The following is a 50,025-nucleotide window of genomic DNA, read 5'->3' as shown; positions in this document are numbered from 1 at the left end:
CTCCTCCTCCCCCGCCACCGCCCTTCGCGCGCGCGATGCCACCAAAGGCGGCGTATGCGATGCTTGCACCCAAGGCCGAAAGCAATACACGACGAGACGTAAACACTGTTCGATCCTCCTACAATTTCTGTGAAACTTCGGAATTTGATAATCGAAATGCGACACGCACGCGACTTCCACCCGCAAGACGAGAGGGGTCCTTAAGCGATGCTACCGTAGTGTTTAATTGATTTGCGAGTTCCGCTTTAGCTTAACTTCGTCGACAGAAAAATATCAGATTTTACAATTTTGGCTAAGAGGAATTTCAGTGCCCAAATCGAAATCTCAACCTATCCTGCCTTGAGCGATTTGCTGATATAGAGTGTAGTGCCTCCGCTCCCGACCACAGTTCCTTTGGCGGGCTTGGAAATTGCGGGGCCCCCATCTCACCGATACATTCAGTCTTCAACTTGAGCTTGGGGTTTGCAAGGAAATCAGCAACTACTTTCGACCCGCACGGATCGGAATCTATGACATCGTGTCCGATCCCCCGAAAGACCACCACCTGGCCGAAAGGAAGGGTCTTCGCCGCGTGGTCCGCCCATGCTGTCGGCGTTGCTGGATCATATTCTCCCGACAACAGAAGAGTGGGTATGTCAGTGCGGCGCGGCTGCACCTGCGATGCTGGCCCGTTCTCAAGCATCCAAAGAGGGCATGCCCAGGAGTAGTCGTTCAGCTCAACCCATTTCGACCAGTATTTGTCCTGCTTGCCATTCAGATCGGGGAGATCGCTGTCGGAACAACTTACAGAGAAGTCCATACCTTGGGAGATCTCCAGGTCGTCAGCATCGAAAAGTATCTCCGCCAGGGGTCTGAAATCCTGTTTGTATGTCCTCTCGATCAGCTCCGGCAGGGTCAGGAGCGCATCGCGATCGTATAAAATGCCGAATATAAGCTCGAGGAAATCTGCCCCGGAGACATATGTGTAGCGCGCCTCTTTATCTGTGCTGCGCAAGAGCAACGGCTGTCGATCCAGCTGTCTTGCAATAAGCTGAACAGCATTGGATATCCCATTCATGCATCTGTTCGCCGCCTCACAGTCTCGCTCTAGCAATTTTAACGATCGGTCGAGATTCGGCCCATCTTCGTTCAGGTAATTGATGTCCAGAGGAACAACTGAATCCAGTATACTAGCCGAGACCCCTTCGGGGTGCTGGTTCATCACTTCGAGTGCAAGCCTGGTGCCATACGAGACGCCATAGAGAACCCACTTTTCTATCCCGAGAGCCTTCCGAAGGTCATCAATATCCTCCGCATTCTCCTCAGTGTTGTAGGCATCAAGATCAATGCCCTTTGCGATCAACGCCGTCCTGCATGCAAGAACTTCATCTTTTTTGAGCTTGCTAAAGGTGGCTTCGACCTCAACGCTCGAGAGAATGGCGTTCCAATGATCGGGCTTGAAATATTGAGAACAGTCCAAGGCGGGAGCGGACTTTCCGATACCCCGCTGATCAGCGACGATTACTCGGCGTCCGATCATCCAACTCTGGGCGCCGATGAATTCCCACCATCCATCGATGTCGTCGCTATTGGCAATGTCGGTAGGCTGCCCCGGTCCTCCTGTGAGAAACACCACCGGTTCGTGCCGTTCGCGGTCCGGTTCGAATACGACCACGGACAGGACGACCTCGGTACCGCCCGTCTTCTTTCGATTTTCTGGAACATTCACGGTCCCACACGTCATTGCCCGATCCCGGGGAATTTCGAACCAACAGCTGGTTTTCTTGAACTCACCCGCAGTGAGTTCCCCACCCCCCAGGCAAATGAGGAACGCAACCGACGTGACCACGAGAAGAAAACACCAACCTGGTTTGATGTACGCGCGTCTAAACACGGTAGACATCTCGCCCCTCATTTATAAGTATACGAAAACTGCTCGATTACGGATCGAATATTCTTCGGGTCATCGACAATCAGGAATAAAACGCCCGCAATCACGGATTCGTTATTTATTCAAGACGGAGAGTATTTCCCTCCGATGCCAAGGAACAATTCCGTGTTTCAGAAAAATGGCAGGAAAAAACCTACCCCGCACGCAGCCTAACGACTCTCTCCATTTCGTGTTCCCAAGCGATATTGGGTTACTCCAACACAAAATTGGAAACAAGCTCGACAAACCGGAGATTATATTAGCGCTTTTGATTGAGCCGTGCGCGAGACAGTTGGTCAGCACTGCGCTTATGTAAGCCGTGTTTTGCGCTACATTGCTCATCCGATTTTGCGCGGGTGCTCGCACCCTCCTCCTTATGGTGGATTCCCATTCTTTAGCATTAACGCATATAAAGACCGCGCTTCTGCACTCACGATGGGAACACAACCATGCGGAATCGAAAGTCACTCCAACTGGCGCTTTTGGCTTGTATATCGCTTTTTCTCACCGACGCCGCTTTAGCGAAAGATGCCTACAAGACACCCTGTAGAGCGGACGCCAAGCGGGTGTGCCACATGGACAACGAAGTTAAGGCGCAAGGCTGCCTTAAACAGCACCTCAGCGAAGTCACGCCGGCTTGCAAGGCCTTCCTCACTAAACAATGAAATGACCACGGATCCTGTTGTTCCGCGTGCTCCAACAGCGGGGTTGCTCGCCGTGGGGTCTCACGCGATGGCACGATGAGCAAGGCGGACACCGTTCGCCCTGCCGGCATTCTGGTCCCGTTCGCTCCAACCGGGCGCCAGTCACGGCCCCGCCAGTTGCGTGGACATGCGAGGATGGCCGGGATTGACGAAAGGTATCAAAGGCCAGCGAGCGGCTGGCTTGTCTGTCTGACAGCCTGCCTCAGCCCACCCTGACCACGAAATGCTTCGTCACCGGCTCGATGATCTTCCAGGTTCCCTTGAAATCGGCTTCCACCACGAAGGCGTCGCCGGGGCCGACTTCGACCGGCGTGCCGCCGTCGGGCGTGATGATGATGCGGCCCGCGATCATGTGCACGAACTCATAGTCGGTGTAGGTGGCGTGATACGTACCGGGCGACGCCCGCCAGGTTCCTGAGATCACCTTGCCGTCCGCGGTCGTGTGCTGGACGGCGGTTTGCATCGTCGGCCGGCCCTCGACCGCGATCCAGCCAGGCAGGTCGCCGGCTTCCGCGTGTTCGACGGTGCCGAATTTCAGGATCGTCTTGTTCGTCATGCCGGGGCTCCGTTTTGCTTCGCTGTCGCACCGTCGGATAGCCGTTACGCGTGGCGTGGGCAATGCCGCCAGGGGGACCAGGGCAACCAATCCGGGTTCACCGGCGCCTTCGCACTGTTTGACGGAGCTCTGAACGAAAAAACCCGCCTGCTCGGCGGGTCCCTGGCGCGACTCAGCACCATAGGCAATTTGTAGCATTAACTGCCTTCACAGTCAATGAAGCTGAGTTCGCGGCCTTGCACCAGGAACCAGGCGCGTCCGCGCCTGGGGTGGGCGATTTGGCAATTCCTGCTGCTCCTCAGTCTGAAATCCTCAGGGCTTGTGGCGCGCCGCGACGAGTTCCGCCTTGCGCCTTGCCGTTTCCATTCCCAGCCCGATGAAGGCGCGCGCGTGCTTGGCCAGCGCCATGTTGTCCGTCCACAGATTACGCCAGATGGCGGTCTTCTTCGACAGGTTCTCGTCGACGATCTCCGAGGAGAAGGATTCGAAGCTGAGATCGTCGGCATAGCCGATCGCCGTCAGCGCATCGAATATCGCGGCGAAGTCGATATTGCCGGTGCCGAGGAAGCCGCGATGGCTCTCGCCGATATGGACATAGCCGATCTTGCCGGCGGCATGGCGGATGGCCAGCCCGACATCGGCCTCCTCGATGTTCATGTGGAAGGTGTCGAGGTGGAGAAAGATGTTGTCGGAGCCGGTGTCCTCGATGAAGGCCAGCCCTTGCGCGGCGGTGTTGAGCAGATTGCTCTCAAAGCGGTTGACGATCTCGAGGTTGAGCGTGACGCCTGCCGCCTTCGCGGTTTCGGCGACCTTGGCCAGCGTCCCGGCGCTGCGGTTCCACTGGTCTCGCGTCGGCGCCTCGGTCTGCAATCCGTGGCTGGTCGAGAGGATACCGGCTACCTTCTGGCCGCCGAGGTCGCGCGTCAGGGCGATGGTGTCGTTGAGGATCCCGACGCCGCGCGCGGCGACCGCCTTGTCGGCGCTCGAAATGTCGCCGTCGACCGGCAGGCCGATGCTGATCGCCACGCCGAGGTCGAGATCGGCGATGCGCTTGGCGAGCCCGCCAATATCGACATTGGCGGGGTCGAGATAGGAGAATTCGATCAGGTCGAAGCCGGCCTCCTTGGTGTTGGCCAGCGTGCGTTCGAGCTCGGCCTGCGTCGAGCTCGCCGACCAGACGAAAGAGTGGATTCCGATGCGCGACATGATCGTCTCCGGTTTTGCGACGAAATGAGGAGGACGCGGCAGGTCAGCCCGGCCGCGTCCGCCTTGGACTGATCAGCGGGCCGCGGTCCAGCCCTTGTAGTCCTTCAGATTCTCGGCGGTGATCAGCTTCGGATCGAGCAGCACCACCGGCTCCGCCGGCTTCTTGCCGGCAAGCACGTCGGCGGCCATCGTCAGCGACTGGCCGGCCATCACGTAGGGATCCTGCGAGGCAGAAGCCTTGATCATGGACTTGCCGGATGCCAGTTCCTTCTCGATGTCCGGCGCGCCGTCGACGGCGGTGAAGATGAACTCCGAGCGGTTGAGCTGCTTGGCGGCGAGCTCGGCGCCGATCGCCGTCGGATCGTTGATGGCGAACACCGCGTCGATCTTGTCGAAACGGGTCAGCAGCGACTGGAACACCTTCAGGCCGCCGTCGCGCGAGCCTTCGGCGTTCTGGTCGTCGGACAGGATCTTGATGTCAGGATGCTGGGCAAGCACGTTCTTGCAGCCCTTCACGCGCTCCAGGATCGACGAGGACGCCGGACCGTTGAGGATGACGTAGTTGCCCTTGCCGCCAGTTTGGTCGACCAGATATTGGCAGGCCTCCTCGCCGGCCTTGACATTGTTGGTCATCACGGTGACGTCGGCGCCTGGCGCGGAGACGTCGAAGGCCGCGACCACGATGCCCGCCGCCTGCGCCTTCTTCACCGCGGGCGCGATCGCCTTGGCATCGACGGCGTTGAGCATGATGACGTCGACGCCGGCGGCGATGAAGGAATCGACCTGCGAGACCTGCTTGTTCAAGTCATAGTCGGCCGACACCGACGTCACCTCGACGTTCGGATTGATCTTCTTGGCCGCGTCCTCGATGCCCTTGATGGTGGCGACGAAGAAGGGGTTGCCGAGCAGGCCGACCGAGATGCCGACCTTGTTCAGGTCCTTGGCCGATGCCGGCGCAATGGCGACGGCCGCGAACGCGGCGCCGCAGAGCAGTTTGGCGATGGTCTTCATTACGCTTACTTCCTCCTGATGCCCCGCGCCTCTCACGGTGCGTTACACAAGCCGGTCTTTGATGCCGGCGACAAGGTCACTCACGTTCTTGCCCCTGCCTGGAGCCTGTAGCGGTCGAGGGCGACCGCCACGATGATGACCAATCCCTTGATGATGTACTGCCAGATGTCCGAGACGCCGGCCAGGATGAGCCCGTTGGACAGCACGGCGATGATCAGCCCGCCGATCAGCGTGCCCCAGATCGAGCCGACGCCGCCGACGAAGCTTGTGCCGCCCAGGATGACCGCGGCGATGGCGTCGAGTTCGTAGGACTGGCCGAGCTGCAGGCCGTTGGCGGCATAGAGCCTGGCCGCCGACATGGCGCCGCCGAGACCTGCCAGCAGGCCGGACACGCCATAGACGAAGAGCAGCACCAGCGGCACCTTGATGCCGGTCAGCCGCGCCGCCTCGGCATTGCCGCCCACGGCATAGATCCAGGTGCCGAGCACGGTGCGTTTCAGCACCAGCCACGACACCACCACCACCGTCAGCGCGATGATGACCAGCCAGGGAACGCCGAACAGCGAGCCGTTGCCGATGAAGTCGAACGGCAGGTCGGAGTTGAACACGGTCGTGTCTTCGCCGAGCAGGCGGGCGACGCCGCGCACGGCGGTCAGCGATCCCAGCGTGACGATGAAGGGCGGCAGCCTGATATAGGCGATGAGCAGCCCGTTGATGACCCCGAAGCCGAGACCGACCAGAATGGCCGCCGGTACGCCGAGCAGGCCCCAGTCCGGCACCAGCGACACCAGCACCGCCACCATTGCGGAAGCGGCAAGGATCGAGCCGACCGACAGGTCGATGCCGCCGGTGAGGATGACAAAGGTCATGCCGGCGGCGAGCACGATGTTGATCGACGATTGCTGCGTGACGATCAACAGGTTGGTGCCGGTGAGAAAACGCGGATTGATGAACTGGAAGCCGGCCGCCAGCAACACCAGCACCGGCAGCATGCCGAGCGCGGCGAGAGCCGTGCGCAGCCGCCGGCTCCTGACCGCCGCCTGATCCACACTTGTCGTCGCGGTCGTTCTGTCGGTCATCCCTTCGGTCCTTCCTGGGCCGCTCCCGTCGCAAGTTCCATGATCGCTTCCTGGCGAAGCGCCTCGCCCCGGGACGCCGTCACCTCGCCCGCTATGGCGCCGTCGCGCATCACCAACACCCGATCGGCGACGCCGATCACCTCTGGCAATTCGCTGGAGATCATCAGTATGGCGATGCCCCGGTTGGCGAGATCGTCGATCAGCCGGTAGATTTCCGATTTGGCGCCGACATCGACGCCGCGCGTCGGCTCGTCGAGGATGACGACCTTCGGCTCGGTCTCCAGCAGGCGAGCCAGCAGCACCTTCTGCTGGTTGCCGCCCGACAGCGAACCGGCATTGGCCTGCGCCGAGCGGGTGCGGATCGAGAGATCGGCGACGGCTTTCGCAGCGCGCCTGTCGGCGGCGGCGAAGTCCCGCAAGCCGCCGGCGCGCGCATCCCTGGCCAGCACGCCCATGTTGATGTTGTCGGAAATAGACATGTCGAGGAACAGGCCGAGTTCCTTGCGGTCCTCGGTGAGATAGGCGATGCCGGCATCGAGCGCCTCGCGCGGCGAGCCGATGGCGATCGGCTTGCCGTCGAGCTCCAGCGTGCCGGCGCTGCGCCGGTCGGCGCCGAAGATGAGCCTGGCAAGTTCGGTGCGGCCCGAGCCGACGAGGCCCGCCAGCGCCAGCACCTCGCCGTGATAGAGGTCGAAGGAGCAGTCCTTCAGCAGCCTGCTGTCGGACATGCCGCGCACCGACAGCGCCACGGCACGCTTTTCGCCCGGCGCGCGGTGATCCTTCTTGTAGAACGCCGAGAGATCGCGGCCGACCATCATCGAAACGAGGCGCGAGGCGCTGAGGTCGGCGCGCTCCAGCGTGCCGACATAGCCGCTGTCGCGCAGCACGCTGACGCGGTCGGCGAGCTGGTAGACCTCTTCCATGCGATGGCTGATGTAGATGATGGCGATGCCTTGCGCCTTCAGCGTCGCGATCACCTCGAACAGCCGCTCGGTCTCGCGCGAGGTCAGCGACGTCGTCGGCTCGTCCATGACGATGATGCGCGCATTGGTCGACAGCGCACGCGCGATCTCGACCAGCTGGCGCTCGCCCAGTGACAGGCCGGAAACCAGGGCACGCGCCGAAAAGGAAACGCCGAGCCGGCCAATGATCTCGGTCGCGCGCCGGTTGCACTGGTCGCGGTCGACGATGCCGAAACGGCGCGGTTCGTTGCCGAGGAAAATGTTCTGCGCCACGGTCAGATTGGGCGCCAGCGACAGTTCCTGGTAGATCACCGCGACGCCGCTGGCGCGCGCCTTGATCGGATCGCCGGTTGCCGCCGGCATGCCATCGATCAGGATCTCGCCGCCGGGATCGGGACGATAGGCGCCCGACAGCACCTTCATCAGCGTCGACTTGCCGGCGCCGTTCTCGCCCATCAGCGCGTGCAGCTCGCCGGCCTGGACGGTAAGCGAAACATCCTGCAGGGCGCGGATCGCGCCGAACGTCTTCGAAATATGGCGCATTTCCAGCACCGGGTGGCGTTCCGCCCCCATGCCGGCTGTCTCCGTTTTGGCCTGCGCGCTCATCGGGCTGCGACCTTGCCGGCGGTCCCGGCGACCAGATCGCGCCAGCCGTCGCGGTAGCCGGCGAGGCTGGTGAAGCGCACTGCTTTCACCGGCTCCGGCGGCTCGGCGGCGAATTCACGCCCGACGCTCTCGAAAGCCAGGGCCGCAGCGCCCGTGGCGCTGCCTTGCAGCGAAGCGCCCTGCATGAAGGCCTGCTCCGGCCGCAGCTGCGCCAGCAGGCTGGCGAGCAGGCCGCCAGTGTTGAGACCGCCGTCGACGATCACGGTGTTGCTGGAATGGATGAGGTCGAGGCAGAGGTCGAGCATCAGCGCGACATAGAGCAGTGCCACGGCCGCACGCTCGCCGGCATCAGGCGTGCGTCCGACCAGCCGGCCCGAACGGCCTGGCATCGGCCCGCCCGGCGCGAAGCTCGGCAATGCCATCATGCCGGCATCGATCGCCCGCTGCACCGCCGCGCCTTCGACCGGGCCTTGCCAGCCGTCGCTGATGGCGGCGAATTCGCGCCCGCCCATGAAGCGGATGGTCGGCACCGGGCCGCCGTCCACATCGACATTGACCAGCATGTCGCGATCGCGGTCGAGCGCCTCGAGCGGACAGTCGGGATTGAGCACGATGACCCAGGTGCCGGTCGAAACCACTGTCACCGAGCCCAGCCCCTGCCGCCGATAGGCATGGAGCGCGGCATTCGAGTCGTGGACGCCGTTGTGGATGGCGAGCGGCCGCGACGCGCTGCCGAAGTCCTGTTCGCCGATGACAGTACCGGCACGCGCGAAGGCCGGCATCTGGTGGCGCCACCCCTCGGCGCCGACCAGTGAGGAAAAATCGTGACGACGCGGCGCCCACAGATGCGAATGGCAGCCGAGATAGGACACTTCGCAAACCGGCCTGCCGCCAAGGCGCCAGCTCCAATATTGCGGATAGCCGAGAATCCATTTCGCCGTCGCGAAAGCGTCGGATGCGGCCTCCTGCAGCCACAGCATGTGGCGGCCGTAGTTGAAACCGAGCGGCAGCCGCGGCGAGAACGTCTCGGCGTAGTCCGGAATGCGGCGATCGATCCGCGCGGCGATTTCGGCCGGCGGCTCCTGCTCATAGTCGAGGATCGGATGCGTCAGCGCCGCGTCGTCCACGAGGGCGAAGGTGCAGCCATGGCCCGACACCATCACCCCTTCCACGCCATGGTTTTCGATCACAGCGGTGACGGCGCCGAGCGCCCAATCGTGGAGGTCGGCCTCATCGAGCACGCTGAAGCCGCCTTGGCGCGTCCATTTCGGCTGGGTCCGGCGCTCGTCGAGAATGCGTCCGTCCTGGCCGAAGACGAACAGCTTCGAATTGGTCTTGCCGAAGTCGAGCACCGCGACCTTCATGCGATGGCTCCCGTGGTCGAAGCAATCCGCACCATGACGCCGGCATCCTCCAGCATGCGCGCGTCGGCATCGGAAAGACCGTCGTCGGTGACCAGCGTGCCGATGCGCGACAGGGGCAGCGCAACGTTACGGGCCTGGATCGAAAGCTTGCGGCTGTCGGCCAGCACGACGATCTGGTCGGCGCACTGGCTAAGCTCGACGATCGAGCGCACCAGCAGCGGGTGCGATTCCAGCAAGCCTTCCTGGCCGATGCCTTGCGCGCCGAGAAAGAACTTCGAAGCGTAGAAAGGTGCCGGATGGGTGAGCGAGTGAATGATGCCCGGCTCGCGATGCAGGTCGCCGCCGGCAACGGTCAGGCTGCAATGGCCATGATCGCTCAGATACGCCGCCAGCGGCATCGAGTTGGTGTAGAGCCGGATGCTGCGCTCGGCGAGCTTGACCCCGAGATGGAAACAGGTCGAGCCGCCATGCACGATAACCGCGTCGCCGTCGCGCACCATGGTCGCGGCTAGGTTGGCGATCTGCCGCTTGGCCTCGACCGCGAGGTCGCGATTCTCGTCATAGGGCCGGGCATAGGCGACGCCGGCCTGCGACGTGCCGTCGAGCGCCGAAACACCGCCATAGACCTTGCGCGCCTCGCCCGCCTCGTCGATCCGGTCGATGTCGCGCCGCACCGTCGCGGCCGAAACGCCGAGCCGCTCCTGCAGCTCCCGCACCGAGGCGAAGGGGCGATCACGCAAGAGTTCGACGATCTGACGCTGGCGGCCGGAGTCGCTCAACTGTTTCCTCCAAAACGCCGTTCTGCGACGGCAGTTGGTGTAACTTACTCAACATTAGCTCGATTGCAAGCCGCAACTGACGGTATTCGATCACGGTTGACGGAACTCACTCTTATCTGCGATATCAACCCGTCGAATGCCCGACCACCGCATTCGACGGTTGGCGGATTGTTGGAGGAGATGCGTGATGGCGACCCAGGCGGATGCGCAGGAATTGGCGGCGCTGCGGGCGCTTTCGGCCGCCATCGGACAGGATCCGCATCTGACCCAGGCCGCCGGCGGCAACACCTCGCTGAAAGCCGGAGACACGCTGTGGATCAAGGCTTCCGGGACCTGGCTGAAAGACGCGCTCGCCGATGACATCATGGTGCCGGTGGCGATGGCGCCATTGCTCGAGGCGGTTGAACGACGCGATCCCGCCGCCGACCAGCCTCAGGCCTTCGCCATCGGCGCGCTCAACCCGCGCGGGCTGCGTCCCTCGATCGAGACCACGGTGCATGCCTTGATGCCGCAGCGCGTGGTCCTGCATGTCCACTGCGTCGACACCATTTCGCTTGCGGTGCAGGCCGATTGCGAGGTCCTGGCCGCGCGCCGGCTCGCAGGCATCCAATGGGCCTATGTTCCCTACCGCCGGCCGGGCCTGCCGCTGGCCCAGGGCATCTCCGAAAGGCTGCGGCCGGGCATCGATGTCCTGATCCTGGGCAATCACGGCCTCGTCGTCGCGGCCGAGACCGTCACCGGGGCCGAGGCGCTGTTGCGCCGCGTCACCGGGCTTCTGGCAAGGGCGCCGCGCGACGCGGCCGCGCCCGACATCGCGGCACTGACCGCGCTTGCCGCAAATTCCGGCTACCGCTTGCCCGTCGACACCGAGGCGCACGCGGTCGCCATCGATCCCGACAGCCGCCGCATGGCATCGGGCGGCAGCCTCTATCCCGACCATGTCATCTTCCTCGGCAAGGGTTCGGTGGTGGCTGCGCCCGGCGAGGACGTCGCCGCTGTCGTCAGGCGTCGCGGCGCCCAGCCCCTGTCGATCCTGTTTCCGGGGCTCGGCGTCCTGATGCGCGCCAATGCCAGCGCCGGCGCCGACGCCATGCAGCGTTGCCTTGCCGACGTGACGGCGCGGGTCGATGTCACGGCGACGTTGAATTACCTTACCGAGGCGGAGAACGACGAACTCGTCAACTGGGACGCCGAGCAGTACCGCCAGAAACTGAACGCCTCCGGTGGCTGACATGTCGCCCGTCGCCGGCTCGCCTCTCTCGGATCGTCTAGTCATCGGCGTCGATATCGGCACCTCGGGCGCCCGCGCCGTAGCCATGCGTCCAGACTTTTCAATTGCCGGCCAAGCCGCCGTCCGCCTCGACGCATTTGGCCAGGATCCACGCAGTCCGGCGGCCTGGTGGCAAGCGGTCCGGGCAGCGCTGGCGGAGTTGATTGCGGGCATCGACCGGACCACAGTCCGCGCCATCGCCGTGGATGGCACCTCGGGCACGTTGCTGCCGGTCGACGGTGCCGGACGGCCGCTCGCCGAACCGCTGATGTACAACGACAAGGTCGCCGGCGACGATATACTGGCCGCGATCGCGCGCGAGGCGCCGGCGGGCAGCGCCGCGCACGGCGCGACCTCAGGCCTCGCCAAGGCGCTTCACTTCCAGCATCTGCCGGGCGTGGCGGCGGTGCTGCATCAGGCGGACTGGATCGCCGGACAGTTGTCGGGCCGCTTCGACGTCAGCGACGAGAACAACGCCTTGAAAACCGGCTACGATGTCGAGGCCCGCCGCTGGCCGGACTGGATCGCGGCGACCGGAATGCGCATGGATTTGCTGCCTGACGTCGTCGAGCCGGGCGACGTCACCGGCACGCTCACCGCGGCCATGGCGGATCTGTTCGGTTTGGCCCGCGACGTGATCGTCGTTGCCGGCACGACCGATGGCTGCGCCTCTTTCCTGGCGACGGGTGCGGCGGGGGTCGGCGACGGAGTCACGGCGCTTGGCTCCTCGCTTACCATCAAGATCCTGTCCGACCGGCCGATCTCGGCGCCGCGATACGGCATTTACAGCCATCGGCTGGGCAATGCCTGGCTGGCCGGCGGGGCCTCGAATTCCGGCGGCAAGGTGCTGGCGCAGCATTTTCCCCTCGCGCGCATCATCGAGCTCAGTGCCATGATCGACCCGGCGACCGAGACCGGCCTCGACTATTATCCGCTCGCCACATCGGGCGAACGCTTCCCGATCGCCGATCCGGCGCTCCCCCCGCGCCTCGTCCCGCGCCCGGTGGATGATGCCGACTATCTCAAGGCGATGTTCGAAGGCATGGCCGCGATCGAAGCGCTCGGCTATCGCCGGCTTGGCGAGCTCGGCGCGCCGGCGCTGACTTCGGTGCGCAGCGTCGGCGGCGGCGCGGCAAATCCGGCGTGGAGCGCGATCCGGCAGCGTAAGCTCGGCGTTGCGTTCTTGCCGGCTTTGTCGGACGAGGCCGCTGCCGGAACGGCGCGGCTGGCGTTGAAGGGTGCGAACAAGGCGGGGCTGCTATGAACCGGAAACTGGCTGAACGCCTCGACGGCATCGGACCGCTGGCGGAGCGCTACCAGGTCTTCCTGGTCGACCAGTTCGGCGTGCTGCATGACGGCTCGGCCCCCTATCCCGGCGCGGTGGCGGCCTTGGCGGCACTGAAGCGCGCCGGAAAGACCGTGGTGCTGGTCTCCAACTCCGGCAGGCGCGCCAAGCCCAACGAGGACCGTTTGCTGAGGCTCGGCTTCGAGGCCGGAAGTTGGGATCATTTCGTTTCCTCCGGCGAGGTGGCGTGGCGATCCTTCCACGAAATGGCGGGGACCGGAGCGTTGCGGCCCGGCACGAACTGCCTGTTGATCAGCCGCGATAATGACCGCACAGCGATCGAGGGCCTGCCTTTTGTGTTGACCGGAGCCGGCGATACCGCCAACCTGGTACTGATCGCGGCCAGCGAGGGCGACCGCTACGACCTGGACCATTATCGCCGCCTGCTGGCGCCGGCGGCGGCGCGAAAGGTGCCATGCTTCTGCACCAATCCCGACAAGATCATGCTGACGGCGGTCGGGCCTCGCTTCGGCGCCGGCGAGATCGCCGATCTCTACGAGAGCCTGGGCGGCAGCGTCACCCGCATCGGCAAGCCCGGCCCGGCGATCTTCGATGCCGCACTGGCGCTGGCCGGCGAGCCCGACCGCGCCAGCGTGGTCTGCGTCGGCGACAGTGTCGAGCATGACATAGCGGGCGGAAACGGCTCCGGCATCGCCACGGCGCTGGTCCTGAGCGGGATATTGGCGGACACTTCGGATCTTGTCGCTGTTTTCGACGAGGAGCAGGCCTGGCCGGACTACGTCACGGGGTCCTTCAGCTTCCGTTGACCGCCTCGAGCATGCGCCTTGCGCTCTCTTCGTCGGTGATCAGGATGGTCGGCGCGATCAGGTTCATGGCGCCGAGCAGCGCCGCTGTCTTCTCTTCGCCGCCGGACGTGAGAATGCGGATCGGCGCCTTGCGCAGCCGATCGACCTCCACCGACATCACATGGCTGTTGACGGGGTGGTCGACGAGATCGCCATTGCGGTCGAAGAAATGGAACAGAAGGTCGCCAACGGCGCCACGCGCAACCAGGGCCTCGCGGTCCGCCTCCTTAAGAAAGCCGCCGCGAGAGAAGGTGGTGGCCGAAGCGATACCGCCGACGCTCAGCAGAACGGCATCGAGCACGTTGGCCATCTCAAAAACTTCCTGCAGGCCGCAACGCTCGACCAGCGCGATCTTGGTCTCGACGCTGTCGACGACGGCCGGCGTCGGGATCAGGTAGCCGTCGCCCTGGAAGATTTGGGCGAAGCGCCAGGCGAACTCGGCCGGGTTGTAGCGGCGCACGACGCCCACACCGCCCAGCAGCGAAATCACCTTGAAGTCGGTGAGCGATTTGGCGCTGATGAAGGGCAGGCTCGAGAACAGCGTCTGACCCCAGCCGACGCCGACGCGCATGCCGGATTTCATCGTATCGGACAGGAAAATCCCGGTCTTGGCGCTGATCGCCGGGATCGGATCGGCATTGGGCGCGGTCAGCGGCGCCACCAGCGCCTGCTTCAGGCCGAACGTGCGCTCCAGCGCGCGCTCCAGCCGCACGATCTCTGACAGCTCGCTTTCGATGGTGATTTTCACCTCGTTGCGGGACCTCGCCTCCGCCAGCATGCGCACGATGGTGACGCGGCCGACGCCGAGCACGTCGGCGATCTCGTTCTGCGTCATCTGCTCGACGAAATACATCCAAGCGGCGCGGATCCTGAGGCGGTCCGTACGGCTCTCGTTGACGACCTGTTCGGGCGCCTCGGCCCCGCCGTTTTCGCTATCGCCCTGCCGTCGCCTGCCCAACTGTCTGTCTCCCCGCTCGGCGATGTAGGAGTCACTCGCCGATTCTCCACGCTGGTTTAATATCGCCTATTGATCTACCAATCGATAGGAACAATGTAGGGTCAGCGGCCGGCTCTCGGCGGCCGAGGCCGGTAGACGTTTTCGAGGCGATTCGCGATGCTCCGACAAATCTCCAGGGATGTCCGCGTCAATTTGAAGGACCGGCTGCGCGACGTCCGCGACATCATTCGCCAGAGCCGCCACGACAGCGACAGCGAGGCCAATCTCGTGCGGGAAGCAACCAGCCATTTGCCGCCGTTCCCGGGCAAAGGCATCGAAGGCCTGCTCGGCCATGCCGCCAGTGCCGTCGACGAAGCCTTGTCGATCGCCGAATCCTTTGTCCCGCATGACCGCCCGACGAAGATCGACGGAACGACTGTGAAAGGCCTTGGCATCTATTTCCCGGCCGGCAACGAGGAACGCCGGTCCAGCGCCGAGCGCGTCTTCCGGCGCGACATGTACTATCTGACCAGGACCGTGCTCGCCGCCCTGAAGATCGACAATGCCCGGATCCACGAGGCGGATTTCGCCGCCGTCCACGCCGCCATGCAAAAACGCCACGCCGGTCTGCTGGCCGCGATACCCGCCAGACCCGGCCCCGCCGCGCTGCCGGCCGTCGCCGCTGCCTGTGCGGCGCTGCTGGTCGAGTGCCTCAACCACCGTCCTGTCCGCTTTGTCGAAGCCGAACCGGATGCAATCGGCGACCGGGCGCTCGACATAGCTTGCTTGGCCCCCGTCGTCCTGGCCTGCGGCCTGGCCACCACGGCCAGCGACGGTGCGCCTGAGCCCGACATGCTGGAGACCGCTGTTCTGGCGGCCGGCATCCGTCACGACCGCATCGTCAAGGCCTGTGCCAAGGCGAGCCCGGTCGATGAATTGACACCTGTCTTCGCCACCTTGCTTGCCCATTTGCCGTAGCTGCCGGTTCTGGCCGAGACTATCGCCCGAGCGCCATGTCCGCGATGGTCTTCTTGGCGCGCTGGATCGAGGCCGGGCTCATCGACAGCTCGGTCAGCCCCATCTTGAGAAAGGCCGGGATGAGGTCGGGGCGTCCGGCCGCCTCGCCGCACATGCCCACCATGATGCCGGCGGCCACGCCGGCTCTTGCCGTCAACTCGATCGCCGACATGACGGCCGGGTTGGCGACATCATTGAGCTTGGCCACGGTCGGGTTGAGCCGGTCGGCGGCCATGATGTACTGGGTCAGGTCGTTGGTGCCGATCGAGAAGAACGACACCTCTTTCGCCAGCGCCGGCGCGATCAGAACGGCGGCCGGCGTTTCGATCATCACACCAAGATCGAACGCCGCATGCGGCACGCCTTGCGCCTTCAGTTCCGCCGCGCACTCGGCAACCAGGACCCGCGTCTGCCGTACCTCCGATATGTCGGAGACCATCGGGAGCATCACCTTGATGTTGCCGTGCACGGCTGCCCTGAGCAGCGCCCTGAGTTGGCGCTTGAAGATATCCGGCCGGTCGAGGCACATGCGAATGCCGCGCCAGCCGAGGAAGGGATTTTCCTCGTCGGGAAATTCGATGCCGGCGATCGGCTTGTCGCCGCCTATGTCGAGCGTGCGCACGATGACCGGATAGGGCGCGAATGCCTTGGCCAGCGCCGCATAGGTCTCCGCCTGCATGTCCTCGGAGGGCAGATGCATATGACGCATGAACAGAAGCTCGGTGCGGAACAGGCCAACGCCCATGGCGCCGGCTTCCTGCGCTGCCTCGATTTCCTCCAGCGAGCCGATATTGGCGGCGACCTCGATGATCCTGCCGTCCGCGAGTTTTGGCGTCACGGTCTTGAAGACGGCCAGTCCGGCGCGCTCCTTGACCGCCGCCTCGACGCGGGCGGCGAAGTCCGCGCGGGTCGCCGCATCGGGGTCGACGATTACCTGCCCGCCATTGCCGTCCACGGCCACCTCGCGCGCGCTGCGCAGGGCATTGATCTGGTCGCCAAGGCCCAGCACTGCCGGAATGCCGTGCGAACGGGCGATGATGGCAATATGCGAGGTGGCCCCGCCATGGCCGCATACCACCCCGCCGATGCGCTTCAGCGGCGCCCGCGCCAGGTCCCAGGCGCCGATGTCGTCGGCGATCAGGATGGCGCCTTCGGGGATATTTTCGAGGCTGGCGTCATCCTGGCCGAGCAGCGCCAGACAGATCTGTCGTCCGACCGCATGGCAGTCGTCGGCGCGCGCGTTGAGATAGTGATCATCGACCGCGCTGAAATCGGCGGCTATGGTGGAGGCGGCGGTGATGACGGCTGAGACAGCGTCATTGCCGCTTTTGATCGCCTTCTCGGCCTCGCCGGTCAGGCTGTCGTCGGCGGCGATGTCCCGCAGCGCCGCGATGATGCCGCGATCTCCGGCGGACAGGGTGTCCTGCGCCAGCGCCTTGTCCATGCGCGCCTGAACGGCGGCGACGGCGGCGCGGAACCTGTCGATCTCGCCGGCGATCTCCTCCGCCTGCAGCATGCGGCCCTGTCCAGCGATGTCAGGCGGAAAATGCGCGAAGGCAGGCCCGATGGCGACGCCCTCGCTCGCCGCGACGCCGCGCAAACCGGCCACGCCTGAAGCAGCCGGTACGGGTTCGGACGCCGGCACAATGTCCTCGCCCGTATTGGCGGCCGGTTGCGGATCGTCATCGTCGAGACCTGCCTTCGGATTCTCGAGATAGCCGATCAGCGCCTCGATCGCCTCGATGGCGTCCGCGCCATTCGCCCGCACGGTGACTTCCTGGTTTTCCTTCACCGCCAGCAGCATCAGCTTGACCGAGCTCTTGGCGCTGACCGCCTTGCCGTCCTTGACCAGCTCGACATCGGATTCGAAACCCTTGGCAAGCTTGACGAAGCGCGTGGCGGGACGGGCGTGCAAACCTTCATGCACTCTGACGATGGTCGAGCGTTCCATGGCAAATACTCTGTTGTGGCGCCGCGCCGACATGGGTCGCGGCGCGAATGCTTCAGGCGGCGATGGTGATGATCGCGTCTGTCTTCAGGGCGGCCACGAGCGCTTGGGTGTCGACCTGCGAAGCGCAGATCTCGCCCGGCCGCTCGGCCTCGGTGGCGCCATTGAACGAGATGACGACATGCCCCATCTCGAGCACCTTGCTCCAGGCGCTGGAGCCGACCGCCGTGATTGTCGCGGAAACAGGTCCAAGGGTGATCGACGCGCCCTTCTGCGGCGCGCCTTCGCTGGGCCCGAGTTCCGTCTTGTGGAGCACGGAAACCTCGGCAAGCTCCGGCGGCGAGCCATCCGCGAACAGGATGAGCACGCCCCCTTCGGCAAGGTCCGCTACTTCAGGCCCGATGGAAGTGACCCGTGTTCTCAGCAGAACCGTCATATGGCGAACCTCATTTCCTTACTTTCCTCGAGGGGGTCACGGACGCCCGTGAACCCCTCTATCTCCGTGCTTTGGCGCAATTCCCCATGGGAAAGCGCTACGCGCCTTTTTCCGGGAAAGCCGTTTCAGGCTTTCCCGGAATTTGCTTAGAACACGATCAGGCTGACGACCCAGGCGATCAGCACCGAGACCGGGCCCATGATCTGGCGGCTGATGAGAACCGCCGGGACGCCGATTTCGATCGTCTTGGGCTTGGCTTCACCGAGCGCCAGGCCGACCGGGACAAAGTCGCAGCCCACCTGGGTGTTGTAGGCAAACAGCGCCGGCAGCGCCATCGCCGGCGAAATCGTGCCGTTGGCGATCTGCGGACCGATGATGGCGACGCCGATGACCTGCGCGATGACCGCGCCCGGTCCCAGAATGGGGGACAGGAACGGCAGGCCGCAGATGGCCGAGATGATCAGCAGGCCGACGATGTTGTTGGCGAGCGGTCCCATCGGCTGGGCAAGCACGTCGCCGATGCCGGTGTACAGGATCAGGCCGATGAGCATGGTCACGAAGGCCATGAACGGCAGCACGTTGCGCACCACCTGGTCGATCGTACGGCGGCCGGCATTGAAGAAGATGCCGACCACGCGGCCCATGACGCGGCCGATCGAGCTGATCAGGCCGATCAGCCCGCCTTCGCTCGGCAGCGGCTGTGGTGCCGCGGCCGCGGTGTTGTTGCCTGGACTCATCGATGCTGCTCCCCCCGCAGTGGTGACCGCCTCGGATCCGTCCGCCATTGTGACATTGGCCGGCTTCACGCCCGAAACGTAGATGTCCTCGGTGATGAACTGGGCGAGCGGCCCAGCCTGGCCGACCGGCGTCAGGTTGACGGTCGGGATGCGCTTGCGCGGATAGACGCCGCAGCGTGCGGTGCCGCCGCAGTCGACGACGACGACCGCCATCTCGCTTTCGATCGGCGGCGCCTTGAAGCCGTCGACGGCCGTAGCGCCGGTCATGTCGGCGATGAGCTGTGCCACGGGATGGATGCCGCCTCCGGTGACGGAGACGATCTTGTCGCGCTGTGCGGTCGGCTCGATGACGAGCGGGCCGCCCCAGCCCGTGGAGCCCCGGGAGATCCTTACGGCTTTGTATGTCTTGGCCATGATGTCCTCCCCGCCCTTACAGCTCGACGCCCTGGCGGCGTGCCATGATGGCGGTGATGCGCTCGGTCAGCATGCCCTTGAGCAGGATGACGACGAGGCCGACGATGGCGTACCAGATCGCCACCTTGACGTGATAGCCTCCGGCGACGACACCCCGCTTCTCGAGGTCGAGCAAGGCGACCAGCATGCCGCCCCAGACGAAGTATTCGCCGGGGTTGATATGCGGGAACAGGCCGAGCGGCGGATGCACGTAGGAGACAGCCGCGTCATAGAAGGCGGGCTTGTGCTTTTCTTCCAGGAACGATCCGAAGGTGTAAGCCATCGGGTTGGTGAGGAAGAACACCGCCAGCAGAGGCAGCAGCGTATAGCGGGTCAGCGCGATCCTGCCGGCGCCGCGTGCCAGGCCGTGGACGCGCTCCTCGCCGACCAGTTCGGTGACGGCGTAGAAGGCGGTCATCAGCACCACCAGTGTCGGGATGATGCCGGTAACGAAGCCGGCGAACACTTCGCCGCCTTTCTGGAAGATGCCGATGAAGTATTTGCCGATTGCGGTCAGCCAGCCGAGTTGCTCTTCCTGCTGCACGTTTTTCAGCTGTTCCTTCAGCTGATCGGCGGTGACAGGCGCGCTGTCGGTCTGCGCCTGCGCCAACACCACGAGATGATCGGTGGCATGCTCGACGCCGAGCCTGCCGTGCCAGGCAGCATCCGAGACCATGGTGCCTGCAACATGCAGGTTATGCACGGCCATGTCGGCATGCTGCGCCAATAACGAAAATACAGACATTTCTCCTCCTTATGCCGCCCGCCGGTTGATTCCGGCCGGTGCGCGGCGTCCTCTAGGCCCTTGCTACGTTCAAGCCGGACAAGCCCGGCTTCTTCCCCGGCTCCGACCGTGCTTTGTCGATCTGTTCAATCGCCCGTTTCACGGCCTCGGCCACACCGGGTTCCCCCTCCCCCAAGATCGCAGGGTTGGACCGGAGTTGATCGAGGGGAACACCCTCGAATTGTTGATGTCGTTTGAATTTGGTGAATACCGAGCGCCCGCTCATGACCATCATGCGGCGCACGATCAGGTCCGGCGTCACCACGACGAGCGCGATGGTGCCCTTGGCCAGCCGGCCGCGAAAATTGCCGGCCCCGACGAAGCCATCCTTGTACTGGTCGGTGACGCCCCGGAAGACGTCCGAATAGTGCCGCATCTGCAGCCAGACGCCGAGCGACTGCAGCGCCCACACAATAACCAGCAGAAGCAGTCCCCACTGCCAAATCGCCATTCGGTTCTCCTCCCGAAGCCTTCATTGAACCGCATCTTGGACGGATGCGCGACAACAGCAAAGTGAGAACATTTGTTTCCGAGAATGTCAATATGTATGATATTGACCTCGGTCATGGTCATCCACAGGCCGTCGGCCGATTTCGGCGACGGCACGGTTGTGCTAGCCTGTCGTCAAACGGGATATGTGAAATGGAACTGCCCTTCAGGGATGAACTGGCCCTTATGCCCGACCTTCGCCATCGGTTGCGGCAATTGCGCTGGTTCCGCGCCACGTTTCGCGGCAGCGCCAAGGTGGTGTCCGACACATTCGGCGTGCGTTTTGAAATCGACGAAGCCAGGCTCACAAGGGCTTTTCTCGACTGGGTCGAGATCATGGAGGCGCAGAAGCGTTTCGCCGCGATCGACCGCGCCGACTTCATCGTCTTTGCCGCCGGCCTCGTGCTGCGCGAACTGATACGGCAGGCGCCGGCCAGGGAAGTCTCCGGCCTCAGCCATCTCGTCGGGACCGAGCAGAATGCCGGCACGCTGGAAATCGTCCGCTTCTGGCCTGAGGGGTTCCTCTACACCAATTATTGCGTTTCGGTGATTTCGGCGATCTACGAGCAGGAATTCGGCTCAGCGCCCAGCATCGACAAATGCGCCGACGACCTGCGCACATGGTGGTCCTATCGCGAGAACGTGACCGAGATGCCGGCCTATGCCGTGGCTTTCCTCGACCGCTTCCTTGGCGCCGAACCGAACTGGATCACGCCGGATCGCGCGCAATCGCGGCAGGCCATGCAAAGGGCGCTTGGGTCGGCCCGGGCCAGCGATGCGCTACGCCAGCTTTGACAGATTTTGGCGCCCGACCACCACGCTATTGAACATTTGACTTTTTGCCGGTAGCAAAGTGCAAAACTCCGGGGAGAAGCGTGGCGCGATCAAGGCCTATCATTTTCGATTGCGACGGCGTTCTCGTCGACAGCGAACCGCTGGCCGCCAAGGCCTATGAGCGCGTCTATGAAAAGCACGGCATGCCGGGCGTGCACGGCGGCATCATCGCCCAGTGCATCGGCATGAAACAGTCCGACATCATCATCAAAATCAGGGAATTGACAGGCCATCAGTTTCCGGCGGCGGCGGACGGCGACATCTGGACCGAGACCAGGATCCTGTTTTCGCAGGAACTGAAGCCGACACCAGGAATCGCCGCGTTTCTGGAGGCGTTTGAGGGCGACCGCTGCGTTGCCTCCTCGTCCTCCGTCGAGCGCATAAACCACAGCCTGGCAGTGACGGCGCTGGCGCGGTTCTTCGGCGACGCAATTTACAGCTCCTCGATGGTTAAGAACGGCAAGCCCGCGCCGGACATTTTCCTGTTCGCCGCGGCAAAGATGGGCGCCAATCCGGCGGACTGCATCGTCATCGAGGATTCGCCCTTCGGTATCCAGGGCGCGGTTGCCGCCGGCATGACGGCGATCGGCTACACCGGCGGCGGCCACACCTATCCCGAGCATGGCGCGCGACTGAAGGCGGCCGGCGCCGATTTCGTCTGCACCGACTGGCAAGAGATCAGCCGGCAATTGTCCGGGCTCGGTGTCCCCGCCTAAGAGCTTGTTCTAGCGAGTGGGTAGTCCAAGCCGAACCCATTCGTCTGGCGGGATTACAGATCCGACACGTAGGCCGAACGACAAAACCCTGGTCACATCGCTGTCGACCTCGCAGCGGAAGCCCAGATGGTACCACGTGCCCGTCGCGCGAAAAGCGACATCCGGGGCGTTGAGAATATTGCCGGCCTTCAGCGGCACGCTTGGGATCAAGTCGGGGAAATAAGAGGCGTCCAGCAATTGCTGCTGCAATGCGCTGGCGCAAAGTTTGGCACCACGCTGGGCGCGCGGCACGCCGCCCATCGAGGTCGTGGCCAGCGCATCGCCGGTAGCGTCTTGCGAATAGAGCTTGCGAACGCCCGGAAGCCCGGAATAGCGACGCGACGCGGCACTGGCGACATCAGGGGAAGTTGGGCTTCCCGCGCTCCCGTTGGAGGACTTCGAAACTTTTGAAGAGCCGGGCTTCGGCGCATTTGCGGGTTTTGGCGTCGGCTTTTCAGCCGATATCGGAAGCTCGACCTCAGTATCGCCATCATCGGCGGCCAACGGCGCTGCCGCAGCCGTTTGGTTGTCAGCGTCGGGGGTTTCCGCCTCCTCAGCATCCTTCAGGGACTCGGCATCCTTCGCGGCGGTTGCCGGCTTCTCGCCGGCCTCGGGCAACTCTGCCGGCTTTTCGGTGGCCGCCGGCGCGCCAGACTTGGTCTCCGCAGGCTCAGGCGTCACGGGCGGCTTGGACGTCTCCTCCTTGGCAGGCGCTGGCGAACTGTCTTGAGCGCTGGCTCCGTCCAGGGATTTCCTGGGGCCGGCGTCCTTGTCGCCGAACTGAAAGACAGGTCTCAAGGTCTCGATCGGCGGCGTCTTGCGCGACTGCTTTTCGGGCGGTTCTTCAGGCTTCGTTTCCGGCGGCTTCTCGGCTTTGGGCTCCTTTGGCGATGCGGGAGCAGGTTTCGGTTTTGGCTGATCGGGCGGAGGCACGAGCGCGACATTTACCGGCTGGTCCTGCTGCGGCTCCTGGGCTGGCCTCGGCAGGTTGTAGAACACCAGCGCTGCGAGGAGCGCATGCAGGATCAGCGATGCGGGCAGCGCCCACAACAGATCCCGACGCCGCTCTCGTGCCTCGTCCTTCATGCTGACCGATGTGGAATGAAATAGCGGCGGCTTCAAGCATAGGCTTTGGATTGATGCAATTTAACCGCTGCACAGCTCGGTGATCTGGATGATCCGCGCCGCCGCGCCGCCCGTCGAGGCGTTGGCACGGCTGGTCGAGCGACCGTGCCGTCCTGAATATTCGCAACGACCCTGTTCTGTGACGAGTGACTAGCCTTGCCGCTGGTGCTGGATCTCGTCCAGAAACTGTCCGTCCAGCGGCGTTTCGCCAAACCAGTTCAGCCGGTTGATGCTGACGAAGCCGGCATCGATCGCCTCGTTCTCGTCGCCCGGCTCACTTGCGTGAGCGCGCCCGCGCGGGACTGTGATGACGGTGCGATCGCCGTCGCTCTCCAGGATTTCAGCCTTGCGGCCGATCTTGTCGCGGCCGATGCGCGGCTGCCGGATCCCGGCCGGCAGCGAAGCCGGCAGGTTGATGCTGAGCCAATGGCCATATGCCGCCCACTCTTCACGCGACCGCCAGAGCGAGGAGATCAACGCGCCGAGCCACTCGTCGTCGACACCGCTGAAGTCCGGATTCTTCACCCGGGAAAAGCCGATCGCCGGAATACCCCAGAATGTCGCCTCGCGCGCAATGCCCAGCGTCCCGGAATAGGCAAGGTCCTCGGCGACGTTGCGCCCGTCATTGACGCCCGCCAGAACCAGGTCGGGCTTTTGGCCATCCGCGAACAGCCAGGCCATCGCACTCACCACGCAGTCGGCCGGAGTGCCGGAACACGAATACCAGCCGGGCTTGACGCGCCGCATGATCAACGGCCGCGCGATCGTCAGCGATGCGCCCGCGGCGGTGCGCTTGCCGTCGGGTGCCACCACCCACAAATCGTCGCTCAGGCTGCCGGCCGCCTTGACCAGCCGGGCAAGGCCCGCCGCCTCGATGCCATCATCGTTGCAGATCAGGAGTCTCATGTCTCTTTTCCTCGGCGCACCGTGATGCTCTGGCCGGTGCGGCATTGCGGGCGCAGCGACGGAATATGGGCTTTCAGGTCGTCAAGGAGTTCGCTCGCGCAGGAATGACCGAGCGCCTCCGGGCGCCCTGCCTTCTCCCAGATATCGACATTGCCCGACAGCGTTGGGTGGGTGGGCATGCGCACCCAGTCCGCCCGGCCGGCCTTGTGCAGCAGATCGCCGGGGGAGCCGGAGGGCAGATGCCCGGTCAGCAACACCGGAAAGCCGGCCCGGTCGGCGCGCGGCAGCAGGCGGGACGAAGGCCCGGCCTCGCCCATGCCGTCATCGGCCAGCAAGGGCAGCGAGGGCAGCGGGTCGGCGTCGGTCCAGTCTGCGGCACTACCCAGCCGCAAGCGCAGGGTCTCGGATACGCCAGGCAGCAGCGCTGAAGTGGCGGCGATCTGCGCTTCGAGCGAAGCACGCATGCCGGCGTGGATGGCGAAGGGTCCCGGCAAGGCCGCGATCAATTCCAGCGACCGCCCCGACAGCGGCGTCGGCAGAAGGCATCCGTTCGAATGGCGCGCCACCCAGCCCGAAATGGCCTCGGCGCGCGCCGCACCCGGCACGGGATCGGCGCCATAGGACGCGTCGAGAACGAGAAGATCGCATTCGGGGATCGCGTCCATCACGAAGACATTGCTGTCCGGCACCACGTCGGCCGAATAGACGACGCGGCTCTTGCCATCGTCGACGGCAAACCAGACGCCGCCGACGACATGTCCCGACCTCCCCGTCCTGACCCTGAGATTGCCGCTCTTCAGCAAATCGCCGGGTTCGAAAATCTCGATGCGATCTTCCGGAAAGGGAAATCGCTTGAGATCCCCGGGATCGGCATAGCCGGCGAGCGTGGCCGGAGCCTCGGCGCGGGTTTCGGCCGTCATGAAAATCGGACCGGCATAGCCGCGCGACAAAAGCCAGCTCAGAGCACCGACGTGATCCTCGTGCGCATGCGAGACAAACAACGCGTCGATGTCGGCGATCGACCCGTCAAGTGCCGGATAGTACTCCGCCCCTGTGGCCCCGACCTTGATGCCGATATCGAGCAGGATGCGATCGTTTCCGCTGCGGACGGCAACGCTGGTGCGGCCCTTTTCGCCGAAGCCGCCGGCCAGGTCCAGCTTCATCACGACGCCGCCTCCGCCGGGATCAGCCAGCCAGACTTGATGCGCAGGCGCGCCTGGGCTCCGCTCTCCAGCACGACCGGGTCGGGCTGCTCGAAATGCAAGGTAAGATCAGGTCCTGCGGAAGGCGTAAATTCGATGCGCGCCGAGCCACCCTGGTAGATCACCCGCTTGACGAGGCCATCGAAGCCGGGGCCGTCCGACGAGACGTCGAGATCGGCCGACCGGCAGCAGATCCTTGCGCCAGCGCGCGGCCGCTCGCCTGCCCGGCAGCGGACGACCAGCTCGGTTCCGAGAACCCGGACCTTGCAATGACCCGCCTCCTCGGAGCTCAGCACGTCGGCCGGAAGCAGAATGCCCTGTGAAATGAAGGAGGCCACCATTTCATTCGCCGGCTCATGATAGAGCTCGCGCGGGGTCGCGAGCTGGACCAGGCGACCGTGATCCATCACCGCGATGCGATCGGCCAGCGCCATGGCCTCGGCCTGATCGTGGGTGATGTAGACGATGGTCGTGCCGGTGCGCTTGTGAAAGGCGGCGAACTCGTCCTCCATCGAGGCCCTGAGATGCACGTCGAGATTGGCGAGTGGCTCGTCGAACAATACCAGCGAGGGCGCGGCGACCAGGCAGCGCGCCAGGGCCACGCGCTGGCGCTGGCCGCCGGAGAGGTTGGCCGGCCTACGGTCTCCTAACCCCTGTAGATTGACCAGGGCCAGCGTGTCGGCAACCTTCTGGCGGGCGACCGCCTTGTCCAGCTTTGCAACCTTGAGCGAATAGCCGATGTTCTCGGCGACCGTCATGTGCGGCCACAATGCGTAGTTCTGGAAGACGATGCCGACCCGCCGCTTCTCTGGTGGAACGCTGCCGCCTGCACCCGACACGACCTCGCTGCCGACGCGGATTTCGCCCGACGTCACCTTCTCGAAGCCGGCGACAAGCCGCAGCAACGTCGTCTTGCCGCAGCCGGAAGGCCCGAGCACGGCAAGGAATTCGCCGTCGCCGACATCGATCGAAACGTCCTTGACCGCATCGAACTCGGCGAAGCTCTTGGTCACATGGTCCAGGGTCAATCGCGCCATGGCAGAACTCCACTCGGAAGATGAGGGGCAAGCAGGTTGGTCACCAGCATCAGCACGAAGGTGACCGCGACCGTGATGACGGACATCGCCGCCGCGTAGTTGGAATCGCCGCCCTGTTCGAACGAGAACATCACCACGCCGATTGTCTCGGAACCCGACGACCACAGCAGCGCCGAGACCGTGAGCTCGCTGAGCGCCGTCATGAAGATCAGCAGGCCGCCGGCGATCGCCGCCGGCGCCACCAAAGGAAAGACGATGGTGCGCATGCGCGTGAACAGGCCGGCGCCCGCCACTTGTGCAGCCTCCTCCAGCGTCCGGTCGATCTGGTGATAGCCGCTGATGGTCGGCCGCAAGGCCAGCACCAGGAAGCGGGCGAGATAGGCGTAGAGGATGATCCAGACCGTGTTGTAGAGCTGTATGCCGGTCAGCGGGATCGGCCGCAGGAACAGCAGCAGCGATGCGATCGCCAGCACCACGCCGGGCAAGGCATAGGGCAGTTCGACCGAAAGATTGAGCAGCCGCACCCAGCGCTGTTTGCCCCAGGCAATGAGATAGCCGATCGGCACGGCGACGAGGACCGCGAAGAAGGCGGCGGCGATAGACAGCCAGAAGCTGTTGAAGAAGGCGCGGCTGGCGGCAGCGTGCTCGAACAGCACGAAACGGTAATTGTCGAGCGTCGCCGTCTTGGCGCTGAGCGCGATGCCGTAGCCGGGAACCAGCGACGTCAGCACCAGCCCGAACAGCGGCAGGAACAACACCAGTACGACTAGCAGCCACATGCCGGCCTGGACGACCGGACGCCAGCGGCCAAGCTCGTAGGGCTCGGCGGGCAGCGAGGTGGAGCTGATGCGGTAGTCGCGGCGCCGGCTCATGACCTCCTGGGCGATAATGCCGGCCATGGCGATGATGCCGATCAGCACCGACAGGAACGCCGTCTCGCCGAGCACGGCCGGCCCGCCGCCGGCCAGTTTTTGATAGATCAAGGTCGGCAGCACGAGATAATTGGCGGGAATGCCGAGAAAGGCGGGAATGCCGAAATTGCCGACGCAGGACACGAAGGCCAGTGCCGCTGCCGCCATGATCGACGGTGTCATCAGGGGTAGCACGATGGTGACGAGCACGGTGAACCAGCTCGCGCCGCCGGCTCGCGCCGCCTCGACCAGTTCGCGCGGCAGCTTGCGCAGGCCGGCGCGCACCAGCAGGAACACCAGCGGGCCATACTGCACGCCGAGCAGCAGGATGATGCCCGACGTGGAATAGAGCGGGTTTTTGGTGCCCAGCGGCGGTGCGGCGCCGAACAGCTTGAGGAACGGGCTGGCCGGTCCGAACAGTTGCAGCCAGGCAAGCGCCGTGACCTGCGGCGCGATCATCAGCGGCATGACGTAGCAGAGCACCAGCGCGCTTCGGCCACGTATGTCGGTCAGCGTGATGAGCACCGCCACCAGCGTTCCCGACAGCACGGCAAGCACCGTGCCGCCTATGCCGACGACAAGCGTATGCCAGGTGGCGATCCAGGTCGCCGGACTTCTCAGTCCGGCCTCCAGGGCCATCGTTGACACCATGCCGCCGGGTGCCACGATTTCCTTGATCAGGCGCAGCATCGGCAGCAGGGACAGCAGCACGATGACGACGGCTACCGCCGCCGTCAGGACCATTTCCTGGCCCCGGCTTTCCCTGATCGTTGATGGCATCGTTGCTTTCCTGAAATTCGACCAGCGCGCAGTGGGGATGCCGCCGAAGCGGCATCCCGGCCGGATCGCCGAGCCTTGTCAGCCGCCGAACAGTTCCGAGAACTTCGCCTTGTCGGCGTCGGTCTTGGCGACGATTGCCTTGGTGTCGAACGACATTACCTTGACCTTGACGCCTTCCGGCAGCCATTCGGGCCGGCCGACCGAGGCCCGTGCCGGCAGGTAGCCCATCGAAAGCGCCAGCTTCTGGCCTTCGTCCGAAAGAATGAAGTCGACGAACTTCTTGGCGCCGTCGACATTCTTGGCCGTCTTCATGATCGCGACCGGTTCGGTCACGGCCGGAACGCCTTCCGAGGGGAACACGAATTCCACCGGCGAGCCCTTCTTCTTGGCGTTCATCGCCATGAAGTCGACGAGGATGCCATAGGGCTTCTCGCCTGATGCCACGGACTTCAGCACCGCGCCATTGCCGCGCACGCTGACGGTGTTGTTGGCCTTCAGCTTCTGGAAGAAATCCCAGCCGTAATCGGCATCGCTGGCGAAACCCGAAAGCAGGTAGGCGGCGGCACCTGAATAGAGCGGGCTCGGCATGACGAGACCATCGGCATAGGCCGGCTTGGCGAGATCGGCCCAATGCTCGGGTTTTTGCGCAGCCGCGGTGTTGTAGACGATGCCGGTGGTGATCAGCTTGCTGCCGAAATAGGTCTTGTCGGCGTCGTAAGCATCCGGCTCGATGCCGTCGAGCTTTGCCTCGGGATAAGGCAGCAGCCGGCCATCCTTCTTCAGCAACTCCATCGAGACCGCATCGGCGATCAACAGCACGTCGGCCTGCGGGCTGCCGGCGGCGAATTCGGCCGCCATCTTTGTGAGGATGTCGCTGGTACCGGAACGATAGATTGCCACGTCGATGCCGGGCTGCGCCTTCTTGAAGGCCTCCACGGTCTTGGCCGCATCGGCTTCCGGCTGGGATGTGTAGAGCGTCAACGTTTCGGCACTTGCCATGCCGGCAAACAAAGTTGCCGCGAGCGCCAGCTGGCTGCCCAGCAGCTTGATGAATAGCGTCTTCATAAGACCTCCTGTCCTGTCTGTGCACGACTGGTCCGGCCCCGGCCGGTTCCCTGTCTCTTCCTCCCTGCACGGCGCATATGACTGGTGGATGACACAGCGCGTGAGATATACAGAATATGTTCATATGTTCGATGTCAATTACAAATGAACAAAACTGTGCAACAATCGACACGCCGGACATCCGGTGCCAGTTGACACGCGGCCGGCCTTTCTCCGAAGAGGCGATGCGGGGCCCAGGCCAAGGCTCATGAGGACGAAAAGCGATGCCCGTGGAAAAACCGAGACCGGCCCGCTCCGGATTGCCGATGGTGTCGTCGGATCTCAACGTCAAGACGGCGTGGCTCTATTATGTGGAGGGCTTCACGCAGGAGCAGATCGCCGAGAAGCTCGATGTCTCCAGGGTTAAGGTCATGCGCACGCTGGCCGCGTGCACGGCCGAGGGCATCGTCGTCACCATGATCAACGCGCCGACCGCCGAACAGGTGGCGCTCGAACGTGCACTCGAGAAGCGCTGGGGCCTCGATGCCGCCGTCGTCATCCCGACGCCTTCGGCGCAAGACCACCTGGAGAAGGCGATCGGCCACGCCGTGGCGGCCTATCTCGGCGAGCAGATGCAGGACGGCATGACGCTGGCAATCGGCGGCGGCGCGACCCTGCATGCAAGTTTGGGCTTTCTCGCCCGCCGGCAGCTGAAGCACGCCTCGGTCGTGGCGCTCGTCGGCAGCCTGCCGCATTCGCAATGGATCAATCCGTCGATCGTCGCCGCCAAGGTCGCCGATGTCTTCGAGGTCGACAGCTACCAGATCACTGCGCCGGTGACGGTCGACAACCCCTCGCTGCGTGACCTGCTCTGGGCGCAGCCGGCGCTGCAGGACGTGCGGCAGCGCGCTGCCGCCGCCGATATCGCGCTGCTTACCGTCGGCGACATGTCGCCGGACGCGACCATCTTCCGCCACGGCATCGTGCCGTCGTCGCTCATCGCGTCGCTGAAAGCGAAGGGCGCGGTCGCCAACATGCTGTGCTATTTCGTCGATGCCTCAGGCAGGCTGGTCGACCACGAAGTCAACGGCCGCGTCATGGCCATCGACCTCGATGTCGTCGGCCAGGTGCCGAATGTCGTGCTGGCCGCCGGCGGAAAACGCAAGGTGGCCGCGATCCTCGCCGCGCTGAAGGCCGTCAGCACCAATGTGCTGATCACCGACAGCGATACGGCGACGGCGCTGCTGGCAAAGGCTGGCTGACGCTGCTTCCAGTGCCGCTTAGATCAGGCCGCGTTCGCGCAAGAAATCCTCGACGCCGACATGGGTCATGGATTCGAATTCGGCGATCGCCTCGGCCACCCGCCTGCGCTGGGCCGCCAGCAGCGTGAACACCTGCTTCATCTCGCCGGAAACGCCGAAGCGGCCCCAGCGCTCCGCGATATGCGCAGGCAAGCCGATATCGGCGCAGAACGCATCCAGGCTCTCATAGCCGAGACTGGCGACGAGTTGCTTGGTTTCGTCCCCCGACATACGCGGCTCGAAAGCGTGATCGTGCAGGCGCTGCGCCACCAGCTTGATGTCGGACGGAGACGCGCCCATCACCTTGCCGAACAGGGTCTTGACGTCGGATGGATCGAATGCGGGCATGCGGACCTCCCTTGATCACAGTCCACCTGAAACATGGGCGAAGGGTTCGCGCCTGACAAGTCGATTCTGTGGTGAGCCGGCGCATCATTCGACGCCGGCTCACGTCAACGTGACCTACACCAGCATGCCCATCGGGTTCTCGATCAGCTTCTTGAAGGCGACCAGCAGTTCGGCACCGAGCGCTCCGTCCACGGCGCGATGGTCGGTCGACAGCGTTACCGACATCACCGTGGCGATTCTGATCTCGCCGTTCTTGACCACCGCCCGCTCCTCGCCGGCGCCCACCGCCAGGATCGTCGCATGCGGCGGGTTGATGACGGCGGCGAAATCCTTGATGCCGAACATGCCAAGGTTCGACACCGCCGTGGTGCCGCCTTGATACTCTTCCGGCTTCAGCTTGCGACTGCGCGCGCGGCTGGCCAGGTCCTTCATCTCGTTGGAGATCACCGACAGCGTCTTTTCATCCGCCTTGCGAATGATCGGCGTGATCAGGCCGCCGGGGATCGAGACGGCAACGCCGACATCGGCATGCCTGTGCTTGACCATGGCGCTTTCGGTCCACGAGGCATTGGCATCCGGCACCGCCTTCAAGGCCATGGCCATCGCCTTGATCACCATGTCGTTGACCGAGAGCTTGTAGGCGGGCGCCTCGCCCTTGTCGGTCTTCTTGACCGGTGCGGCCGCATTGAGCTGCGTGCGCAGCGAAAGCAGCGCATCGAGCTCGCAGTCGAGCGTCAGGTAGAAATGCGGGATGGTGGTCTTGGCCTCGACCAGCCGCCGCGCGATGGTTTTGCGCATATTGTCGTGCGGCACCAGCTCGTAGGAGCCTTCCTCGAACAGGCGCAGCACGTCCCCCTCCCCCTTGAGGGGAGAGTGGCCGGCCAAAGGCCGGTCGGCTGGGGTCGCTTCGACGGGGCTCGGCGCAAAAGCGGTGCCTTCTGAGGCGACCCCCTCCGTCCGCTTCGCGGACACCTCCCCCTCGAGGGGGGAGGAGAGTACCGCATCGATATCCGCCTTCACGACGCGGCCATGTGGGCCTGTGCCTGATATGCCGGAGAGATTCAGTCCTCCTTCACGAGCCAATCGACGCGCCAAGGGTGTAGCGCGGGGTTTCCCCTCCCCCTCGAGGGGAGGGTGGCCGGCCGAAGGCCGGTCGGGTGGGGTCGGTTCGACCGGGCTCAGCGCGAGGGCGGTGCCTTCTGAGGCAACCCCCTCTGTCGACTTCGTCGACATCTCCCCCTCAAGGGGGGAGATTGGCGCCTTGTCCTGCTTGGCCCCGTAGCTTTCATCATCGGCATAGATCCACGCAACCGGCGCTCCGACTGGAATATCGACGCCTTCCTTGCCGGAGACATCGCGCAGGATGCCGCTGGCCGGCGCGTCGATTTCCATCGCCGCCTTGTCGGTCTCGATCTCGAACAGCACGTCGCCCTTCTTGACCCGGGCGCCTTCCTCGGCGAACCAGCGCGAGATCTGTCCGGTCGCCATGTCCATGTCGACCTTGGGAAGAATGACTTCGGTCGGCATGTCTCAGCGAACCCCTCTCACGAGGTCGCGGGCGGCGGTGATGATGCCGGGAACCTGCGGCACCGTCGCCTTCTCCAGCTCCGGATTGTACGGGATCGGCGTCTCCGCGCCGCCCAGCCGCACGATCGGCGCGTCGAGATAGTCGAACGCCTCGCTCTCGGCGATCATGGCGCTGACTTCCGCGCCGATCCCGAGCGTCTTGACCGCTTCATAGACGCACATCAGCCGCGACGTCTTCTTGACGCTGTCGATGACGGTCTGCTTGTCCATCGGCCGGATGGTCCTGAGGTCGACGACTTCGACGTCGATGCCTTCCGCCTCCAGCGCGGCCGCGGCGTCGAGCGCCTTCTGCACCATGATCGAGGTGGCGACGATGGTGAGATCGCGCCCTTCGCGGCGGATATCGGCCTTGCCGATCGGCACCGTGTAGTAGCCTTCCGGAACCGGGCCCTTCATCTTGTAGAGCAGCTTGTGTTCGAAGATCATCACCGGATCGGGATCGGCGACGGCAGCCAAAAGCATGCCCTTGGCATCGTGCGGCGTCGCCGGCTGGATGACCTTCAGGCCCGGCACATGGCCGAGCCAGGCCTCCAGGCTCTGGCTGTGCTGCGCGGCGGCACCGGTGCCGGAACCGGCGGGAAAGCGCATCACCACGGGAACGGAAACCTCACCGCCCAGCATGAAGCGCATCTTCGCCGCCTGGTTGACGATCTGCTCCATGGCGAGCGTGGCAAAGTCGGAGAACTGGAACTCGAAGATCGGCCGCATCCCGGTGAGGGCCGCACCCACCGCGACACCCGCGCCGCCCAGTTCCGAGATCGGCGTATCCATCACCCGGTCCGCGCCGTAGCGCTCGACCAGATCGCCGGTCACCTGGAAGGCGCCGCCATAGACGCCGATGTCCTCGCCCATCAGGAAGACGCGTTCGTCCATGTCCATGGCGATCGCCATGGCTTCCTGGATCGCCTGGGCGTAGCTCAGTTCACGCACCATCGCGTCCATCACGCCTGCTCCGTATACACGTAATTTCCGGTCTCGCTGACATCAGGCGACGGGCTCGCCTTGGCGAACTCGATGCCGTCGGCGATTTCCTTGGCCACCGCTTCGCGGATCGCCTCGATGCCCTTGTCGTCAATGAACCCGAAGTCGCGCAGCTCGCTTTCGAACAGGGTGATCGGATCGCGGTTCGACATCCAGTCCTCGATCTCCTCCTTGGTGCGATAGCGGTTGCGGTCGCTCTTGGAATGGCCGCGATGGCGGTAGGTCTTGGACTCGATCAGCGTCGGCCCCTCGCCCGCGCGTGCGCGCTCGACGGCCTTGTAGGACGCCTCGGCGACCTCCGAAAAAATGTTGCCGTTGACGATGACGCCGGGCATCGAATAGGCGGCGGCGCGCTCGGCGATGTTCTTGACCGCGGTCGAGCGGGCCGTCGACGTCGACATGCCGTAGCCATTGTTCTCGCACACGAAAATCACCGGCAGCTTCCAGATCGCCGCCATGTTCAGCGCCTCGTGGAAAGCGCCCTCATTGTTGGCGCCGTCGCCGAAGAAGGAGACCACGACCTTGCCGGTCTTCATCATCTTGGAGGAGAGCGCCGCCCCGACGGCGATCGGAATGCCGCCGCCGACGATACCATTGGCGCCCAGATTGCCCTTGGCCACGTCGGCGATGTGCATCGAGCCGCCGCGTCCCTTGCAGTAGCCGGTGGTCTTGCCGAAGAACTCGGCGAACATGCGCTTGACCTCGGCGCCCTTGGCGATGCAGTGGCCGTGGCCGCGATGCGTCGAGGTGATCTGGTCATCCTCGCCGAGCGGCATGCAGATGCCCATGGCGCTGGCTTCCTGCCCGATCGACAGATGCATGGTGCCGTGGATGAGGCCGCGCGTGTAGCTCTCCTCCGCGCCCTCTTCGAAGCGGCGGATGAGGTACATCTTGTAGAGCACCTGTCTGAGCTGCTCGGCGCTGTACTGGCGATAGACGAAGGGCAGGTTGGCGCGGCTGTCCGCGACGGCTTTGCTGGCTGCGGCCATGATCACACCTCCACGGTTCCGTAGACGAGCTTGTCCTGGCGCGCGCGCAGTTCGGCGATCTTGGAGCCGGGAGCCGGGGCGGCATTGGCGTAGGTGATGAGCTCGCCCTTCTTGATCGGCGCCGTCACCGAACCGCCTTGCAGCAGACCGCAGGGAATGGCCCTGGCGGCATGTGCTTCCGGCGCCGTCATGATCCAGGCGCGGTAGCAATATTCGCCGATCGCATCGAGCTTCTCGCCCGGCTTCATGTCCTTCTTGGCCACGGCTGCGACTTCGGCCACCGGCTTTGCCAGCGGCACCATGTCGGCCTTGCCGTAGAGCACGACGCGGGCGCAGGTCAGGGGCACTTCGAGCGAGGTCAAATGGTAGGGCCGATGGAAGGTGAAGTACGGGCCCTTGCCCATCTTCAAATCTTCCATGCGCTCCGAAATGCGCGGATGCGACATGTCGGCGACGACGAACACGCCGGGCGCGACACCCTTGCCGATCGAATAGTCGACGACGCCGACCTTCGACAGCACGCCGCCGTCCTTCTGCGGCACCAGCACCTTGGACAATTCGCCGAGCGTCGCCGCCGGACCATGCATGCCGGCCTTGTCGGGCACCAGCCCGGTGGCGTTGGCGATCGCCGCCATCTCGACCATGGTCTTGGAGCCGTCGACGAACTCGACCAGCATACGCACATTCATGTGCCGGCGCTTGGCTTCCTCTTCATAGTCGGGCGGCGTGGCGTCGATGTTGAGCGGATTGTTCTTGCCCTTGCCGGCGGCGACGATCGGATGGCCCATGGCCGAGACGAATTCGATAAGCTCCATGCAGGAAGACGGCTCGTCGCCGGCGCCCAGCGAATAAGTGACGCCGAGCCGGTCGGCCTCGCTCTTGAGATAGGCGCCGATGGTGACGTCGGCCTCGACATTCATCATCACCAGGTGCTTGCCGTGCTCCATGGCGCGCAAGCCGATCTCGGCGCCGACGGCGGGAACGCCGGTGGCGTCGATGACGACATCGATCAGGTCATTGTTGATGACCAGGCTGGCGTCGTTGGTGACCGCCACCTTGCCGGCCTCCATGGCGGCCGTCATCGCCGAGGCGTTCGACACTTCGCGCGCATGCCCGGTTTCCTGGAAGGCGATATCCACGGCCTTACTGGCGGCGGGCAGGTTCAGCTCGGAAATGGCGCCGATCTCAATACCGGACATATGGGCGACGCGGGTGACGATGTCGGTTCCCATCTCGCCCGAACCGATCAAGCCGATGCGGATTGGCTTGCCCGACTTGGCCCGCACCTCGAGATCACGGGCAAGGCCCGTCAACGAAACATTGGAAGCCATACCGCTCATTCCTCCCGTAATGCTGCTATTCAATCACCTGACGGGTATTGAACATCTGTATTTCTGTCAAGACTAATGTCCAGATTTGATGCGCTTTTGCAGCACTTCCCAGCATCACGAGCAAGATGGGAAAGCCGGCAAATCCGACAACCAAACGGCTCGCGACGGTTCGACGCATTCGGGCCCGGAAAAACTTCAACCGTGAGCGCGCTTGATGGCGAGAGAAGGGGCGCCCCCTGCTTAAGTGCTAGCCAACCGGAAAATCGTGGAAATGGATGATGGTGCTGACCGGAATGCCGCGCCATTTGCCGGCGATCAGCCGGTGGACACGTCCGGCGAAGATGTGACGGACACTGCCATGGCGTTGGAATAGCTCTTGAAGGGCATTGGCGTCGGTTAGCGTGACCTCGTCGAGCACCGGCATGTGGATGCCGAACGGCGGGTGGTGCATAAACAGGAGGACCGACCGGTCCTGTGCCTCTTGCAACCGCTTGCCGGCGCCTGCGGCATCAGCCGGGAACAGAACCCCTCGCCTGGGCTCTATTGTGCCGTCCAGCCGCCGTCCATCGGCAAGGTCGTGCCGGTGATCTGCCTGGCTGAATCCGAGCACAGGAACAGCGCCAGGGCGGCAAGGTCCTGGACGGCGACGAATTCCTTTGTCGGCTGTGCGGCCAGAAGCACATCGCGCTTGACCTGTTCCTCGGTCATGCCGCGCGCCTTCATCGTGTCGGGGATCTGCTTCTCGACCAGCGGCGTCCAGACATAGCCGGGCGCGATCGCGTTGACGGTGATGCCGTCCTGCGCGACTTCCAGCGCCACCGTCTTGGTCAGGCCTGATATGCCGTGCTTGGCCGAGACATAGGCGGATTTGAACGGCGAGGCGACGAGCGCATGAGCGGAAGCCGTGTTGATGATGCGGCCCCATTTGCGGCTCTTCATGCCAGGCAGCGCCGCTTTTATCGCGTAGAAGGCCGACACGAGGTTGATGCGGATGATCGCTTCCCATTTGTCGTCCGGGAATTCCTCGATCGGCGCGACATGCTGGATGCCGGCGTTGTTGACCAGGATGTCGAGGCTGCCGAACGCCTCTTCCGCCTCATGCACCATGGCGCTGACCGCCGCGCCGTCCATCATGTTGGAATCGGAGTAGCGGCATTTGACGCCGAAATCCTTCTCGATGCCGGCGCGCTCCTGCTCGATCGCCGTGGCCTCGCCCAGGCCGTTGATGGTGAGATTGGCGCCTTCGGCGGCGAAGGCGCGGGCGATGGCCAGGCCGATGCCGCTGGTCGAGCCGGTGACGAGCGCATTCTTCGAAGACAGGGAACCCATGGGTGATCTCGATATGGTGGGAGGGAACACGAAAGATAGGGCGCGGTCTTGTGCGCCGCAACATGACGATGCCACAGCCATATATCCGCGCATGCCCGACTCGACCGGCTTCGGCGACTACACCGAGACCGGTCACGTCATTCCGGTGCGCTACAAGGCCAGCATGGCGACTATGTCCACTCGATGTACCTCGACGACGCGCCGATCACCGGCGCGAGCGCGGTTTTTCCTCCGGAATTGCCTGGAAACCGAACCGCCCTGATGGTCCGTCAGGGTCGCTTGGCCCGGGCAGGGCCAACATCGGGCGACCCGGCGATTTCCAGCAGCGACGACACCAGCAATTGCCGCTCGTCTGGGGAAAGCACGTCCGCGTCGAACAGGTTCATGCTGCGCAGGCCCTCGATGGCGAGATAGCAGACCAGCAGCGACTTGAGATCCGGCGTCTCGCTCTTCAGTCGTTGGAAGAGTTGTCGCTTGAACGTCTTTATCGGCGACATGAAGTCCGGATCCTCGGCGATCGCCGAAAATATCCACGACGCCGATGGCTGCTTGTCCTCGCAATCCTTGGCCGAAAGCCTGATGTAGACGGCGAGCGGATTTGCGCCATTGTCGTTGCTGCTGGCGGTCTCTAGCGCCTGCTCGAATTCGCGCAGATAGCCTTCGACCAGGCCCTGCATCAATTTGGCCTTGGTCGGGAAATTGTAGAGCAGTCCGCCCTTTGATACGCCGGCGCGGCTGGCGACGGCATCCAGGGACAGGCTACCGGGACCGGATTCCCGTGCGACGTCCGCCGCCGCAGCGAGAATCCTCTCGCGCGAGTTCGTTCGTTGGGCTTTCATGGCGCCTCCCATCGCAAGCTTAGGCCCAATTGACAAGACCGTCCAGACGGTACAGTAAGACCGCGGTCATTTGAAATCGGGGCCCGCAGTCGATATGTGTCCCGATATCCGCGCTTCGCGCCGGATTTCGACTGAGGGGACTTCCTTGTTCAAGCGCATACTCCGTTTCGTTATCATCATTCTTGTGTTGGCCGTGCTCGTCATCGTGGTCGGCGGCATCGTCGGGTTCAATTTCCTGCGTGACAACGGCATCAAGCAATATTTCGCCACGATGAAGCCGCCAGCGGCAACCGTGTCGACAACCATCGTCAAGCCGTCGAACTGGACGCCGGGCATCGAGGCGATCGGCACGGTCCGCGCCGTGCGCGGTGTCGACCTGACGGTTGAGACCGCCGGCATCGTCAAGGAGATCCCCTTCCATGCCAACGAGAAAGTGGCGGCCAATGCGGTGCTGCTGCAGCTCGACGACGCCGTAGAGCGTGCCGATCTCGCGGCACAGAAGGCGCAGGCGGCGCTCGATCAGACATCGCTGACCCGTGCACTCGAACTGACCAAGCGCGGTGTCGGCTCGGACTCGACCTTGGACACCGCACGTGCGGCCGCGTCCGCCTCGGCATCCCAGGTCAACAGGCTTCAGGCAGTGCTCGACCAGAAGCAGCTGACGGCGCCCTTTGCTGGAACCGTCGGCATCCCCAAGATCGATCTAGGCCAATATCTGGCGCCCGGCACCGCCGTGGTGACGCTGCAGGATCTCGACACGATGCGGGTCGACTTCACGGTTCCCGAACAGCAACTGCCGCTGCTCAAGATCGGGCAGACGGTTCGGCTGGGCCTCAGCGGCGGCGACATGCCTTTTGCCGGAACCATTCGCGGTATCGATCCCAAGATCGACCCGTCCAGCCGGCTGGTGAACATCCGGGCGGAAGTCGCCAATCCCGAAGGCAAGCTGACCCCCGGCCAGTTCGTGCAAGTGCGTGTCGAACTGCCCGAGGAGCAGAATGTGCTGGCGCTGCCGCAGACGGCGCTGACCACCAGCCTCTATGGCGACTACATATTCGTGGTGCACCCGGCAAAGCCCGCCGAGGCGCAGCCGACCAAGCCGGAGACAAACCCCGCCGCGGCGGCGACCGACAAGCCGGCGGACGCCAAGCCCGCGGCCGATGCCAAACCGGCCGAAGCCGCGAAGCCTGCCGCCGATGCGGCAAAACCAGCGGACAAGGCCGCCGCCGATCAGGCCAAGCCGGCCGCGGGGGGCGAGCAGCCTGCCCTGGTCCTGTCGCAGGTATTCGTCAAGCCCGGCCGCCGCAACGAGGGCATGGTCGAGATCGTCGAAGGCCTCAAGGCGGGCGATGAGGTTGTCACGGCAGGTCAGAATCGCCTCTTCAACGGCATGTCCGTCAACGTCGACAACACCATCGACCCAACCAAATCGGCGAACAAGCAGGCCGACCAGCAATGAGCGTTTCCGATCTCTTCATTCGCCGGCCCGTCCTCTCCACGGTCCTTGCATGCATGATCCTGCTCCTGGGTTTCCAGGGCATATTCAGCCTGTCGATCCGCCAGTATCCGAAGGTTGACGAAACCGCGATCACCATCACGACGGCCTATCCGGGCGCCAGCGCCGACCTGATCCAGGGCTTCATTTCCGCTCCGATCGCGCGCGCCGTCGCCTCGACCGAGAACATCGATTACGTCACGTCGTCGAGCCGACCGTCCTCCAGCACCGTGACTGTGCAGATGAAGCTCGGCTCCAACCCGGACGTCGCGCTGACCGAAGTGCTGTCCAAGGTCCAGGGCGTGCGCGGCACCTTGCCGGACGCCTCCAAGGATCCCGTCATCGTCAAGGGCACGGGCCAGCAATTCGCGATGATGTACATCTCGATGCAGAACCCGAACATGACCAAGGAGCAGCTGACCGAGTATATCGAACGCGTCATCAGGCCCCGCATGTCGACGGTCGAAGGCGTCGCCGACGTGCAGATCTTCGGTGCCCAGGAATACTCGATGCGGGTCTGGATCGATCCGGTCAGGCTCGCCGCGCGCGGTGTGACCGCATCGGAAGTGCTGACGGCGATCAACAACTCCAACTTCCTGTCGGCGCCCGGCAACACCGAGAACGAATATGTCGTCTCCTCGATCACCGTGCGCTCGACGCTCCAGACGCCGGAAGCCTTCGCCGAACTGCCGCTGCGCTCGACCGACGGCAATGTGGTGCGGCTGCGCGATGTCGCCCGCGTCGAACTGGGCGCCGAGAATACCGACACCAGGGTTTCCTTCAACGGCAAGCCAGGCACCTTCCTCGCCATCTTCCCGACCCCGGCTGCCAATCCCCTGACCACGGCGGCGGCGCTCACCAAGCTGGTGCCTCAAATCCAGGAGACGTTGCCGAAAGGCATGACGATCGAGATCGTCTACGACGCGACCGGGCAGATCAGCGCCTCGATCGACGAAGTGTTCAAGACCATCGGCGAGGCCGTTGCCATCGTCGTCGTCGTCATCCTTTTGTTCCTTGGCTCTTTCCGTTCGGTGATGATGCCCATCGTCACCATCCCGCTGTCGCTGATCGGCGTCTGCTTCCTGTTGTTCGCGGTGGGCTATTCGATCAATCTTCTGTCGCTGCTCGCCATGGTTCTGGCGATCGGCCTCGTCGTCGACGACGCCATCGTGGTGGTGGAGAATATCCACCGCCACATGGAAGAGGACCACATGTCGCCGATGCAGGCGGCCTTCAACGGCATGCGCGAGATCGCCACCGCCATCGTCGCCATGACCATGACGCTGGCCGCGGTGTTCGCACCATTGGCCTTCACCGGCGGCCTGACCGGCGCGCTGTTCCGCGAATTCGCCGTCACGCTCGCCGGCTCGGTGGTGCTGTCGGGCGTGATCGCCATCACCATCACGCCAATGATGTCGGCGCGCCTGCTGAAGTCCGGCACGCCAGGCCGTTTCCAGCGCATTGTCGACGGCACTTTCGCGCGGGTCGAGCACGTCTATGAGCGGGCCGTCACCGGGTCGCTCAACTATCGCCCGCTGACGCTGATCATCGTGCTGGCGCTTGTCGGGGTGACCGGCTTCATGTTCACCAAGACCTCAACCGAACTGGCGCCGGAAGAAGACCAGGGCTTCCTGCTCTCGCTTGTAACGGCGCCGCGTTATGCGACATCCGATTACACCGAGACTTACGTCAACCAGATGCTCGGTCTGGTGAAGGATATTCCCGAAACGCGGGCGCAGTTCTCGGCCGTCGCGTTCGGCGGCACGACGAACAGTGCGTTCGTCGGTTTCGCCTTCAAGGACTGGGCGGAGCGCAAGCGCAACTCGAAGGAGCTGCAGGCCGACATCACAGCCCGTCTCGCCAAGGTGGCGGGCGTCCAGGCCTTCGTCTTTGCGCCACCGACGCTGCCGGGCTCCGGCGGCGGCCTGCCCATCGCCCTGGTGGTGCGATCGACCGGCGACTCCTCGGAAGTGTACGACGTGGCCGAGAAGATCAAGAACAAGGCACAGGCCTCCGGCCGCTTCATCGTCGTGCAGAATTCGATGGCCTATGACGCGCCGCAGGTGACGGTGACCATCGATCGCGACCGCGCCGCGGCGCTGAACCTGCCGATCGCCGATATCGGCCGGACGCTGACGCTGCTGGTCGGCGGCGCCGAAGTGGCGCAGTTCGACCGCGACTCCAACAGCTACGACATCATCCCGCAGGTGCCGAAAGAATTCCGCGACAATCCCGAAAAACTCGGCGAGTACTTCGTGCGCAGCGTAACGGGCGAGATGGTGCCGCTGTCGGCGGTGGTGAAGATCTCGACCAATGCGTCGCCGGCCGCGATCGAGCAGTTCAACCAGCTGAATTCGTCGACGATCTCGGCGCTGCCGCTGCCCGGCGTCACCACTGGCGATGGATTGAAAGTCCTCGAGGACATAGCCAGGGAGAGCCTGCCCGACACCTTCTTCATCGACTATTCGGGCCAGTCCAGGCAGGAGAAGGAACAGGGCAACACGATCCTGATCGCTTTCGGGGCGGCCGTCATCGTCATCTATCTGGTGCTGGCGGCGCAGTTCGAAAGCTTCCGTGATCCGCTGATCATCATGATGGCGGTGCCGCTGTCGATCTTCGGCGCCATCGTGCCGCTCAATCTGGGCCTCGGCACACTCAACATCTACACGCAGGTCGGACTGATCACCCTGATCGGCCTGATCACCAAGCACGGCATCCTGCTGGTCGAGTTCGCCAACCAGCAGCGCGAGATCCACGGTATGCGGCGACGCGACGCCATCATCGCTTCGGCCAAGGTGCGGCTGCGGCCTATCCTGATGACGACGGCGGCGATGGCGCTTGGCGTGGTGCCGCTGATCACGTCCAGCGGCGCCGGCGCCGCTGCCCGCTATTCGATGGGCCTGGTCATTTTCACCGGCATCCTGGTAGGCACCATGTTCACGCTCTTCGTCGTGCCCATGTTCTATACCTTCATTGCCAGCAAGGACTTGCCCCAGCTGGCCGAGAAGCCGGATCCCAAATTGATGCCGGCATTGCCGAGCTGATGGAAACGGCATTGCCGAACTAACAAAAACTAACAAAGAAAAGAGGCCGAAACGTCCCGGCCTCTTTCTTTGGCTGTGCTCGATTACCGCGGGAAAATGTTCCGGCGGGAGCCCTGAACGGATATGGCTGCTGTGCCGATCCGTTGCCAGCCAGCTACTTGACGATGACGATGCTGGTGTTGGCCGGCCCGAAGGTTTCGACGAGCTGGTAGAAATCGGCGGCATTGTCGGGATGCAGCCGCACGCAACCATGCGAGGCCGGCCGGCCAAGCCGCTTGATGGCATAGGTGGCGTGCACCGCATAGCCGCCGCTGAAGAACACCGAATGCGGCATCGGCGCGTTGTCGTACTTCTTCGAATACCACATTTCATGCATGCGCGTCGGCTTGAACGAGCCGGTCGGCGTCACATGCGCCCTGTCGCCGGTGGAAACCTTCCAGGCGAAGGCCGGGCGGCCGTCGACCGAGACTTCCATCACCTGTTGCGAAAGCGAGACGCGCGCCACGATCTTGTTGGCGGCATGCGCGGTACCCGTGCTGGCGCCGAACAGAAGCGCCGCACCCGTCAGGGCAGCGGCGGCGGTGATGTTGATGAGCTTGGCGGAAATAGCAGTATGCATGATGTCCCTCTCTCTGCCGGGCTGGCCGGCCCCAAATTCGATGAGCGGCTTATCCCTGCATCATGTTTCGGAGAGATTTCGTGAAATGCTCGTTTGTGTTTCGAATATGTTTCCTCTGGTTAATGGGCCAAAGTTTCCAAATGGCGAACATTGACGCTGTCATCCTGGACAGGAGTAGGCACATAGGTATCCAGCCCGAAACGAAAGTTCGGATTAGCCAAAATTGAAAGGTTGGAGCCCTATTTCGAAACAGAATCTGCAACAAAGCGCATTTTCGGCGGCATGAAGCGGATACAGGCCGTCGGCAAAGTTGACGTAACGAAAGCAGACGGCAACGACCACGGGAACGAAAACGAACATGCGGTCCTGGTTTCTCGGGATCAGCATCGCAGCAGCAGCCATTAGCGGCGCCGGCACGGTTGCCGACGGTTCCATGGCCAGCCTCGCGGCGATGAGTTCGAGTGAGATCTCAACCCTCTATACCGTCCTGTTTTGTGCCACGGTCTGGATTGTTCCAGCCTGCGCATCGTCCGGCTCAAGGCCCACTGGCGGGTTGGCCTTCGGCTGCTGGCATTGCGCGGCCCCTCCGGCAACTTGCTGCTGAGAGGACCGAAGGCCCGCGCCGTGACGGGGGGCTCCGTAGACGGCGCGGGCACTTCGGGAGTTCCTGAAGTATGCCGAGGCGTCACGCGCCCACCCAAGACGGGCGTTGGTCTTCGGAAAACAAGCTGCCGCAACATGATTTACTGGGGATTGACGCAATGAAAACGAAACTTGCAGCCTCTGTGCTTTCGGCACTGCTCTACGCACAGGGCCTGCTCGGCTTTGCCGGGCTCGCCACCGTGCTCTTGAAAGAGCGCGCGCATGCAGGCGAGTTCGCGGCAGGCAGCGACATGCCGCCGGGGCCATCGCTACTGGTGGTGCGCTGAGCGCAGGGCAATCGGGCCCGAGGTGAAAACCGGTTTGGAAATCCGATGCTCAACCAGAGGAATTGCGTGAGCGCCCGGCCGTCAATCGGCGAATTGCGCCGGCGGATCGAAACGGTAGCCGGCGCCGCGTATGGTGATGATGGCTTCCGTATCGAGCTTGCGGCGCAGCCGCACGATGCGCGAATCGATCGAGCGGTCGAAAGCGTCGACATTCTCGGCCGGCGCCGCCGCGATTATGTCGTCGCGCGTCAGCACCTTGCGGGGACTGGCCAGGAACAGCCGAAGCAGCGCCACCTGGCCGGGCGAAAGCTGCTCCTCCGTGCCCGAGCGGTGCATGACGATGGCCGACCTCAAATCGACGGTCGCGTTCTCCAACACGATCAGTTCCTGGGCGGCCCTGCCCCGCCGCGTCAGCAGGCCGCCGACGCGGGCGGCGAGTTCCCTGACATTGAGCGGACTTTCGATGACGTCGGCCGCGCCGAGCTCGAGCGCCAGCACCTTGTCGACGAGGTCGCACGGCCGGCAGATCAGGATGAAATCCGGTCCGCCTTCACCGCCCCCGCCTTGGCTGCCATAACGCCTGAGCAGATCACGTCCCTCCGCCTGGCTGAGGCTGTCACCGACGACGACGACGTCGACGCCCTTTCCCGCCAGCATAGATTCCGCTTCCCAGGGCTGGCGCGCCTGACGCACGTCGTGGCCTCGCCGCTCAAGGTGATCGGCGAGTTCGGTCGCCACCACGTCGGCGACGCAGATAAGCCCGATAACGGCGCGTGCAGCCATGTTTTCCAACCATTTCCTGGCAACCCGATATGAGTGCTGGACATCATGTTTATACCCAATCTACTTTCCACCGAAAGTGGGAGCGAGCGCATCGTGCGGGCAAGAATTTTAATTGTCGAGGATGAGCCCGATCTAAGAGAGGCGGTCGCCGAATATCTCGGCGCCGCCGGCTATGACGTGGCGACCGCCGAAACCGCGGCCGCCGCGCGCAGCCTGGTCGAAACGCAATCATTCCACCTCGCCATCCTCGACATCGCCATGCCGGGTGAGGATGGGCTATCGCTCGGCCGCTGGTTGCGCTCGAGACTGCCGATCGGCATCATCTATGCCACCGCCGCCGGCACCGCGCTTGATCGCATCGTCGGACTTGAGCTCGGCGCCGACGACTACATCGTCAAACCCTACGAGCTGCGCGAGGTGCTGGCCAGGGTCCGCAGCGTGCTGCGCCGGGTTCCGCAGCACGCGCCGATGCACGGCCAAAAGGCGAGCGATCCCCGCCGCTCCGTCGCTTTCGGCTCCTTCCAGGCTGATCTCGACGGCAGGCTGGTCACCGGCGCCAACGGCGCGGTGATCGACATGGCCAAGAGCGAGTTCGACGTGCTGGAGGTTTTCCTGACCCGCGCCAACCGGCTGCTGACACGTGCTGCCATTTCCGAAGCGATCGGCCTCACCGAAGATCCGGAATCCTCGCGCGCGGTCGACATTCGCATCATGCGCCTGCGCAAGAAGATAGAAACGGATCCGGCCAGCCCGAAATTCCTGCGCACGGTGCGCGGCGAAGGCTATATCTTCTCGCTGCCGGCCGGCGACGGCCACTAAGTGGGCGCGGGGGATTGCTCCCGCGCCTGTGCTGGTCTGTGGTCGGATCCGTCGCAATACTTGTCGCCCAAAAACGCTCTTGGTTTTGGGACAACGCATAAAAACAAGGATTTGAGACGCGGCGCATGAAATCCGCTTGGCACCGCAACAATGGCTGAAAATGACCGCTGAAGCAGCAGGCACGGACATGCAAGACGGCCGGCAAGGCGCGGCGATGGCGGCCGTGCGCGTGGTGCGGCGGCTGCGCGAGGCCGGCGACTGGCAGCGCGAGATGGAAGCCATACTGGAAACGCTTTGCCACGCAATGGACTGCCAGCGCGGCATCCTGTTCCGCCTGCGCGAACTGCCCGGCCAGGGATTTGCCCAGTCGGTGGCCGCCTACTGGATCGATCCCGTGCTCGGTGGCGAGTTGGCCTCGCCGACGGTGATCGTGCAGTCGATCATCAACGCCGATCCGCTGCTGGAACGGCTGCAGGAGGATGAACGGCAGGGCAAGATTTTCGCCGGCCATACGCGCGACCTGGACGGCTTCCTGAGAGCCGATTTCGAAAAACAGAGCATTAAATCGTTCCTGTCGGTGTCCGTGTTCGCGCATGGCCACCTATGGGGGACGCTGGCGGTCAATGACTGCATCGAGGAGCGCGAATGGACCGACGAGGAAGAAGCGACGCTGCACATCATCGCGCTGGCCATCGGCGACGCGATCGAACGCTCGCCCTCCGACGCCCACGCCAGCGAGGTCATCCGCCGCACCATGCTGCAAGCCTCGCTCGATGCCATCCTCGTCATCGACGAGACCGGCTCGATCGTCGAATTCAATCCGGCCGCCGAGAAGATGTTCGGCTTCCTGCGCAGCGATATCCTCGGCAAGGACCTGCTCGACACCATCGTGCCGATCTATTACCGTAAGGGCTATGCGTCGGGGGCCGAATACATGTCCGGCCGCGGCGCGCCAATGGTCGGACAGCGGCTCGAGACGGTGACCCAGAACGCCGCCGGCGAGATTTTCCCCATCGAACTGACGGCGACCGAGATGCGGGTCGCCGACCGCCGCCTGATCTTCGGCTCCATCCGCGACCTGCGCGACAAGCTGCGCGCCGAGGAGGAGATCAATCGGCAGCGCGAGAAGTTGCACCAGAACGAGAAGATGGCGGCGATGGGTTCGCTGCTTGCGGGCGTCTCGCATGAGCTCAACAACCCGCTGGCCGTGGTTGTCGCCCAGTCGACGCTGCTGCACGAATTCGCCTCCGATCCGCAGACCAAGGTTCGCGCCGAGAAAGTTCGCGCCGCCGCCGAGCGCTGCGGCCGTATCGTCAAGAGTTTCCTGTCGATGGTCCGGCTGCATCCGACCGAGCGGGCCGAGACGGACCTTAACCAGGTGATCCGCGCGGCGCTCGAGGTGACCGCCTACGGCGCGCGCTCGAGCGGGATCATCATCGACACCGATTTCGCGCCTGGCCCGTTGCTGGCCATGGCCGACGCCGATCACGTCACCCAGGTGGCCGCCAATTTCCTCATCAACAGCCAGCATGCGCTGGCAGGCATAGGCGGCGACCGGCTGATCAAGGTGCGGACCTTCCGCAGCGAGCGCGGCGATCCCGGTTTCTCGGTCGAGGACAATGGGCCTGGCGTACCGGAAGCGATCCGGTCCCGCATCTTCGAATCCTATTTCACCACCAAGCCGGTCGGCGTCGGAACCGGCATCGGCCTGTCGATCTCGAAATCGATCATCGAGCGGCACAATGGCAATGTCTGGTTCGAGGAAGTGCTGCCAAGTGGCGCCCGTTTCGTCGTCCAGCTGCCGGCCATTGTAGCCGGCGTCGCCATCGCCGGCGAGGGCCAGCCGCGATCGAGCGGGCTGCGCCACGCCTTGATCATCGATGACGAGCCCGACGTCGCCGGTTCGCTCTCCGACATACTCGAACTGATGGGCATCAAGTCACGGATCGCGCCCCTCTGGGACACGGCCACAGCCATATTGGCTGGCCACATGCCGCCCGACATCGTCTTTTCGGACCTGCGCATGCCTGGAACAAGCGGCATGACCATCTATCGAGAGTTGCTTGCCGAAAGACCGGAACTGGCGCGGCGTTTCGTGCTGGTCACTGGCGACCTGATCGGCGCCAAGGCCGAAATCGAGGCGCTGCCGCCCTTGCAGCGTCCGCAGATCCTGGAGAAACCGTTCAGCACGCTGGATGTGCGCAGCGTGCTTTCCGCCATTGCCGACCAGGTGGTTTCGAAGGGATAGACCGTACCAACCGGTTAAAAAAGCCCCCGGCCGACATGCGGCGGGAGCCGAAGGGAGCGCTGGACGCGCTCGGGGAGCGCCGCGGCACGTTCCAAAGCGGAGCCGCTTCGGAACCATGTTTCAGTCGAACTCAGAAAATATTCGGCGTATTGGTCAGCGGCGCGGCATTGGCGATCATCCGGACCGCACGGGCTTTGTGGGCTCCGGACTGCTCGGCTATGGCCCGCAGGCAATCGACGCTCTCGGCGCCCCAGGCCTGACCCTTGCAGGCAAAGTCGACCATCGACATCGGCAGGCGTGCGGTTCTGGTGGTGGTCATTGCGCCGCCGACGACGTTGGTCGGTGGATTGAGCGAAGCAAAGGCCGGGCCGACCGTCGGCGCAAACGCCATGCCGGCGAAGGCGCAAGCAGCCAGCGCCATGAACATCGCCATGGGGTGGTCGCTGGCGCGCTGGCGCAACGCCAGCTTCGGGCGGCGGCCAACGCGCTCCGGAGCCTGGGACCGGCGGTCGTTGCTGGCAATCTGAACTTTCGCATGCATCATCATCCCCTTCGTTGACTTTCTTTTTTTGATAAAACGAACTTAGTCGCGCTCTGTATCAGCGGAAAGCTGGCGTGAATCTGATATTGTAACCGCCTTGAAACGGCACCCGCGGCAGCCCCCACCAACTGGGCATCACGCGCCCGCTTGCCGATCTCGGCTCGGCGGATCGGCAAGCGGGCAAGACGGCGGCGACGCCTTTTGCCTCGGCTTCCGCCGTGGCAGGATTTGCTTCGAAACCCTGCCGGAACCAAGCTTTGAAACCCGGGCTAACGCCCGGATTCTCCGGGGTTTTCGGGGCCAGCCGTCACATCGGATTGGATTGAAATCGGCGCGCCAATTTTCTTTCGAAAATATACTTGTTTCCACAAGCCATTGCATTTCAATGAAAAATATGATTATATTGAACGGATATTCAATAAAAAGAAGAGACGTTTTATGAACCCGCATCTCCGTGACGTGGCCATTCCCAACGATTGGGACCGGCGGGGACTGCCTGGCTGGAGCTACCATTCCGATGCCCTCCTCGAACTCGAGAAGGAGCACGTTTTCCGCAACCATTGGCAAATCGCCGGACATGTCAGCGACATCCCTGACGCCGGCGACTACCTGGCCATGGACGTCGTCGGCGAACGCGCTCTGATCGTGCGCGGCAAGGACGGCGTCGTGCGCGGTTTCAACAATATGTGCCGCCATCGCGGCAGCCGTGTCGTCGCCGACAGCCAGGGCAATTGCAAGAACGCGCTTGTGTGCCCGTTCCACGGCTGGGTCTACAATCTCGACGGCACGTTGCGCGGCGCTGCCCGCCCGCGTTCCTTTCCCGATCTCGACAAGACCGAGTTCGGCCTGATGCCGCTCGATCTGGAGGTGTGGATGGGCTTCATCTTCATCCGCTTCCGCGCTGGCGGCCCGCAGCCGTCCGTCGCCGAGTTGATGAAGCCGATCGAGCCCGAATTCTCGCACTACAAGGCCGCCGACATGGTGCCCTCCTGGGGCATCTGGACCCAGAAAACTCCGGTCAACTGGAAGTCGGTGCGCGACGTCGACAATGAGGGCTATCACGTCGCCATGGCGCACCCGGCTCTGCAGGACCTCTATGGCGCGACCTATTTCGACGAACCCTTCGTCAACGGCGTGTCGCGCTCCTTCGCCAGCTACAACCCGCATGCCGGCCGTCGCTGGAGCGTAAGGAACTACGTCAAGATCGCGCCGGAGCCGGCGCATCTGCCGGACTATCTGAAGAAGGCCTGGGTCTATTATGGCATCTTCCCCAATGCCGTCCTCTCGGTGATGCCGGAATCGGTGCAGTTCTATCAGGAGTTCCCGCTGTCGACGGGTGAGACCCTGCTGCGCGGCGCCATTTACCGCTATCGCGACGAAAGCCGCGAGCAGGCTGCGGCCCGCTATCTCTCCTTCCGCATCGACCGCGACACCATGTCGGAGGATGTCCAGCTTTCGGTGTGGTCGAACGAATCCATGCTGTCGGAAGCCTTCGAGGGTTTTTACCTCTCCGACCTCGAATACGGAGTGCGCACCCACCACGACCATCTGCGCAGGCAGATCCCCGTGCTTGGGCTCGAAACGGCGCCGGAGGAGAAGGACATGTGGAACTTGAACGACGCGCTGCGGTCGCGTGGATAGGCGACGCCGATAATTGGCGAAACCATCGGTGAGAGCGCTCCTCTCCCCGTCCTATGCGGGGCGAAGAAAGAACGTCATCCCCGCCACACCCCTTCTTTCCTGAGATCATCCATCGTGCGCGAAATGCCCTCGCGCAAAATGCCGACCATGTCGTCGATCTGCTCGCGCCTGATGACCAGCGGCGGCGACATCACGCACATGTTGATCAG

At 63.8% G+C, this 50,025-nt stretch carries 46 protein-coding genes and 1 pseudogene (1 of these 47 running past the window's edge); 14 read left to right on the top strand and 33 right to left on the bottom strand.

What is annotated here, in order from left to right; all coding sequences use genetic code 11:
* Positions 1-304 precede the first annotated feature (304 nt).
* The 8 genes from FJ953_RS22025 to FJ953_RS21990 all read right to left on the bottom strand — a co-directional run bounded on the left by FJ953_RS22025 (position 305) and on the right by FJ953_RS21990 (position 10,176).
* Positions 305-1,723, bottom strand: a complete 1,419-nt coding sequence (locus tag FJ953_RS22025) for an alpha/beta hydrolase (protein ID WP_181175039.1) — start codon at positions 1,721-1,723, stop codon at positions 305-307.
* Positions 1,724-2,815: 1,092 nt separating this feature from the next.
* Positions 2,816-3,169 carry a cupin domain-containing protein gene (locus FJ953_RS22020; RefSeq protein WP_140501578.1) on the bottom strand — a complete coding sequence of 118 codons (354 nt, stop codon included), beginning with the start codon at positions 3,167-3,169 and terminating at the stop codon, positions 2,816-2,818.
* Positions 3,170-3,481: 312 nt separating this feature from the next.
* Positions 3,482-4,375 carry a sugar phosphate isomerase/epimerase gene (locus tag FJ953_RS22015; protein WP_140584663.1) on the bottom strand — a complete coding sequence of 298 codons (894 nt, stop codon included), beginning with the start codon at positions 4,373-4,375 and terminating at the stop codon, positions 3,482-3,484.
* A 72-nt stretch (positions 4,376-4,447) separates the two neighbouring features.
* Complete coding sequence (locus FJ953_RS22010) at positions 4,448-5,386, bottom strand: ABC transporter substrate-binding protein (protein WP_140517934.1); 939 nt, start codon at positions 5,384-5,386, stop codon at positions 4,448-4,450.
* Between the two features lie 80 nt (positions 5,387-5,466).
* Positions 5,467-6,465: a ribose ABC transporter permease gene (locus FJ953_RS22005; RefSeq protein WP_140517933.1), complete on the bottom strand. Its 999-nt coding sequence runs from the start codon at positions 6,463-6,465 to the stop codon at positions 5,467-5,469.
* A complete protein-coding gene (locus FJ953_RS22000) occupies positions 6,462-8,033 on the bottom strand; it encodes a sugar ABC transporter ATP-binding protein (RefSeq protein WP_140625049.1) in 1,572 nt (523 codons plus the stop codon). Before FJ953_RS22000 ends, FJ953_RS22005 begins: the two co-directional genes overlap by 4 nt.
* A complete protein-coding gene (locus FJ953_RS21995; RefSeq protein WP_140625048.1) occupies positions 8,030-9,397 on the bottom strand; it encodes an FGGY-family carbohydrate kinase in 1,368 nt (455 codons plus the stop codon). The genes FJ953_RS22000 and FJ953_RS21995 overlap by 4 nt, the downstream gene beginning before the upstream one ends.
* Positions 9,394-10,176 (bottom strand): DeoR/GlpR family DNA-binding transcription regulator, encoded by a 783-nt coding sequence (locus FJ953_RS21990; protein ID WP_140525811.1) that lies wholly within the window; start codon positions 10,174-10,176, stop codon positions 9,394-9,396. Before FJ953_RS21990 ends, FJ953_RS21995 begins: the two co-directional genes overlap by 4 nt.
* Positions 10,177-10,363: 187 nt before the next feature.
* Here FJ953_RS21990 and FJ953_RS21985 point away from each other — a divergent pair, with 187 nt between their 5' ends.
* From FJ953_RS21985 to FJ953_RS21975, 3 genes are read left to right on the top strand one after another with little or no spacing between them, the layout of a single operon-like run.
* Positions 10,364-11,407 carry a class II aldolase/adducin family protein gene (locus FJ953_RS21985; RefSeq protein WP_140567509.1) on the top strand — a complete coding sequence of 348 codons (1,044 nt, stop codon included), beginning with the start codon at positions 10,364-10,366 and terminating at the stop codon, positions 11,405-11,407.
* Position 11,408: 1 nt separating this feature from the next.
* Positions 11,409-12,710, top strand: coding sequence for an FGGY-family carbohydrate kinase (locus tag FJ953_RS21980; RefSeq protein ID WP_140567507.1), 1,302 nt, complete (start codon positions 11,409-11,411; stop codon positions 12,708-12,710).
* On the top strand, positions 12,707-13,558 hold the full coding sequence (locus FJ953_RS21975) for a TIGR01459 family HAD-type hydrolase (RefSeq protein ID WP_140567505.1): 852 nt from the start codon (positions 12,707-12,709) through the stop codon (positions 13,556-13,558). Before FJ953_RS21980 ends, FJ953_RS21975 begins: the two co-directional genes overlap by 4 nt.
* On the opposite strand, the gene FJ953_RS21970 is transcribed toward FJ953_RS21975, so the two are convergent.
* On the bottom strand, positions 13,545-14,555 hold the full coding sequence (locus FJ953_RS21970; RefSeq protein WP_140554317.1) for a sugar-binding transcriptional regulator: 1,011 nt from the start codon (positions 14,553-14,555) through the stop codon (positions 13,545-13,547). The two genes, FJ953_RS21975 and FJ953_RS21970, sit on opposite strands and share 14 nt — an antisense overlap.
* A 156-nt stretch (positions 14,556-14,711) precedes the next feature.
* Between FJ953_RS21970 and FJ953_RS21965 the strand changes: the two genes are divergently transcribed.
* The gene (locus tag FJ953_RS21965; RefSeq protein WP_140625047.1) at positions 14,712-15,512 is read left to right on the top strand and encodes a hypothetical protein; all 801 of its coding nucleotides are present in this window, start codon (positions 14,712-14,714) and stop codon (positions 15,510-15,512) included.
* Positions 15,513-15,531: 19 nt separating this feature from the next.
* Here the strand turns inward: FJ953_RS21965 and ptsP are convergent, their stop codons facing one another.
* The 5 genes from ptsP to FJ953_RS21940 all read right to left on the bottom strand — a co-directional run bounded on the left by ptsP (position 15,532) and on the right by FJ953_RS21940 (position 20,360).
* Positions 15,532-17,502, bottom strand: coding sequence for a phosphoenolpyruvate--protein phosphotransferase (gene ptsP / locus FJ953_RS21960; protein WP_140625046.1), 1,971 nt, complete (start codon positions 17,500-17,502; stop codon positions 15,532-15,534).
* 52 nt (positions 17,503-17,554) lie between these two features.
* On the bottom strand, positions 17,555-17,935 hold the full coding sequence (locus FJ953_RS21955) for a PTS glucitol/sorbitol transporter subunit IIA (RefSeq protein ID WP_140501604.1): 381 nt from the start codon (positions 17,933-17,935) through the stop codon (positions 17,555-17,557).
* Between the two features lie 146 nt (positions 17,936-18,081).
* Positions 18,082-19,086, bottom strand: coding sequence for a PTS glucitol/sorbitol transporter subunit IIB (locus FJ953_RS21950; RefSeq protein ID WP_140558471.1), 1,005 nt, complete (start codon positions 19,084-19,086; stop codon positions 18,082-18,084).
* 16 nt (positions 19,087-19,102) lie between these two features.
* The gene (locus tag FJ953_RS21945) at positions 19,103-19,870 is read right to left on the bottom strand and encodes a PTS glucitol/sorbitol transporter subunit IIC (RefSeq protein ID WP_140625045.1); all 768 of its coding nucleotides are present in this window, start codon (positions 19,868-19,870) and stop codon (positions 19,103-19,105) included.
* 52 nt (positions 19,871-19,922) lie between these two features.
* Positions 19,923-20,360: a transcriptional regulator GutM gene (locus tag FJ953_RS21940; RefSeq protein WP_140517924.1), complete on the bottom strand. Its 438-nt coding sequence runs from the start codon at positions 20,358-20,360 to the stop codon at positions 19,923-19,925.
* A gap of 191 nt (positions 20,361-20,551) precedes the next feature.
* Here FJ953_RS21940 and FJ953_RS21935 point away from each other — a divergent pair, with 191 nt between their 5' ends.
* Both FJ953_RS21935 and FJ953_RS21930 read left to right on the top strand, forming a co-directional pair.
* On the top strand, positions 20,552-21,193 hold the full coding sequence (locus FJ953_RS21935; protein ID WP_140625044.1) for a hypothetical protein: 642 nt from the start codon (positions 20,552-20,554) through the stop codon (positions 21,191-21,193).
* Between the two features lie 80 nt (positions 21,194-21,273).
* Positions 21,274-21,948 (top strand): HAD family phosphatase, encoded by a 675-nt coding sequence (locus FJ953_RS21930; RefSeq protein WP_140625043.1) that lies wholly within the window; start codon positions 21,274-21,276, stop codon positions 21,946-21,948.
* A gap of 9 nt (positions 21,949-21,957) precedes the next feature.
* Here FJ953_RS21930 and FJ953_RS21925 read toward each other — a convergent pair whose 3' ends face one another.
* From FJ953_RS21925 to FJ953_RS21900, 6 genes are all read right to left on the bottom strand, one after another.
* Positions 21,958-23,073: a DUF930 domain-containing protein gene (locus FJ953_RS21925; RefSeq protein WP_140625059.1), complete on the bottom strand. Its 1,116-nt coding sequence runs from the start codon at positions 23,071-23,073 to the stop codon at positions 21,958-21,960.
* Positions 23,074-23,262: 189 nt separating this feature from the next.
* Positions 23,263-24,018 carry a 5'/3'-nucleotidase SurE gene (locus FJ953_RS21920; RefSeq protein ID WP_140625042.1) on the bottom strand — a complete coding sequence of 252 codons (756 nt, stop codon included), beginning with the start codon at positions 24,016-24,018 and terminating at the stop codon, positions 23,263-23,265.
* On the bottom strand, positions 24,015-25,181 hold the full coding sequence (locus FJ953_RS21915) for an MBL fold metallo-hydrolase (protein WP_140625058.1): 1,167 nt from the start codon (positions 25,179-25,181) through the stop codon (positions 24,015-24,017). Before FJ953_RS21915 ends, FJ953_RS21920 begins: the two co-directional genes overlap by 4 nt.
* Positions 25,181-26,257, bottom strand: coding sequence for an ABC transporter ATP-binding protein (locus FJ953_RS21910; RefSeq protein ID WP_140625041.1), 1,077 nt, complete (start codon positions 26,255-26,257; stop codon positions 25,181-25,183). The genes FJ953_RS21915 and FJ953_RS21910 overlap by 1 nt, the downstream gene beginning before the upstream one ends.
* Positions 26,245-27,948: an iron ABC transporter permease gene (locus FJ953_RS21905; RefSeq protein ID WP_140500631.1), complete on the bottom strand. Its 1,704-nt coding sequence runs from the start codon at positions 27,946-27,948 to the stop codon at positions 26,245-26,247. The genes FJ953_RS21910 and FJ953_RS21905 overlap by 13 nt, the downstream gene beginning before the upstream one ends.
* Before the next feature lie 78 nt (positions 27,949-28,026).
* A complete protein-coding gene (locus FJ953_RS21900; protein ID WP_140525497.1) occupies positions 28,027-29,013 on the bottom strand; it encodes an ABC transporter substrate-binding protein in 987 nt (328 codons plus the stop codon).
* Between the two features lie 263 nt (positions 29,014-29,276).
* On the opposite strand from FJ953_RS21900, the gene FJ953_RS21895 reads away from it, so the two are divergent.
* Positions 29,277-30,254, top strand: a complete 978-nt coding sequence (locus FJ953_RS21895) for a sugar-binding transcriptional regulator (protein ID WP_140500629.1) — start codon at positions 29,277-29,279, stop codon at positions 30,252-30,254.
* A gap of 18 nt (positions 30,255-30,272) precedes the next feature.
* Here the strand turns inward: FJ953_RS21895 and FJ953_RS21890 are convergent, their stop codons facing one another.
* From FJ953_RS21890 to FJ953_RS21860, 7 genes are all read right to left on the bottom strand, one after another.
* Entirely contained in the window at positions 30,273-30,641 is a 369-nt protein-coding gene (locus FJ953_RS21890) for a hypothetical protein (RefSeq protein WP_140561611.1), read from the bottom strand.
* Positions 30,642-30,755: 114 nt separating this feature from the next.
* Complete coding sequence (locus tag FJ953_RS21885) at positions 30,756-32,168, bottom strand: pyruvate dehydrogenase complex dihydrolipoamide acetyltransferase (protein ID WP_140625040.1); 1,413 nt, start codon at positions 32,166-32,168, stop codon at positions 30,756-30,758.
* A gap of 3 nt (positions 32,169-32,171) precedes the next feature.
* Complete coding sequence (locus FJ953_RS21880) at positions 32,172-33,170, bottom strand: alpha-ketoacid dehydrogenase subunit beta (RefSeq protein ID WP_140558466.1); 999 nt, start codon at positions 33,168-33,170, stop codon at positions 32,172-32,174.
* Positions 33,170-34,198 carry a thiamine pyrophosphate-dependent dehydrogenase E1 component subunit alpha gene (locus FJ953_RS21875; protein ID WP_140500625.1) on the bottom strand — a complete coding sequence of 343 codons (1,029 nt, stop codon included), beginning with the start codon at positions 34,196-34,198 and terminating at the stop codon, positions 33,170-33,172. Before FJ953_RS21875 ends, FJ953_RS21880 begins: the two co-directional genes overlap by 1 nt.
* 2 nt (positions 34,199-34,200) lie before the next feature.
* A complete protein-coding gene (locus tag FJ953_RS21870; protein WP_140525493.1) occupies positions 34,201-35,529 on the bottom strand; it encodes an NAD(P)H-dependent oxidoreductase in 1,329 nt (442 codons plus the stop codon).
* Between the two features lie 247 nt (positions 35,530-35,776).
* Positions 35,777-35,953 (bottom strand): hypothetical protein, encoded by a 177-nt coding sequence (locus FJ953_RS21865; protein WP_246674866.1) that lies wholly within the window; start codon positions 35,951-35,953, stop codon positions 35,777-35,779.
* A 116-nt stretch (positions 35,954-36,069) separates the two neighbouring features.
* Positions 36,070-36,858 carry a 3-hydroxybutyrate dehydrogenase gene (locus tag FJ953_RS21860; RefSeq protein WP_140517914.1) on the bottom strand — a complete coding sequence of 263 codons (789 nt, stop codon included), beginning with the start codon at positions 36,856-36,858 and terminating at the stop codon, positions 36,070-36,072.
* 88 nt (positions 36,859-36,946) lie between these two features.
* Between FJ953_RS21860 and FJ953_RS31005 the strand changes: the two are divergent.
* Positions 36,947-37,071: pseudogene (locus FJ953_RS31005) on the top strand (acetoacetate decarboxylase family protein); the annotation flags it as partial.
* 56 nt (positions 37,072-37,127) lie between these two features.
* Here FJ953_RS31005 and FJ953_RS21850 read toward each other — a convergent pair.
* Positions 37,128-37,697: a TetR/AcrR family transcriptional regulator gene (locus tag FJ953_RS21850; RefSeq protein ID WP_140517913.1), complete on the bottom strand. Its 570-nt coding sequence runs from the start codon at positions 37,695-37,697 to the stop codon at positions 37,128-37,130.
* A 145-nt stretch (positions 37,698-37,842) separates the two neighbouring features.
* Here FJ953_RS21850 and FJ953_RS21845 point away from each other — a divergent pair, with 145 nt between their 5' ends.
* The gene (locus tag FJ953_RS21845) at positions 37,843-39,156 is read left to right on the top strand and encodes an efflux RND transporter periplasmic adaptor subunit (RefSeq protein ID WP_140525491.1); all 1,314 of its coding nucleotides are present in this window, start codon (positions 37,843-37,845) and stop codon (positions 39,154-39,156) included.
* A complete protein-coding gene (locus FJ953_RS21840) occupies positions 39,153-42,236 on the top strand; it encodes an efflux RND transporter permease subunit (RefSeq protein WP_140525490.1) in 3,084 nt (1,027 codons plus the stop codon). Before FJ953_RS21845 ends, FJ953_RS21840 begins: the two co-directional genes overlap by 4 nt.
* A gap of 154 nt (positions 42,237-42,390) precedes the next feature.
* Here FJ953_RS21840 and FJ953_RS21835 read toward each other — a convergent pair whose 3' ends face one another.
* Together FJ953_RS21835 and FJ953_RS30695 are read right to left on the bottom strand one after the other, a co-directional pair.
* Positions 42,391-42,855, bottom strand: a complete 465-nt coding sequence (locus tag FJ953_RS21835) for a L,D-transpeptidase (protein ID WP_140561605.1) — start codon at positions 42,853-42,855, stop codon at positions 42,391-42,393.
* A 213-nt stretch (positions 42,856-43,068) separates the two neighbouring features.
* Positions 43,069-43,290: a hypothetical protein gene (locus FJ953_RS30695; RefSeq protein WP_181171662.1), complete on the bottom strand. Its 222-nt coding sequence runs from the start codon at positions 43,288-43,290 to the stop codon at positions 43,069-43,071.
* A gap of 326 nt (positions 43,291-43,616) precedes the next feature.
* Here FJ953_RS30695 and FJ953_RS21825 point away from each other — a divergent pair, with 326 nt between their 5' ends.
* Positions 43,617-43,784 (top strand): hypothetical protein, encoded by a 168-nt coding sequence (locus tag FJ953_RS21825; protein WP_140558462.1) that lies wholly within the window; start codon positions 43,617-43,619, stop codon positions 43,782-43,784.
* 81 nt (positions 43,785-43,865) lie between these two features.
* Here the strand turns inward: FJ953_RS21825 and FJ953_RS21820 are convergent, their stop codons facing one another.
* The gene (locus FJ953_RS21820; protein WP_140500617.1) at positions 43,866-44,567 is read right to left on the bottom strand and encodes a response regulator transcription factor; all 702 of its coding nucleotides are present in this window, start codon (positions 44,565-44,567) and stop codon (positions 43,866-43,868) included.
* Positions 44,568-44,612: 45 nt separating this feature from the next.
* Here FJ953_RS21820 and FJ953_RS21815 point away from each other — a divergent pair, with 45 nt between their 5' ends.
* Entirely contained in the window at positions 44,613-45,386 is a 774-nt protein-coding gene (locus tag FJ953_RS21815) for a response regulator transcription factor (RefSeq protein ID WP_181167426.1), read from the top strand.
* A 160-nt stretch (positions 45,387-45,546) separates the two neighbouring features.
* The gene (locus FJ953_RS21810) at positions 45,547-47,634 is read left to right on the top strand and encodes a sensor histidine kinase (RefSeq protein WP_181168634.1); all 2,088 of its coding nucleotides are present in this window, start codon (positions 45,547-45,549) and stop codon (positions 47,632-47,634) included.
* 130 nt (positions 47,635-47,764) lie between these two features.
* On the opposite strand, the gene FJ953_RS21805 is transcribed toward FJ953_RS21810, so the two are convergent.
* Positions 47,765-48,175 (bottom strand): hypothetical protein, encoded by a 411-nt coding sequence (locus tag FJ953_RS21805; protein WP_140625039.1) that lies wholly within the window; start codon positions 48,173-48,175, stop codon positions 47,765-47,767.
* A 438-nt stretch (positions 48,176-48,613) separates the two neighbouring features.
* On the opposite strand from FJ953_RS21805, the gene FJ953_RS21800 reads away from it, so the two are divergent.
* Positions 48,614-49,816 (top strand): aromatic ring-hydroxylating dioxygenase subunit alpha, encoded by a 1,203-nt coding sequence (locus tag FJ953_RS21800; protein WP_140500615.1) that lies wholly within the window; start codon positions 48,614-48,616, stop codon positions 49,814-49,816.
* A 74-nt stretch (positions 49,817-49,890) separates the two neighbouring features.
* Here FJ953_RS21800 and FJ953_RS21795 read toward each other — a convergent pair whose 3' ends face one another.
* Positions 49,891-50,025 carry the 3' end of an aminotransferase gene (locus FJ953_RS21795; protein ID WP_140625038.1) on the bottom strand. The gene runs 1,284 nt beyond the window's last position, so 135 of the gene's 1,419 nt are visible here — the last part of the coding sequence; its start codon lies off the right edge, out of view; its stop codon occupies positions 49,891-49,893.

The organism is Mesorhizobium sp. B2-3-6, assembly GCF_006442305.1.
GTDB lineage: Bacteria > Pseudomonadota > Alphaproteobacteria > Rhizobiales > Rhizobiaceae > Mesorhizobium.
This window is presented reverse-complemented; position numbering and strand designations above follow the sequence as displayed.

Bases quoted from the DNA above. Each gene is read 5' to 3' on its own strand.
- FJ953_RS22025 (WP_181175039.1), bottom strand. From the start codon at position 1,723: ATGACGTGTGGGACCGTGAATGTTCCAGAAAATCGAAAGAAGACGGGC.
- FJ953_RS22020 (WP_140501578.1), bottom strand. From the start codon at position 3,169: ATGACGAACAAGACGATCCTGAAATTCGGCACCGTCGAACACGCGGAA.
- FJ953_RS22015 (WP_140584663.1), bottom strand. From the start codon at position 4,375: ATGTCGCGCATCGGAATCCACTCTTTCGTCTGGTCGGCGAGCTCGACG.
- FJ953_RS22010 (WP_140517934.1), bottom strand. From the start codon at position 5,386: ATGAAGACCATCGCCAAACTGCTCTGCGGCGCCGCGTTCGCGGCCGTC.
- FJ953_RS22005 (WP_140517933.1), bottom strand. From the start codon at position 6,465: ATGACCGACAGAACGACCGCGACGACAAGTGTGGATCAGGCGGCGGTC.
- FJ953_RS22000 (WP_140625049.1), bottom strand. From the start codon at position 8,033: ATGAGCGCGCAGGCCAAAACGGAGACAGCCGGCATGGGGGCGGAACGC.
- FJ953_RS21995 (WP_140625048.1), bottom strand. From the start codon at position 9,397: ATGAAGGTCGCGGTGCTCGACTTCGGCAAGACCAATTCGAAGCTGTTC.
- FJ953_RS21985 (WP_140567509.1), top strand. From the start codon at position 10,364: ATGGCGACCCAGGCGGATGCGCAGGAATTGGCGGCGCTGCGGGCGCTT.
- FJ953_RS21980 (WP_140567507.1), top strand. From the start codon at position 11,409: ATGTCGCCCGTCGCCGGCTCGCCTCTCTCGGATCGTCTAGTCATCGGC.
- FJ953_RS21975 (WP_140567505.1), top strand. From the start codon at position 12,707: ATGAACCGGAAACTGGCTGAACGCCTCGACGGCATCGGACCGCTGGCG.
- FJ953_RS21965 (WP_140625047.1), top strand. From the start codon at position 14,712: ATGCTCCGACAAATCTCCAGGGATGTCCGCGTCAATTTGAAGGACCGG.
- ptsP (WP_140625046.1), bottom strand. From the start codon at position 17,502: ATGGAACGCTCGACCATCGTCAGAGTGCATGAAGGTTTGCACGCCCGT.
- FJ953_RS21955 (WP_140501604.1), bottom strand. From the start codon at position 17,935: ATGACGGTTCTGCTGAGAACACGGGTCACTTCCATCGGGCCTGAAGTA.
- FJ953_RS21950 (WP_140558471.1), bottom strand. From the start codon at position 19,086: ATGGCCAAGACATACAAAGCCGTAAGGATCTCCCGGGGCTCCACGGGC.
- FJ953_RS21945 (WP_140625045.1), bottom strand. From the start codon at position 19,870: ATGTCTGTATTTTCGTTATTGGCGCAGCATGCCGACATGGCCGTGCAT.
- FJ953_RS21940 (WP_140517924.1), bottom strand. From the start codon at position 20,360: ATGGCGATTTGGCAGTGGGGACTGCTTCTGCTGGTTATTGTGTGGGCG.
- FJ953_RS21935 (WP_140625044.1), top strand. From the start codon at position 20,552: ATGGAACTGCCCTTCAGGGATGAACTGGCCCTTATGCCCGACCTTCGC.
- FJ953_RS21925 (WP_140625059.1), bottom strand. From the start codon at position 23,073: ATGAAGGACGAGGCACGAGAGCGGCGTCGGGATCTGTTGTGGGCGCTG.
- FJ953_RS21920 (WP_140625042.1), bottom strand. From the start codon at position 24,018: ATGAGACTCCTGATCTGCAACGATGATGGCATCGAGGCGGCGGGCCTT.
- FJ953_RS21915 (WP_140625058.1), bottom strand. From the start codon at position 25,181: ATGAAGCTGGACCTGGCCGGCGGCTTCGGCGAAAAGGGCCGCACCAGC.
- FJ953_RS21910 (WP_140625041.1), bottom strand. From the start codon at position 26,257: ATGGCGCGATTGACCCTGGACCATGTGACCAAGAGCTTCGCCGAGTTC.
- FJ953_RS21905 (WP_140500631.1), bottom strand. From the start codon at position 27,948: ATGCCATCAACGATCAGGGAAAGCCGGGGCCAGGAAATGGTCCTGACG.
- FJ953_RS21900 (WP_140525497.1), bottom strand. From the start codon at position 29,013: ATGAAGACGCTATTCATCAAGCTGCTGGGCAGCCAGCTGGCGCTCGCG.
- FJ953_RS21895 (WP_140500629.1), top strand. From the start codon at position 29,277: ATGCCCGTGGAAAAACCGAGACCGGCCCGCTCCGGATTGCCGATGGTG.
- FJ953_RS21890 (WP_140561611.1), bottom strand. From the start codon at position 30,641: ATGCCCGCATTCGATCCATCCGACGTCAAGACCCTGTTCGGCAAGGTG.
- FJ953_RS21885 (WP_140625040.1), bottom strand. From the start codon at position 32,168: ATGCCGACCGAAGTCATTCTTCCCAAGGTCGACATGGACATGGCGACC.
- FJ953_RS21880 (WP_140558466.1), bottom strand. From the start codon at position 33,170: ATGGACGCGATGGTGCGTGAACTGAGCTACGCCCAGGCGATCCAGGAA.
- FJ953_RS21875 (WP_140500625.1), bottom strand. From the start codon at position 34,198: ATGGCCGCAGCCAGCAAAGCCGTCGCGGACAGCCGCGCCAACCTGCCC.
- FJ953_RS21870 (WP_140525493.1), bottom strand. From the start codon at position 35,529: ATGGCTTCCAATGTTTCGTTGACGGGCCTTGCCCGTGATCTCGAGGTG.
- FJ953_RS21865 (WP_246674866.1), bottom strand. From the start codon at position 35,953: ATGCCGGTGCTCGACGAGGTCACGCTAACCGACGCCAATGCCCTTCAA.
- FJ953_RS21860 (WP_140517914.1), bottom strand. From the start codon at position 36,858: ATGGGTTCCCTGTCTTCGAAGAATGCGCTCGTCACCGGCTCGACCAGC.
- FJ953_RS21850 (WP_140517913.1), bottom strand. From the start codon at position 37,697: ATGAAAGCCCAACGAACGAACTCGCGCGAGAGGATTCTCGCTGCGGCG.
- FJ953_RS21840 (WP_140525490.1), top strand. From the start codon at position 39,153: ATGAGCGTTTCCGATCTCTTCATTCGCCGGCCCGTCCTCTCCACGGTC.
- FJ953_RS21835 (WP_140561605.1), bottom strand. From the start codon at position 42,855: ATGCATACTGCTATTTCCGCCAAGCTCATCAACATCACCGCCGCCGCT.
- FJ953_RS30695 (WP_181171662.1), bottom strand. From the start codon at position 43,290: ATGGAACCGTCGGCAACCGTGCCGGCGCCGCTAATGGCTGCTGCTGCG.
- FJ953_RS21825 (WP_140558462.1), top strand. From the start codon at position 43,617: ATGAAAACGAAACTTGCAGCCTCTGTGCTTTCGGCACTGCTCTACGCA.
- FJ953_RS21820 (WP_140500617.1), bottom strand. From the start codon at position 44,567: ATGGCTGCACGCGCCGTTATCGGGCTTATCTGCGTCGCCGACGTGGTG.
- FJ953_RS21815 (WP_181167426.1), top strand. From the start codon at position 44,613: ATGTTTATACCCAATCTACTTTCCACCGAAAGTGGGAGCGAGCGCATC.
- FJ953_RS21810 (WP_181168634.1), top strand. From the start codon at position 45,547: ATGACCGCTGAAGCAGCAGGCACGGACATGCAAGACGGCCGGCAAGGC.
- FJ953_RS21805 (WP_140625039.1), bottom strand. From the start codon at position 48,175: ATGCATGCGAAAGTTCAGATTGCCAGCAACGACCGCCGGTCCCAGGCT.
- FJ953_RS21800 (WP_140500615.1), top strand. From the start codon at position 48,614: ATGAACCCGCATCTCCGTGACGTGGCCATTCCCAACGATTGGGACCGG.